This window comes from Pseudomonas sp. GW456-12-10-14-LB2, from assembly GCF_002884345.1.
In the GTDB taxonomy this organism is placed as follows: domain Bacteria; phylum Pseudomonadota; class Gammaproteobacteria; order Pseudomonadales; family Pseudomonadaceae; genus Aquipseudomonas; species Aquipseudomonas paraglycinae.
Genome location: NZ_POHV01000023.1, coordinates 1 through 57,215, shown reverse-complemented (window position 1 = coordinate 57,215; position 57,215 = coordinate 1). Strand labels below are relative to the sequence as shown.

Below are 57,215 nucleotides of genomic sequence, written 5' to 3'. Positions count from 1 at the left end.
TTGTCGGCGTAGTTGGCCCAGTGCCCGGATTTCTCCCACAGGCTGCGGTCAACGACTTGCGGCGTCTTGATCTCGAGATAGCCGTTGTCACGCTGCACTTTGCGCATGTACTGCTCGAGTACCTGGTACAGCGTCCAGCCATTTGGATGCCAGAACACCATGCCCGGCGCTTCTTCCTGGGTATGAAACAGGCCCAGGCGCTTGCCGATCTTGCGGTGATCGCGCTTTTCAGCTTCTTCGATACGCTGGATGTAAGCAGCCAGTTGCTTCTTGTCAGCCCACGCGGTGCCGTAAACGCGCTGCAATTGCTCGTTCTTGGCATCACCGCGCCAGTAGGCGCCGGACAGCTTGGTCAGCTTGAAGGATTTCAGGAAGCGAGTGTTCGGCACGTGCGGACCGCGGCACATGTCGACGTATTCTTCGTGATAGTACAGGCCCATGGCCTGCTCGTTCGGCATGTCCTCGACCAGACGCAGCTTGTAATCTTCGCCACGAGCCTTGAACACTTCGATCACTTCGGCACGCGGAGTGACTTTCTTGATGACGTCGTATTCAGTGTCGATCAGCTGTTGCATGCGCTGTTCGATGGCCGCCATGTCGTCCGGCGTAAAAGGACGCTCGAAGGCGATGTCGTAATAGAAGCCTTCATCAATGACCGGACCGATGACCATTTTGGCCGTCGGGTACAACTGCTTGACCGCGTGGCCAACCAGGTGGGCGCAAGAGTGGCGAATGATCTCCAGCCCCTCTTCATCCTTTGGCGTGATGATTTGCAGCGTTGCGTCGCTGTCGATGATGTCGCTGGCGTCAACCAGCTTGCCGTTCAGCTTGCCGGCCAGGGTGGCCTTGGCCAGGCCTGCACCGATGGATGCGGCGACCTCGGCTACGGAAACCGGGTGATCGAATGAACGTTGACTGCCGTCGGGAAGAGTAATAGTTGGCATGGCGCCTCCTCTCCTAGTGGTGACCCCTACCAAAGGTCACGTGGGTTGGGATGAGCCAGTACAAGATCCGATCCAGGCCATTCAATGACGAACGCCTGCCTTACAGCGGCAGGAGCCTTGCGGCCAACCGGAAAACCGAACCAGAGTGACTGGGATTCAAATCAGAAAATTCGTACGCTGCCGCTGCCAGGACTGAAAGTCATCCGGAGCTTGCGAACGCCCGAGCCAGGCATGCTAGCACAGATGAACGGTCACCGATGCACTCTGGTTTTACCGGGAGGCAAATCGTCCGTTTTATGCCAGAGTGCTGAACTTGATCGGCCTTAGGCCCCTCAGATAACAAGACATTGACCCACAAGGAGCATCCTCGCATGCGTCTTAACACCCTGCTTGCTGCAGTCGCCCCCCTCGTTTTGCTGCTGCCGTTGAGCGCCCACGCCGACTGGCCGAAGGGCGAGCGTGAGAAATACATGGCTCAGTGCACCCAGGCGGCCACTCCGCAAATCGGTGCCGCTGCCGCAAAGTCCCACTGCGCGTGCGGTGCCGATGCGATCAAGTCCTACCCGGCCAGCGACATTCAGGCACTGATGGACAACAAGGCCAGCCAGGAACTGCAGCAGAAAGCCCTGGGGCAAATTGCCAAATGCAAGGCCAATACCCCGGCGAAAAAATGATGAAACAGGCCTTTTCACTGCCCCCAGCACCGCTGAAAAGCATCTGATTCAGGCCTTTTCGTACGATTTATGCAGGTTTTACAGGTTTTTTTATTGTCTTTATTTTTCGCCAGAAGCCTTTTAAACCGGGGCCTCCAGCCGAAACAGGCAGTAAAGAAAACACGACTGATTGGCAAACAGCACGTCCGGGGGGCTACCAAAGCGAACATTTCGACTATGATACCCCAGTGTGCCCAGTTGGCCTGAGCAGCACAGTACTACTGAAAATATATGTTTCTTGGAGATACACCATGTCTAATCGCCAAACCGGCACCGTTAAATGGTTCAACGATGAAAAAGGCTTCGGCTTCATCACTCCTCAAGGTGGCGGTGACGACCTGTTCGTACACTTCAAAGCTATCGAATCCGACGGTTTCAAAAGCCTGAAAGAAGGCCAGACCGTTTCCTTCGTGGCTGAGAAAGGCCAAAAGGGTATGCAAGCTGCACAAGTTCGCCCAGAGTAATTTCCCGGCGCACTAAAAAAACCCCGTCTATGTGACGGGGTTTTTTATGGGTGAAACAAACGCCCGAAAGGCTCAGCCGCAGTTGACGCGGGTGACTACCAGATTCTGATCGGTATTCAGGTTGAGGCGATCGGAGCGGTACTCCAAAGTAATCATGTCATTCGGCTTGAGGAATCGGGCGTTCTGCGCACCGGCTTTCTTGCGCGCTTGCTCCAATAGTTCCGGCGAAGCTTTCTTGCCGAGAGCGAACTCCGCAGCCGATGCTTCACAACGACCATGTCCGGCCTCAGTCGCCACGGGATCCTTCTGCGACTCGCTGGAGGTCGTAGAGCAACCAGCCAACAGAGCAACGGCCATCAGTGCACCCAGTGACGCGAACTTCCAAGGCATTGAAGCCTCCTTATTTCAATTTTGAGCAGAGATCGTGCGACCGCCAATACGGCGTTTGGTTTCACGGTGAGTGCTATCACCCCGCCCCACAATCGGAAAAACACTGAGTGTGCCTGAGCAACACCTGAAGCATCACCCCGTAAAGCGTCACTGAATATTAATGACGCTCAGTAGACATCTATGTAATCGAAGGGAGGATTTGGCCAGTTGTCCTTGAGCGCGTTGAAGATCTGCATGACCCAGACTTCGTCGTTGGCCGCGACATTTCCCACGTATCCCGAGCCTTTTGCCCAAGTCTCCAGACGAAACAGCAGGCCATCGATGTCCTGGCCGCCAGTGACACCCGAAGAGATATAGGCAATGCCACCCTTGGTCACGCGCAGTTGAGTGTGTTCGTCATCACTGGCTGACGCCAGCATCCGGCGGACAGCATCAAGGGTCAGGCCGTCGGGGCTATTCAAATCGATCTGCACAGCGCAATCCTTGTTTTTTTGCGGAAACGACCAAGTGTCGCATAGCCCTGCGCTCATGCCTAAGTCGCAGTGCCAAACGCTCGGCAAAGTGGTTAACTCAAAACTCCGATCCCGCGACCGAGCCTTGCCATGACCACCGTAAGCATTACCGCCGACATCAAGGCCGCCTGGCCGCAAGGGCACAGTTCTTACAGCCCGGGCAGTCCGGAGGAATTGGCATTGATCAGCATTGACTTGCTGGTGAAGACGCTGGGAACGCAAGGCGCGCAGTCGTTCATCGCCCAGCTGTTCGAAAAGTATCCCGATGACTTCAAAGGCACATCGGACACCGAGAGGGAGTAAAAGCCCGCAAGCTGGCACCTGCGGGCGTATCGCTTACTTCAGACGTTTCAGACGCTCGGTCAGCAGATCGAAGAAGCCTTGGGCGTCGCCGTTCTCCACCCAGAAGGCGTTCTTCGGCGCCTTGAGGCCGTCATACCAGTCGACAATAGTCTGGCCGAAGGTCGGGCCTTCACGGCTGTCGACCACCACATTCACCGACCGGCCAGTGAACAGCTCAGGCTTGAGCAGATAAGCCACGACGGTAGCGTCATGCACAGGACCACCCGGAATGCCGTAGTGCTCCATATCGCCTTTGATGTACTCGTTGAGGATGTCGCCGACAATCTTGCTCGCATTGTTGTTCAGCGCCGCGATCTGCTTCAGGCGCGCATCGCTGGTCAGGATCTTGTGGGTCACATCCAGTGGCAGGTAAGTCAGTTTCACCCCGCTTTTAAGCACCACTTCCGCTGCTTGCGGGTCGGCGTACAGGTTGAACTCGGCCACCGGCGTGATGTTGCCGCCATTGAAGTGGGCGCCACCCATGATCACCACTTCCTTGATCCCCTGAACAATCTCCGGCTCCTGGATCAGCGCCAGGGCCAGGTTGGTCTGCGGGCCGAGCATCGCGATGGTGATGCTGTGCGGCTTGGCTTTTTTCAGGGTGTCGATCAGGTAGTTGACCGCATTGCCTTCGGCCAGGCCCTTTTTCGGCTCGTGCACGGTGACACCCGACAGGCCTTCCTTGCCATGGATGTTTTCGGCGTAGATCGGCGTGCGCATCAACGGTTTTGGCGCGCCGGCGTACACCGGAATCTCTTCCCGCTCTGCCCACTCACGGGCCAACCGCGCATTGCGCGAAGTCTTGTCCAGACGCACGTTGCCGGCCACGGTGGTGAACGCGCGAATGTTCAGCTCCTCCGGTGAGGCCATGGCTAACAACAGGGCGACCACGTCATCGGCGCCCGGATCGGTGTCGATGATCAGGTCGATCTTTTCCGCCGCCTGGGCGCCGGTCGCGGTTATCACGGACAAAAGCAGCAGACTCCGAATCAATTGATGCATTTTTTGAGCATAGCGGTGCATGGCGCATTCCTTGTGCAGATGAAATCAAAAGGGGCGAACCCTGTTTAGAACGTAACTCCAGACACCAGCACGATGTTGCAGTACGGCTGGCATTCGCCCGTACGAACGATCGCTCGTGCCTGTCGGCTGAGTACTTTGAATTGCTCGTGACTGAGCAGGTCACGCCGCCCCAGCGAGCCTTCGTCATTCAGCTCGTCCAGCGTGGACAGCGCGGTCGGTTGCTTGTCGAAAATCTCCTTGGCCAGCGCGTGGCTTTCCACCTGCATCTCGCTGAGTACGACTTTCAGGGTGCTGACGAAATCCGGCACGCCATGCGTCAACGCCAGGTCGATCAGTTCGACACCCGGCGGCACCGGCAGGCCGGCATCGCCGATCACGACCATGTCGCCGTGGCCGAGGGAAGCAATCAGCCGCGACAGGGCGACATTGAGCAAAGGAGTCTTTTTCATGCGGGTTTGAATGCCTGTACGTCGGAGGTGGTGGGAATGGACGGCTGGGCACCTGCCCGGGTAACCGACAGGGCCGCAGCGACCTGCCCGAAACGAATGGCCTCGTCCTCGGTTTTGCCGGCCGCCAGTGCCGCCGAAAATCCGCCGACAAACGTATCCCCGGCGGCGGTGGTATCGACCGCCTTCACTTTGGGTGCAGGAAAATGCTGGTAACCCGTGCCGTTGGCGAACAACGAGCCTTGAGCCCCCAGCGTGATGATGACCTTGCCGGCGCCCAGTGACATCAGGTGCGCAGCGGCTTTTTCAGCGGTCGCCAGCGAGTCCACCGGCAAACCGCTGAGGGCGGCGGCCTCGCTCTCGTTGGGAATCAGGTAATCGATGGCGGCAAACCAGTCTGCCGGCAGCGGGCGACTGGCCGGCGCAGGGTTGAGGATGACCGTCTTGCCCAGTTCACGTCCACGTTTCAGCGCATGGCCTACCGTGGCGTCGGGGATTTCCAATTGGCAGATGATCACGTCGGCCGCTTGCAGCACGGCGTCGAACCGGTCGATGACCGCCGGGGTCATCGAACCATTGGCGCCGGCCACGATGACAATCGCGTTCTGACTGTTGTCATCGACCACGATCAGCGCCACGCCACTGGAATCCTCCACCACGCTGACCGCCTGACAATCGATCTGCTCGGCCAGCAACGCGTGGCGCAATTGCACGCCATAGTCATCGTTGCCGACACAGCCGACCATCGACACCTGCGCACCCAGCCGTGCAGCGGCTACCGCCTGATTGGCGCCCTTGCCGCCGGACACAGTCGCGAAAGAATGGCCGATCAGCGTCTCACCGCCCCGGGGCAAGCGCGGCGCCCGAGTGACCAGGTCCATGTTCAGGCTGCCTATTACCACTACATTTGCGGACATACATCATTACTCATCAATTCGGTTTCAGCGGTATTCGGTGAACACCCCGGACAGCGGTGCAGTCGATTCGCGCAGGACAATACTCGGGGTCACGATCCGCTGATCCGTCGCCAGATCCGGGGTGGCAATTCTTCGCAACAACACTTCCGCGGCCATCTCGCCCAGTTGCAGGATCGACTGGCCCACGGTCGTCAACGCTGGATACACATAGCGACTCATCTGGATATCGTCGAAGCCGATCACCGACAGCTCGGCGGGCACGCGCACGTTACGTTCCGCCGCCGCTCGCAACACGCCAATGCCGATCATGTCGTTACCGGCAAAAATCGCGCTCGGCGGGTTGTGCTCAAGCAGAACCGAAGCCGCGTTGTAACCGCCGGTGCTGGTGAAGTCGCTTTCCAGCATGCGCGACGGGGCCACTTCAACACCCGCCTCTTTCAGCGCTCGAGCAAAACCGGCCTGACGCATTTGCGCGACGCTGGTACTCGTCGGACCACCGATCGTGGCGATATCGCGATGACCGAGCTCAAGCAAATGCCGCGTCGCGAGGTACGCGCCATATTCGTGATCGATGCGCACCAGGTCGGCGTCCACGCCTTCGAGTCCACGGTCGACGATCACCATCGGCGTCTTTACGCCCGCCAGTCCTTGCGCCAGACCACTGTCGCCACCCGCAGAGGCGACGATCAATCCGTCGATGCGCTTTTCCAGCAGGACCCGCAGGTAGCTGCGCTGCTTGTCCGGGTTGTCGTCGGAGTTGCAGAGAATCACGCAGTAGCCGTTACGCTCGCAGTAATCCTCGATCCCGCGCGCCAGTTCGGCGAAGTACGGGTTGAGGCTGTTGGGCACCAGCAAACCAATGGTGGCGGTGGTTTTCGCTTTCAGCGAACGGGCCACCGCGCTCGGCACATAGTCGAGACTCTTGATGGCCGCCTCGACCTTGAGCCGCACTTCTTCGCTCACCGGTCGGGTCTTGTTTACTACGTGGGACACGGTCGTGTAGGAAATTCCTGCAAGTGCCGCCACATCCTTGATCGTTGCCATTTATCAGCCCCGTCGGCTTGCTCGTTGACTGCGATAGGTGTCGAGCACCACGGCGATCACGATCACCGCACCGGTGATGATGCGCTTGGTCGGCTCGGTCGCGCCAATCTGCGCCAGACCGGCCGCCAGGACGGAGATGATCAACACACCGAAAAAGGTGCTGATCACCGAACCACGTCCGCCCATCAGGCTGGTGCCGCCGATCACCACGGCAGCGATGACTTGCAGCTCAAGGCCGGAACCAGCGTTCGGGTCGGCCGCTTCCAGCCGGGAAATCTGGAACAGCGCCGCAATGCCGGCGAGCAGCCCCATCAGGCTGAACACCAGAATTTTGTAGGGCTTGGGATTGATCCCCGCCAGACGCACCGCTTCTTCGTTGGTGCCAATGCCGATCAGATAGCGGCCGAACACGGTACGGGTCAGAACGGCCTGGGCAACGAAAATGACCAGCAAGGCGATGATGAACGACGGCGAAATGCCGAAGGCGATCGGGTTCGACAGCCAGGCGAAGGAATCACCGATATAGGCCGTGCGCGAACCGGTCATCTGATAAGCCAGGCCACGGGCCATTTCCAGAACACCGAGCGACACAATGAATGACGGAATTCGCCACGCCACGGTAATCGAGCCGGTCACCGTGCCGGCCAACGCCGCGACGGCCATCCCCAACAAGGCAGCCGGCAATACGCTCCAGCCCCAGCCAAGAATCGCCACGCTGACGGTAGATGCCGCGAGCGCCAGTACCGAGCCTACCGACAGGTCGATCCCGCCGATGATCAGGACGAACGTCATGCCCACCGCCAGAACCATCAGGTCGGGAATCTGGTTGGCCAGGGTGCTGAAGGTGTTGTACGACAGGAAATGGCTGCTCATGACCGAGAACAGCGCAATCATTGCCAGCAACGCGCCGGCCAGGCCCAGGTAAGTGCCGAGGCCGTAGAAGTTGCCACTGGATTTGCCGGCGGAAGATGCAGTTTTCATGGGAGATCCCTAGGCGCTGCTTCGTTGAGCAACGCATCACGTTTCTGGTAGCCGGCGAACGCGGCGGCAAGCAAGTCATCCTGGGTCCAGCTGTCGCGCTCGAACGTGTCGATCAGGCGCCCTGCCGACAACACACCGATGCGGTCGCAGATCAGCATCAGCTCGCGCAAATCGCTGGACACCACGACCAGCGCTTTGCCCTGCCGAGTCAGTTCGCCGAGCAAGGCATAAATATCGAACTTGGCGCCGACATCGATACCGCGAGTCGGCTCGTCGAACAGCAGCACCGAACAGTCGCGCTCGAGCCAGCGACCGATCACCACCTTTTGCTGGTTACCGCCGGACAGCTCGGACACCAGCTGCGTCGGGCTGGAACTGCGGATGCGCATGGCGTCGATCTGCCGCTGCGCGAGCTTCGTTTCATCGCCGTTGTTGACGAACCCGCCGCTGGAAATTTCCGGCATGTTGCCCAATGCAATGTTGGCGCTGATCGACTGACTCAGCAGCAGGCCTTCGCCCTTGCGATCCTCGGTGATCAAGGCGATACCGTTGCGCACTGCATCGACTGGCGAGCGAATGCTCACCGTTTTTGCCGGCGAACCGAGTGCCACCGTGCCGCTGTCCGCGACATCGGCGCCGAAGATCAGCCGCAAAAGCTCGGTGCGCCCTGCCCCGATCAGACCCGAGATGCCAAAAATCTCACCGGCGCGTACTTCAAAGGACACGTCGCGCACTTTGTCGGAGCGGGTCAGGCCTTTAACAGTCAGGGCCGGCGCGCCGATGTTGCGAGCCCCCAGATCGATATGCTCGCCCAGCTCCCGACCAACCATCAGGGTGACCAGTTGCTCGCTGTTGTAATTGGCCATTGGCTCGACACAGACCAGGTTGCCGTCGCGCAACACGGCAATGCGCTGTGCTACCCGGGCCAGCTCTTCGAGGCGATGCGAGATGTAGATGATCGAGACGCCGCGCGCCTGCAACCGGGTGATCTGCTCGAAAAGCATTTCAACTTCGCGAGCGGTGAGCATTGCGGTCGGTTCGTCGAGGATCAGCACATGGCAATCGCCGATCAGGTTGCGAGCGATCTCGACCATTTGCTGGTGACCGATGCCCAATTCGCCGACCAGTGTGTCCGGGTCGATGGCATCGAGGCCGACTTGAGCCATGGCTTCGATGGCGGCCTTGCGCAGCTGCTTGCGACTGATCCAGCCACCGTTACTTGGCAGGTTGTCGAGGAACAGGTTCTCCGCCACCGAAAGCGTCGGCAGCAGATTGAGCTCTTGCATGACCATGCGCACACCCAGCTCTTCAGCCTGCGTGCGACTGCCGGGGCGATAGTCCTTGCCCTGGAACTGCATCTGGCCGGTGGTAGGTGTGACCAGCCCGCCGATGATCTTCGACAGGGTGCTTTTGCCGGCACCGTTCTCACCGGTCAGCGCCAGCACTTCACCGCGCATCAACGTCAGGTCGATGCCGGTCAGAACCGGTTGCGCATAGGTCTTGCCGATACCGCTGACCGAGAGGACAGCGTTCGGAGCGGAAACTGACATAAAAATCTCCATGCGCTCGCCCGGACGGACGAGCGCCGTTGTGTCGCCAGAGGACTTATTTGGTGACCAGCTCGACTGGTGTCTCAATCACACCATTCGCACCACTGTCGACTTTCTCGCCCTTGATGATTTTCAGCGCAGTCTCGATGCCAAATACCGCTTGCTTCGCAGCGTACTGGTCGGCAGTCGCCAGAACGCGGCCGTCCTTCAGCATGGGCTTGATGGCATTGATGTTGTCGTAACCGACAACCTGCACCTGACCGGCCTTGCCGGCAGCGCGCACGGCGGAAACGGCACCCACGGCCATGCTGTCGTTACCGGCCAGCAGCGCCTTGACGTCCGGGTACTCGCTGAGAATCGAAGCGGCCACCTTGTTGCCCTTGTCGATTTCCCAATCGCCGGACTGCAGGGAAACAACCTTGATCTGCGCAGCCTCCATCGCATCCTTGAAGCCAGCGGTACGCTGCTGGGCGTTGGTCGTCGTGGAGACGCCTTCAATGATGCCGACTTCGTCACCGGCCTTCAGTTGCTTGGCCAGGTACTCGCCCACCAGACGCGCGCCTTTGCGGTTGTCCGGGCCTACGAACGGAACGCTGATGTTCTTGCTTTTGATCACAGCCGGATCGAGCTGGTTGTCGATGTTGATCACAGTGATACCGGCATCGACGGCTTTCTTGATCACCGGCACCATCGCCTTGGAATCAGACGGTGCGATGACCAGCGCGTTGACCTTTGCCAGAATCATCTGCTCGACGATGCGCGTCTGCCCCGCCGTGTCGGTTTCGTCCTTGATGCCGTTGGAGATCAGGTCGAAATCGGCGGAGTGTTCTTTCTGGTAGGCCTTGGCGCCGTCTTCCATGGTCAGGAAGAATTCGTTGGCCAGGGATTTCATGACCAGGGCGACTTTGGGTTTTTCAGGGGATTCGGCGAAAGCCGAAGAGACAGGCAGTGCGGCGGATGCGGCAGCCAGCATGGCGACAGCAAGAAGACGTCCAGCGAATGGCAGCTTCATGGGTTCACTCCGATCTTATGATTATTGTGAGCAACGCTTGCGCTGGCGTAAGCTCGCTGCACCCCACGACAATTCAATCCATCGCGAAGGCCGCGCAAACGTTTGCGTAGACCGAACTATGCGAATCACGCCGACATTTGTCAACAATCAGAAATCGGTATCTCATCGCAGGGCGAATCCACGGATTCGCCCTTGAGTGTTCAAGCCGTAGTGTTGACCACATTACCGGCAGAAGAACCCTTCGACATTTCCTTGACCAGTGCAGCCGAGACTTCCAGCAGGGCACCGCTGGTTTGAGCGATCTGCCCCTGGATGGACATCACCGCTTGCGACTTGGCTTCGGGGGTTGGATAACTCGCAGCCTGCGCGGCGGCCAGTTGTTGCTGCTGCTCCTGAAGCTGCTTCTGCAGTTCCTGCATCCGTTTGAGCAGCGTCTTGATAGTGATGCTCAGATTGTCACCGCCTTGAGCCTCGCTCGCGCTTGCTTCCTGGGCAGGACCACCGGTTCTGACCTGATTGGTTTCAACCTTCTCGGTACCCAGTGCCTCGGCTGACGCATCGGCTTCAGCTTCACTCATTGCATTGATCGTCGCAGCAGTTTTACCGCCGATCGTGACCGAACCGGGATTTGAAAAACCGATAGTCAATGACATTTGAACTCCTGAAAAATTGAATCCCTGTCAAGGCGCATCGGCCAGCGCGCCGTTTTCTTTAGCAGAGATCTGGAAAGCAGCCAGTTCAGTCTGAGGACGAGGCTCGTAGTCCTTTTCGGTGAGCCGAACGAGAAAACATCCCGCGTTCGGAAACCCGGATGAGCTAGGCAAGCTCACAACCACTCTTCAAATAAATCTTGATTCAAATCATAAGGTTAAACATTTCTCTCAAGCACAGTACGACTGGTACAGATCCTGCTCCCTCCCTGCACCCCTGGCATTCAGATCGGCCCGGGGCGCATCTAGATGAACCTGCATCAGCACCGTCTCACTACTAGAGAGAAAAATAATGACATCTGCTTTGAAGAGTTTCGTTCCGGGCGCTTTGGCCCTCCTCCTGCTCCTGCCAACTGCCCTCCAGGCAAAAGAAGCTGAAACCCAGGCCAAGCTGGCCAACGTGGTGGTACTGGCCACCGGCGGCACCATCGCCGGCGCGGGCGCCAGTGCAGCCAACAGTGCGACTTATCAGGCCGCGAAAGTGGGCATCGAACAATTGATCGCCGGCATTCCCGAACTGAGCACGCTGGCCAATGTGCGTGGCGAACAGGTCATGCAAATCGCCTCGGAAAGCATCACCAACGAAAACCTCCTGCAACTGGGACGTCGCGTTTCCGAACTGGCCGACAGCAAAGACGTCGATGGCATCGTCATCACCCACGGCACCGATACCCTGGAAGAGACCGCGTACTTCCTGAACCTGGTGGAAAAAACCGACAAGCCGATCATCGTCGTCGGCTCCATGCGCCCGGGCACCGCCATGTCGGCGGACGGCATGCTAAACCTGTACAACGCCGTGGCCGTCGCCAGCAGCAAAGAAGCGCGCGGCAAAGGCGTACTGGTGACCCTGAACGATGAAATCCAGTCAGGTCGCGATGTCAGTAAGATGATCAACATCAAGACCGAAGCGTTCAAAAGCGCCTGGGGTCCGCTCGGCATGGTGGTAGAAGGCAAATCCTACTGGTTCCGCCTGCCAGCCAAGCGCCACACCATGGATTCGGAATTCGACATCAAAAACATCAAGAGCCTTCCTGATGTAGAAATCGCCTATTCCTACGGCAATGTCAGCGACACAGCCTACAAGGCCCTCGCCCAGTCCGGCGCCAAGGCGATCATCCATGCCGGTACCGGCAACGGCTCGGTTTCCTCCCGCGTGGTTCCGACCCTGCAGGCGCTGCGCAAGGACGGCGTGCAGATCATTCGCTCGTCTCACGTCAATGCCGGTGGTTTCGTCCTGCGCAACGCCGAACAGCCTGACGACAAATACGACTGGGTGGTTGCTCACGACCTGAACCCACAGAAAGCCCGCATCCTGGCTATGGTCGCGCTGACCAAGACCAACGACAGCAAAGAGCTGCAACGGATGTTCTGGGAATACTGATTCATCCTCGCCTGATCCTTTCCTGATCGGGCACTGACTTCACCCTTCGTCAACTTGACGGAGGGTGAAGCTTGCGCCTCCTCCAAAGATAAATTTCACCTGAGTGACATCAAAACCGGAAAACCGCTGTCAGAGGATTTTCTTGAATTTTAAGCAGTTGCGAAAATGCCTACAGTTAAATACTGTATGCACGTACAGCTTAATAAGGATAACCTCGTGGCCACTTCCCCTGATGCTCCTGACGCTTACGAACGCATGGGCATGCGCGTTCAAAAAATCATCAATTCCCCCACCGCACAAAAAGCCAAAGCCGCACTGATCTTCCGCCTTCCGGACGAGCCGGTGGATGACTGGGAGCGCTTGCTGGAAGAGATCGACGAGAACGACAACGTCACCCTCGCCTACCGCGACGATGGCGGTGTACAGATTTTCTGGGTTGTGCCGAAGGAAGATTGATTCAATGATTCTGCGTTTTGCTGCTGTGCTGTTGCTGTTCATTTCCCTGGGTGCGCAAGCTGGCGCGCCGCGTACGTTCACCGAAGCCAAGAAGGTCGCCTGGAAGCTGTACGCACCACAATCCACCGAGTTCTATTGCGGGTGCAAATACACCGGCAACAAGGTCGATCTTGCCGCCTGCGGCTACGTCCCGCGCAAGAACGCCAAGCGAGCGTCCCGCATCGAATGGGAGCACATTGTTCCGGCCTGGCAGTTCGGCCATCAGCGTCAATGCTGGCAGGAAGGAGGCCGCAAGAATTGCACCCGCTACGACCCGAGCTATCAGAAAGCCGAAGCCGACCTGCACAACCTGGTGCCGAGCATCGGCGAGGTGAATGGCGACCGCAGCAATTTCAGCTACGGCTGGCTGCCGGTCGAAAAAGGTCAGTACGGCTCCTGCCTGACTCAGGTCGACTTCAAGGCGAAGAAGGTCATGCCCCGCCCTTCGATCCGCGGCATGATCGCCCGCACCTACTTTTACATGAGCAAACAATACGGCTTGCGCTTGTCGAAGCAGGATCGACAACTGTACGAAGCCTGGGACAAGACTTACCCGGTGCAAGACTGGGAGCGCCAGCGTAATCAGAGCGTGGCGTGTGTGATGGGGCGCGGCAACGAATTTGTCGGCCCGGTGAACCTGAAAGCCTGCGGTTGATTGTCTGATCAAAAGAAAAGGCCTTGAGCGATAAACTCAAGGCCTTTTTTGTGCTCAACCGCCGGATTTGTTGTGACGCCAGTAGCCCATCAGATTGAGTGACTCGCGCGGAATGCCGCGCTCCTTGATGAGGTATTTGCGCAGGCTCATGACCGCAGCGGATTCTCCGGCGATCCAACCATAGAAACACTCGCTGGCCGTATCGGCGATCTCCCACAGAATCTCTTCTTCAATGTCGACATCCGCCAGCTCGACCGCTTGCCCAACCGGCGATGCATCGACAGGCAACGTCGCCTGCTGCACGGCTTCCACCATCAACGTGCCGGCAGTTGCGTGATCGCGGATCAGCCATTGCACCGAAAGTCCGGGCCAGTCAGGAACCGCCAACATATCCTCACGACTGTCGACTTCAAAAAACGCCTGGGCCTGCGGCGGTTCAGTCAGTGTCGCCAGTTCTTCCAGGATCCCCATGGCGGCCGGCAACGCTGTGGCGTCGGCGACCAACAGAAGTTGCTTGAGCGTTTGCGGTGGCTTCCATTCAAATCCCCCCGCCTCTTGTGCCGAGAATCGGCTGTCAGGCGCCAGAATCTGCATCGACTCGCCAGGTTGCGCTCGCAACGCCCAACGGGAGGCCGGGCCGGTTTCGCCGTGCAGGACGAAATCGATATCGACTTCACCCGACTCGGCACGCAAATGACGGATGGTGTAAGTGCGCATCGCCGGGCGACGATCAACCAGCATCGAGCGGAAACGGGCGTACCACCCTTCGCCCTGAGAAAGCTTGGCGGGTGAACCGTCGGCTGCCGGGAAAAACAGCTTCACTCGCTGATCCGGCGCCCAGGTCGCCATCTCGGTGACCGTGGGGCTTGCGAGCGTGATCCGCATGAGATGCGGGCTCAATTGCTGCTTGTGACGCAAAACGACGTCGAACAACTTGTAAGGATTGGCGGAGGCCATGCGGAGCTCCTTCTGGGTATCTTCAGTGACTCCTTGAAAAACGAATCACGGGGGACACCCTTTAGTCAGCTCCGTCGAAAGGCCCCTTATTGCGTCGCCGTGCGCTCGATCACCAGCGTTTCGATGTTCTGCTTCTTCGCCTTGATCAATGCGGCGTTCACATCTGCCTGGCGCGCCTCGGCGTCAGCCTTCGAATTGAAAGGGCCGAGCAGGATCCGGGTCTTGCCGCTGGCGTCCTTGATGACACTGGCCACAAAGCCATGCTCGATCAGCCAGCCGCTGAGGTCGCTGACGGCCTGAGGGGTTTCACCGCGCACTTCGAGATCCCACTGCGGGCCCACCGCAGCAGGCGCCGCTACCACCGCCGGTTTCGGCTTTTGCGCATCCACACTCTTGCCTTCGCCACATCCTGCCAATGCCAGTGCCGCGACTACCCAGACCAATTTGCGCACAACGCTTCCCTCTGAATTCTCAAAGCGGCGATCTTAACATTCGAGAATACTTTCCGAGCCCCGCAAATTGCGGCATAAAACTACGAGATTGATGCCGACGGCCCCTGTATAGTTACGCGCTGGGAATTAATGCCGCTGCTGCGCGTCAGAAAGAGGCACCCAAACTGTAAGACTTCGCACTAATCTATACGTACCACCGACCTCTGCACTGTCTGAATCAGGTGCCCTACAAAGCAATCAAGGAGAAGACCATGCTGATACTCACCCGCAAAGTCGGTGAAAGCATAAACATTGGTGATGACATCACGATCACCATTCTCGGCGTCAGCGGCCAGCAAGTTCGAATCGGCATCAATGCTCCGAAGAACGTTGCAGTGCACCGGGAAGAGATCTACCAGCGCATCCAGGCTGGCCTGACCGCACCGGACAAGCCACAAACGCCCTGAGCCCTAAGCAGTCAGTAGCCAGTTCGTTTGCCTGCGCGCAATGACTGGCTAAAGATTCAAGCGCCGTATTGCCATCCCCCACCTCCCTGGTGACGGCGCGTGCCACGCCACTTCCTGCCTCAACCCTTCTCGCAACCGATACTAACCGTCATTCAACGAGCTGGCTGTCGGACATTTCCGAATAGCGGCTGGGAATCTCGCCCGACTAGCCGAATGTAACGCCACGCGCCATTCCGGTGGCCGCCACGACCATCAATACCAACAGAAGCGCTTCGGCATGACTGATCCGCGCGAACATCTTTGCACGCCCCGTGTCAGGGACAGCGCCGCGCGCCTTGGACACGCGCCATTTGATCAGGGTGATCATCGGCATGAGTTCCAGAAGCAGAATCAGCACGAACAGCGTCATCTTCAGATGAAACAGTGGCTGATGCAGGTAATAGTCGGTTCCCTTCTCATAACCTGCGAAGGCGCGCATGCCGCCGGTGATGAGCAACACCAACGCCGAAAGCCCCCAAAGATTGTCGGCTAGCAACACTCGCCCGACATCACCGGAGCCGGACGCCAAACGACTGAAGGCCGTCCCACGCGTCAACACCGCCCAGAAGCCCATGGCAAAAGCCAGTAAATGAATCGCTGCAAGAAACCAATGAATCAGCATCGATGAACTCCTGTCCGGCAGAGCTGAAATCAGCCTGACAGTAGTAGTCGAAAAAATATGGACTTGCCTGTCACCGCTCCCGGAAAACAGGAACGGGCGAGACGAGAGGCTGGGCAGAGGTGCGGGAAAGGCAAATCGCGGGCAAAAAAAATCCCAAGCAGCTGATGGAAGCTTGGGATTTAAAAATGCATAAACCGTGGTGGTGAACGCGGGGCGGATATTACTGATTTTTCCAGTATGTAACAACGTATTTTTGATAACCGGATGGTTAATAAAATCCGTAACCCCTTAAATATCCACACTATTTAAAAGGTCGCTCGCGACGGTCGGCGACGAATGGATCAAAATCAATCACGATCAATACGCGCTTGGCTCAAGAATTTTACAAAAATGAGCTCGGGATCCCCCGGATCCAGATTCTCTACCATTCCGCTGTGCTGATATCCAAGATTTGTAAGCAGCTGTCGCATCGGCGAGTTGGACGTATTGGTCGACGTGAAGATCTTTTCTGCACAAGCATGCTGCTCCAGACCGCTCACGATCTGCCGCCCCACGCCGGAACGCCTGTTCGCACTGGAGACGATCACGAGAGGTATGAACCACTCTCCAAGAAAGCTTCGATCCAGACATCCGTAGCCGACGGGAGCGCCAGGATCGTCCGCCTCGCAGACAACCCAGCACTCCTGCGCCCGTACAGCCCTCGCGATGTACTCGCGACGGCAGCTATCTTTTTCAGCGACAGGATCAATCTTCAACAGGCTTTCGATATCGCCTGGACCGGCGCGCCTGAATTGGCGACTCATGAATACACCTCTGCAAATGTGCCGGAGTGTAGCTGCGGTCGACCAAACCGAAATTTTGCAAAGGTTCTGAAATCGCAGACAACAAAAAAGGGCCCACCTTTCGGTGAGCCCTTCCAGACCGCCCAGCAGAGCGGATTTTGTTTGGTAGGCGCGATTGGACTCGAACCAACGACCCCCACCATGTCAAGGTGGTGCTCTAACCAACTGAGCTACGTGCCTGCTGTGAGGCGGCATTCTACGGAATTCCGAAGGGGTGTCAACACCTTTTTTTCACCTAACCCTATGAATATGCAAAATATTTAATTTCGACCCGCCGCAAGAAGATTTCCCGGTGGCTGGCGGAGGTTTTTCAACTGGGGTAGGATCGCTGCACTCGTAAAATATATTAAACAGAGGCTGCAGGATGGCGAACACCCCTTACCCAGAGTCTTATTACGCTGCGTCGGCCAACGCCGTGCCACCACGCCCTGCCCTGCAGGATGACGTGGAGACGGATGTCTGTGTGATCGGCGCTGGTTATACGGGACTTTCCTCGGCCCTGTTCCTGCTCGAGAACGGTTTTCGCGTGACCGTGCTGGAAGCCGCCAAGGTCGGCTTCGGCGCTTCGGGGCGCAATGGAGGACAAATCGTCAACAGCTACAGCCGTGACATCGATGTGATCGAACGCAGCGTCGGCCCGAAACAGGCACAACTGCTCGGGCAGATGGCGTTCGAGGGCGGCCGGATCATTCGTGAACGCGTCAGCAAGTACAACATCCAGTGCGACCTGAAAGACGGTGGCGTATTCGCCGCCCTCACCGCCAAGCAAATGGGCCACCTCGAATCGCAGAAGCGCCTGTGGGAACGCTTCGGCCATACCCGACTGGAACTGCTCGATCAGCGCCGCATCCGTGAAGTGGTCGCCTGCGATCAATACGTCGGCGGCATGCTCGACATGAGCGGTGGCCATATCCACCCGCTTAACCTGGCATTGGGCGAAGCTGCTGCCGTGGAATCCCTGGGCGGCACCATCTATGAACAGTCGCCGGCCGTACGCATCGAACGCGGCGCCAATCCGGTCGTGCATACACCGCAGGGCAAGGTCAGAGCCAAATTCATCATCGTGGCCGGCAACGCCTACCTCGGCAATCTGGTGCCGGAACTGGCGGCCAAATCGATGCCGTGCGGCACTCAGGTCATCACCACCGAGCCATTGGGCGATGAGCTGGCGAAATCCCTTCTGCCGCAGGACTACTGCGTCGAAGACTGCAACTACCTGCTCGACTACTACCGCCTCACCGGCGACAAACGTCTGATCTTCGGCGGCGGTGTGGTGTATGGCGCGCGGGATCCGGCAAACATCGAGGCGATCATCCGCCCGAAAATGCTCAAGGCCTTCCCGCAGCTCAAGGACGTGAAGATCGACTACGCCTGGACCGGCAATTTCCTGCTGACCCTGTCGCGTCTGCCTCAGGTTGGGCGCCTGGGCGACAACATCTATTACTCCCAGGGCTGCAGCGGCCACGGCGTGACCTACACGCATCTGGCCGGCAAGGTATTGGCCGAGGCGCTGCGCGGGCAAGCCGAGCGCTTCGATGCGTTTGCCGACTTGCCGCACTACCCGTTCCCCGGCGGGCAACTGCTGCGCACACCGTTTGCCGCGCTGGGCGCGTGGTACTACGGACTGCGCGACAAGCTCGGTTTCTGACGAGCCAAAAAAAGGGCCGCTGAATAGCGGCCCTTTTTACATTCAGCTCAAATCACAACTGATCCCGCGCAATCCCGCTGCGAATCCGCAGGATATCCGCGAGCACCGCCAAAGCGATTTCCGACGGCGTCTTGCTGCCGAGGTTAAGACCGATCGGCGCATGAATCCGCGCCAGTTCGCTTTCCCCCAGACCGCCAATCCGGCGCAATCGCTCGAAGCGCTTCTGCGACGTCTGCTGCGAACCCATTACGCCAATGTAGAACGCTTCGGTACGCACCGCTTCCATCATCGCCAGATCGTCGATACGCGGATCGTGGGTCAACGCCACCACCGCCGTATCCCGGTGACAACCACCATCGGCGATAAACACCGACGGCAATTGCCGGCGGATCTCCACGCCATTGAGCACCACGCCTTCCAGCACCTCATCACGCGGGTCGCAGAGAATCACTTCGAAGCCAAGACCCACCGCGAACTCCGCACACGCCTGCGCCACGCTGGAATACCCCGCCAGCAACAAACGCTGAGCGGCGCCGATGCGGATCCGCACCCGGTCGATTTCACGCTCGATCCGCGCACCTTGTTCGCGATCGGCAAACAGGCTACGCGCGCCCGTGGCCAGATCGACCTCGCGAATCAACCGGCGCTGCCCCAGCAACGCCGATTCGAGTTCACGCAGGTGCGCCTGCACATCGCAGCTCGCGTCAAATTTCTCTACCAGCACATCGAGAATGCCGCCGCACGGCAGGCTGACCCGCGAACGTGGATCGTCACCTTCGCCATAACGGACGACATTGATCGCATCGAGAAACGCACCTTCGGCGACGCGCTCGAGAAAGTCTTCCTCGACGCAACCACCGGACAGCGACCCGATCCACTGCCCGCCATCGTTCACCGCCAGCAGTGAACCCGGCGCGCGCGGCGCCGAACCGTAGGTGGTCAGCACGGTGCAAAGCCAGATGCGCTGCCCCGCCGTCGACCACTCCAGCGCCCGACGCACAACCTGCAGATCGAGATGCTGCATGATCAGTGCGCCTTGTGCTCGATGGACGGGGCGTCAGCCTGAAGCTTCTGCACATCGCTGACCGCCAGCTCGGCCGACTGACCACCCCAACCCTGACGCAGGTAGTTCAGCAGATCGGTCAGTTGATCAGCACTCAGCTTGTCGGCGAAACCCGGCATCGGCTGCATGTGTTCGAATCCGGCGAATTTCTGCTCGCCGATACCATCCTCGATCACTCGCAACAGGTTGCGCGGGTCTTCCAGACGCAGCGTGGTGTTGCCGCGCATGGCCACCGCGATGTGCGGCTTACCCTCGCCACCGGCCGCGTGACAGCCGGCGCAGACGTTCAAGTATTCCTGACGACCGCGTTGAGCGCTGGCACTGAGTTTTTCCAACGGCACGTCGGTCAGCTCTTTCGCCGCCGGAGGCTTGTCGCCCAGCAGGAACGTCGCCATCGCCGCCAGATCCGGATCATTCAGGCCCTGAGTGCTGTTGTGGAACACCGGGAACATCTCGTTGAACATCGTGCCCTGGGCGCTCATGCCGTGCTTGAGGAACGTGCTCAGGTCCTGATGGTTCCAGCCGCGGGCCGCCAGATCAGTGGCCAGCAGGCTCGGTGCCAGATAGCCGTTGAGGATGCCGCCGGTCAGGCGCTTGTCCAGTTGCATCGCGCCCGGCAGGCCGCGTGGCGTATGGCATTCGCCGCAATGGCCGAGCACTTCGACCATGTACTGGCCGCGTTTCCAGGCGTCGCTTTTGCCTTCGGCAGATTCGAGCTTCAAGGCTTTGCCGTACATCATGTTCCAGCCGATCAGGCCCGGACGCACGTTGAACGGAAAGCTAAGGCTGGTCACCGGTGCGGCACGCTCGATTGGCTCGATGGTTTTCAGATACGCGTGAATCGCATCCGAATCCGCACGCGGCATCAAGTGATACGAGGTGTACGGCATCGCCGGATATAGGTTCGCGCCGTCACGGCGCTTGCCTTCAGTCAGCGCAGCGAAAAACTCGTCGTCGTTGTACAAACCGATGCCGTGCTCTTTGCTTGGAGTGATGTTGGTGCCGTAGATCGTGCCGAACGGCGACACGATCGGCAGGCCGCCAGCAAATGGCGCGCCGCCGGGCGCCGTGTGGCACGCCATGCAGTCGGCCGCGCGGGCGAGGTATTCGCCGCGCTTGACCTGATCATCCGCGTGCACCGCCAACACAGGCACAGCCAGCCCGACCGCCAGGGTCAGGCGGGTCAGTAATTGCTTCATGCTTAACCCTCCTTGACCAGGCCGAGATCGGTCAGCACGTTGCGGGTGGCGTTGTAGTAACGCACGTACCCGGTGCAACGGCAGACGTGATGGCCGAGGCTGTCCTCGATGACTTGTTCCAGTTTGCTTTTGACGATTGGCTGGCGTTGCAGCTTTTCCACCAGCACGGTCGCGGCGTTGACGAAGCCCGGCGCGCAGTAGCTGCACTGGAAGGCGAATTCATCGACGAAGCGCTGCTGGATCGGGTTCAGCTCGGTAACCTGGCCTTGCTCGTCACGCTTGGCGTGGCCTTCGATGGTGCGGACTTTCTTGCCCTCGAAGTAATGCGCGCCGGTGATGCAGGTGCGCACTTCTTCGCTGGTGCCGTCCGGGTTGTCGACGATCACCACGCAGGCGTGGCAGATGCCCTGGCCGCAGCCCAGGCGCGAACCGGTGAGGTTCTTGTATTCGTGCAGGTAATCGATCATCGGTAGGTCATCAGGGATGTCCACCGGGCCGACGGATTGACCGTTGAGGGTCAGTTGAAGCGGACGGTTAGCCATTGAGGGCCTCCTTGATGCGCGCAGCAGTGATTGGCAGATCGCGAACACGTTTACCGATGGCGTGGGCCACGGCGTTACCGATGGCACCGACCACCGGGATCATCACCACTTCGGCGATGCCTTTGGACGGGTCGCTCGGGGACAGCGGCGGCAGGATTTCCGACGTCTGCTTCCAAACCGCCACATGGCGCGCCATCGGCAGGCGATAACGGTTGAAGTTCCAGTCACCCTCCCCCGGCCCGCCTTCGTACAACGGCATCTCTTCCATCAAGGCGTGACCGATGCCCATGGCGATCCCGCCTTCGAGCTGGCCACGAACCAGTTCTTCGACCAGCACCCGGCCGCATTCCAGCCACGAGTGATGGTTGAGCACTTCGACTTCTGCCGAACCTTTGTTGACCTTCAACTCGACCAGCGTTGCGACTGGGCTGTAGTAGGTCACGGCGGCGTTGTTCAACTGAACCACCGGGTAGGCGATGTTCTGCCGATCCAGCAGGTGGAAACCTGCGCTGGTCATCTGCGCTTTCTTCGCCTTAAGAGCGCCGTCGCCGTACTTCACCGCCAGACCATCGAGCGGCAGACGCTCGCGCACGCCGTCGATGCTGTATTCGGCTTCGGCCCAGCTCCAGCGGTTAAAACCGTGAACCGTGGCGCCGGTGACCAGACCGCGCTCGTGAGCACGCTTGGCCAGCTCTTCGAAGGTCAGCGGCTGCATGCCGTTGGCGGTCAGCTTGCCGTCGACCCAATGCGCATCTTCGCGACGCACCACGTAAGGGTTGGCCTGGCCGCCGTAAGGGCCCTGACGCCAGATCTCCAGCGCCGCCGGCCACAGACCGTGGTTGAACAACACGCGCGCCGCTTCACGGGTGGCGTGGCTGAAGTAGTAGGCGGAGTTGGTCGCGGACGAAGCCGATGCCAGCTTGCCGACCCAGCGCGGATTGCGCAGGAAGTTGTCCTGCTCGGCCTGACTCATGATGTAAGGGTTGCCGGCGGTGACCAACTGCATTTCATCCCACTCGGTTTCACCGGTCTTCACATCGTGAGCCGCGCTGCCGAGGAAATCAGCCACCACCAACGCTTGCGAGGTGGACATGCCGGTGCCGATCTCGATGCCGATGTGACGCAGGGAAATGCGCCCGTCAGCGGTGAACTCGATGCTGGCCATCGGCGCTTCGGAACCGGTGCCGAAGTCTTTCTGGCAAATGGCGAAACCTACGCCGTACCAGTTGTCCGGGTCTGCCGCTTCGTGCTGCTTTTTGATCGCGTCGCGGTTTTTCCAGACTTCGTGCAGCGAAGCCTTGTCGAGAATCTCGTGCAGGCGCAACGCACCGGCCGGGATCGCGCCCTGAGTGTTTTTCATTCCCGAGCGCAGCGCGTTCTTGCGGCGCAGATCAATGGCGTCGACACCAAGGCGATCGGCGATTTCGTCGACCATCATTTCGGTGGAGGCCATGCTCTGCAGCGTGCCGTAGCCGCGCATCGAACCCGCTTCAACGGCGCGGGAATGGTAAGCGGTGACCTGCAGGTCGTTCTGCGGCATGTAGTAGATCGACTGTGCCGCAGTAGCGCCAACGGCGGCCACCGACGGGCTGTAGTTGATCCGGCCACCACCGTCGACACTCATCTCGGCACGGAAAATCTTGAAGCTGTGATCGGTCTTGTCCACTGCCAATTGGTAGCGGATGTCGAACGGGTGACGCTTGATGCCGCTCTGGAACTGCTCGTAGCGGTCGTTGGCCAGGCGAATCGGCACACCTGCGCCGTACAACGCCGCCAGGGCCGCGTAGTAGACGAAAATATTGTGGTCTTTGGAGCCGTAACCGACGGTGTAGCCCGGGTGCATGTTCAGGTTCGCCAGGCCGAAACGCGACGGCCCGATCATCTTCGCGGTCTCGGTGGCGGTTTCCAGCGGACATTGGGTAGCGACGACGAAATGCAGGGTCTTGGTCGCCGAGTCGTACCAGCCGTTGCCGTTGTCCGGCTCCATCGCGGCCGGTTCGATCGACGGGGTTTTGTAGCGTTCGTCGAACACCAGCCAGTTGTCCGGCGGGGTGTCGATCTCTTTTTTCATGCGATCGGCGTAGAACAGGCCGCGCTCGGTCAGGTTGCCGTGCAGGTTCGGCTGGGAATTCCACACCGGACGACGGTTTTTCAGCATCGGGAACAGGATCGAGTCCTTGAGGCTGGCGAACTCGTCTTCGTCCGCCGACGTCGGGCCACCGACGCGCACGTAGCGAAAACTGCCATAGGGATCGCCTTCGTAGAACGGTACTTGCGCACCGTAACGAATCGCTTTGTCATTGAATTTGAGTTTGTTCTTGGCCTGACGGAAACGCTCGAAGTCGTTCCAGATCAGGATCGCAACCGGGTGGCCGATGAACATCGGCACTTTGCCTTCCGGCAGCAGCGGATCCGGTGCGTGCTCTTCAGGGAACACGATGCCGTCCTTGTCCAGGTCGGCGGCGGTAACGATACGATCAGGCTGCAGATCGGCGCCGAGCCACGACAGGTCGTAACCGTCGTAGATGCGGTCGGCCTTGATGGTTTTCAGCAACATGGCGTGGCCTTGCTGCTGGGGCCAGCCCGGCATGTCCTTGGAACGGATGTCGCGAGCAAACACTTTGCTGCCGCAGACCTTGGACAAGGCATCGTTACGCTGGCGCGCCTTGCCGTTATTACCGAGCCACTGCTCGGACGGCACGGTCACGCTGTTTTCCATCAAGGCAGCCAGCGCCTGACTGCTGAGCGGTGTGAGCGTAACGCTCACCCCCGCCACCAGCCCGCCCTGAAGGAACGAGCGCCGGGATATTTCACGGTTGGACATGGATCATCCTCTGGGCGGTTATGGATCCGCCCTTCTGGTTATCTACTGGGAATCTCGAGTCTTGCAGAAGCCCTTTTTGGCTAAACAAAGGGCGTGATGACAGTGCAAAGCTGACCGAAAGGTTAACTTTAAAGGTTTCTGCGCTCGCAGCAAACAACCAGTTACAAAAACTTGACCAAAGAATCAAAAATCAATGCGGCATCGCATCGCAGCGACCCATGGACGCAGACGCAGGTTGCGCGACAGCATCGAACGAGCCACGGCTTGCGTTCGTCGCCGGCTACAAAGGAGGAATTGGGGAGAGGTCAAATTTCAGACACAAAAAACCCCGGTCTTTCGACCAGGGTCTTTGCTATCGAAGCCGAATCAACCAGAGGTTGCTTTCGGTGTTTCAAGGCGTTCAGTGGTCCTTGAAACAGATATGGCGCAGCGGACGGGACTCGAACCCGCGACCCCCGGCGTGACAGGCCGGTATTCTAACCGACTGAACTACCGCTGCGCGTCGGTGCAGGCACTTTCAGCCTACGCTCTTGCTTACGCAAGTATCTCGGGAGTGGTGGGTGATGACGGGATCGAACCGCCGACATTCTGCTTGTAAGGCAGACGCTCTCCCAGCTGAGCTAATCACCCGTTTGCATCTCCGAGGCCGCGAAATTTACGCAGGTAGCGAACCTAAGTCAATAGCAGGATTGAAGTTTTTCTAAAAAAGACGAAATTGCTTCATTCCGTATAAATCATCTTCTTGGTCATGCCGCCATCGACCACGAATTCCTGCCCCGTCACAAACCCTGCATTCTTCGACAGCAACCACGCCACCATTGCCGCAACATCCTCGACCGTCCCTACCCTGCCCGCCGGATGCTGGGCATGATCGGTATCGGTCAACGGCTCCGCGCGTCGGGCGGAAGGGTCCCGCGCATCGATCCATCCAGGACTGACCGCATTGACGCGAATCTCCGGCCCCAGACTGATCGCCAGTGCGTGAGTCAGCGCCAGCAAACCGCCCTTGCTCGCCGCATAGGCCTCCGTATCAGGCTCCGACTGCGCCGCTCGGGTCGAGGCCAGATTGACGATCGCCCCGTTGTGCGCACGCAGATACGGCGCACAATGCTTGGCCAGCAACATCGGCCCACCGAGATTCACCGCCAGCACCCGATTCCAGTAAGCCAGATCAAGGCTTTCCAGCGTGATGTTGTGCGGATCAGCCACGGCAGCGTTGCATACCAACGCATCCAGACGACCGAACTGCCCCAGCACCTCAGCAACACCCAGCGCCACCTGGCTTTCGTCCGCGACGTCCATGGCAATGAACCAGGCGTTCTCGCCCAGCACCTTCGCCACTTTCGAACCTCGCACACGATCCAGGTCCGTCAGCACCACCTGCCATCCTTCGCTGATCAGCCACGCGGCGATGCCCAGACCGATCCCGCGCGCGGCACCCGTGACCAATGCAACGCGGCCATGGGTGCCGATCTTTGGCGTAGACAACTCGATCACAACGCCGCCAGACCGCGCGACAGGTCGGCTTGCAGGTCAGCGACGTCTTCCAGACCGACCGCGATACGGATCAGGCTGTCACGAATGCCGGCAGCCTCACGCTCCTGCGGCGCCAGACGGCCGTGGGACGTGGTGCTCGGGTGGGTGATGGTGGTTTTGCTGTCACCCAGGTTGGCCGTGATCGAAATCAAACGGGTCGCATCGATGAAGCGCCAGGCGCCCTCTTTGCCGCCCTTGACCTCAAAGCTCACCACCGCACCAAAACCCTTCTGCTGACGCTGGGCCAGCTCGTGCTGCGGATGGCTCTTGAGTCCGGCGTAATGCACCTTCTCGATACCTTCCTGCTGCTCCAGCCATTCGGCCAATTGCTGGGCGTTGGCGCAGTGCGCCTTCATCCGCAGGTTCAGGGTTTCCAGACCTTTGAGGAAGATCCAGGCATTGAACGGGCTCAGGGTCGGCCCAGCGGTACGCAGGAAACCGACGATTTCTTTCATCTGCTCGCTGCGACCGGCAACCACGCCGCCCATGCAACGGCCCTGGCCATCGATGAACTTGGTGGCCGAATGCACAACGATGTCTGCGCCCAACTTCAGCGGCTGCTGCAAGGCAGGCGTGCAGAAGCAGTTGTCAACCACCAGCATCGCACCCTTGGCGTGCGCGATTTCCGACAGCGCGGTGATATCCACCAGCTCAGCCAACGGATTGGACGGCGACTCGACGAACAGCAATTTGGTGTTGGACTTGATCGCTGCGTCCCAGGCCGACAGATCGGCCAGCGGCACGTAATCAACTTCCACGCCGAAGCGCTTGAAGTATTTCTCGAACAGGCTGATGGTCGAACCGAACACGCTGCGCGACACCAGCACATGATCGCCAGCGCTGCACAGGCTCATCACCACCGCCATGATCGCAGCCATGCCCGTGGCGGTAGCAACCGCTTGCTCGGCGCTTTCCAGCGCGGCAATACGCTCTTCGAACGCACGAACGGTCGGGTTGGTGTAACGCGAGTAAACGTTGCCCGGCACTTCCCCGGCAAACCGTGCGGCCGCATCAGCGGCGGTACGGAACACGTAGCTGGAAGTGAAGAACATCGGATCACCGTGCTCGCCTTCCGGCGTACGGTGCTGACCGGCACGTACGGCCAGGGTATCGAACGCTACGCCTTCGAGGTCGCTGTCCAGCCGACCGGCATCCCATTCCTGACTCATGCTGTCACTCCTTGCCCTGTTCTCGATAAATAAAAGTCTTTTGCCAGATACAAAACCGGCCCCTAAGGGCCGGTTGAAACTCAGTTGTTGTACAGATCGATGATCGCACTGACCGCCTGGGTCTTGACCTTCGAGGCATCGTTGCGTGCCTGTTCGATCTTGTTCAGGTAAGCCTCGTCGACGTCGCCGGTGACGTACTTGCCGTCGAACACCGCGCAATCGAAGTTTTCGATCTTGATCTTGCCGCCGCCGACCGCTTCGATCAAGTCAGGCAGGTCCTGATAGATCAGCCAGTCGGCGCCGATCAGATCAGCGACATCCTGAGTCGAACGGTTGTGGGCGATCAGCTCGTGAGCGCTCGGCATGTCGATGCCATACACATTCGGGAAGCGCACAGCCGGAGCCGCCGAGCAGAAGTAGACGTTTTTCGCGCCGGCTTCGCGGGCCATCTGGATAATCTGCTTGCAGGTGGTGCCGCGAACGATGGAGTCGTCCACCAGCATCACGTTCTTGCCGCGGAATTCCAGCTCGATGGCGTTGAGTTTCTGGCGTACCGATTTCTTGCGCGCGGCCTGGCCGGGCATGATGAAGGTACGGCCGATGTAACGGTTCTTGACGAAGCCTTCGCGGAATTTCACGCCCAGATGGTTGGCCAGCTCCAGCGCGGCAGTGCGGCTGGTGTCCGGAATCGGGATGACCACGTCGATGTCGTGCTCTGGACGCTCGCGCAGGATCTTCTCGGCCAGCTTCTCACCCATGCGCAGACGAGCCTTGTAGACCGATACGCCGTCGATGATCGAGTCCGGACGCGCCAGGTAGACGTGTTCGAAGATGCACGGGGTCAGGGACGGGTTGGTCGCACACTGACGAGTGTGCAGCTTGCCGTCTTCAGTGATGTAGACCGCTTCGCCCGGTGCCAGGTCGCGGATCAGGGTGAAACCGAGCACATCCAGCGAAACGCTTTCGGAGGCGATCATGTACTCGACGCCTTCGTCGGTGTGACGCTGGCCGAACACGATCGGGCGGATGCCGTGCGGGTCACGGAAACCGACGATGCCGTAACCGGTCACCATCGCCACGACAGCGTAGCCACCGACGCAACGGTTGTGCACGTCGGTCACGGCGGCAAACACGTCTTCTTCGGTCGGTTGCAGCTTGCCGCGCTGGGCCAGCTCGTGGGCGAACACGTTGAGCAACACTTCCGAGTCGGAGCTGGTGTTGACGTGACGCAGATCGGATTCGTAGATCTCTTTGGCCAACTGTTCAACGTTGGTCAGGTTACCGTTGTGCGCCAGGGTGATGCCGTACGGCGAGTTGACGTAGAACGGTTGAGCCTCGGCCGAGGTCGAGCTGCCGGCAGTCGGGTAACGGACGTGGCCGATCCCCATGTGGCCGACCAGGCGCTGCATGTGACGCTGTTGAAACACGTCACGCACCAGGCCATTGTCCTTGCGCAAGAACAACCGGCCATCATGGCTGGTCACGATACCGGCAGCGTCCTGGCCGCGGTGCTGGAGCACGGTTAGCGCGTCATACAGCGCCTGATTGACGTTCGACTTACCGACGATACCGACGATGCCACACATGCGACGCAACCCCTACTTAATGGATCTGAACTGAACAACACTCACTGAGGCGTTTTCGCCGACGGCAAGAGTTGCTCCTTGAACGGAATATCAGCGGGTACGCTGATTCCGCTGGCAAGCCACTGACTGCTCCACCCGAGAATCAGGTTCTTGGACCAGTCTGCGACCAATAGAAACTTTGGCACGAGCTGTGATTCTTTCCACCACCCGTCCTGCTGTACCGGCCCCAGGCTCAACAGCCCGACCGCCACGACCACCAGCAACACGCCACGCGCAGCGCCGAAGGCCATGCCGAGGAATCGATCGGTCCCGGACAACCCGGTGACGCGAACCAACTCGCCGATAAGATAATTGATCATTGCGCCCACGATCAGTGTGGCGACAAACATGATGGCACAGCCCGTGATCACACGAGCCGACGGTGTCTGAATGTATCCGGCGAGGTACTCGGACAGTGAGCCACCAAACATCCAGGCAACGGCTCCTGCGATGATCCAGGTCACCAGCGACAATGCTTCTTTGACGAAGCCGCGGCTCAAACTGATCAAAGCGGAAATGGCGATGATTGCAACGATCGCCCAGTCAACCCAGGTAAATGGCACAGTGCAGCCTACAGACGGATAAGGCGGCGCATTTTAGCAGAGCGCATGGCTGTCGGTAAGCTGCGATTTTCAGTGCATTTCTATCGAAGTGATAGATATCAGCCGCGTTCGGGCTGGAAGCGCACCACAAACCCCTTGAGGTTCTGCTGGCGGCTCAACAGATCGCGCAGACGATCGGCTTCGGCACGCTCGATCAGCGGGCCGACGAACACCCGGTTCTTGCCATCGGCGGAACGGATGTAAGCGTTATAGCCCTGGCTGCGCAGGGTTTTCTGCAGGCTTTCGGCGCTGGCGCGGCTCGACAGACTGGCCAGTTGCACCGACCAGCTCACCGACAGGCCATTGGCATCGACGCGGCTTTGAGTGGTATCCGGTTTGGCAGACAGCGCAGCGATCGGCTGGGCCGGGGCTGTGGTTGGCTTGACCACAGGAGCGGGAGCGGGAGCCGGTGCAACCGGTTTGGCTACCGGCGCCGGAGCCGGAGCTGGCGCGGCGGAAGCAATCGGCGCCGCTGGCGCCGCTTGCTCGGCGACCTCGTCATCGCTCGGCACTGGCTCTTGCGGCAGAACCTGCGGCTCGGGCACGGCCACGGTTTCCATCTGGATCTGCGCCACGGCAGGCGCTTGCGGTGCGGCCGGCGCATCGACGGTCACCTGACGCTGCTCATCCTGACGGGAAAACAGCATCGGCAGGAAAATCACCGCCAGCGCCACCAGCACCAGGGCACCGACCATGCGCTGTTTGTACGCTTTATCCAGCAAAGCCATTTGCCGCTTCCTCCGTGGAGCGCCGAGACAGCCATTCGAGGGCCTCGGCGACACAATAAAATGATCCGAACAGCAAGATCTCGTCGTCGCTGGTGGCCACTGCACACTGCCCTTCCAGCGCAGCCGCCACACTGTCATAAGACGTGACCGATGCGCCAAGGTTCTGCAGTGCAACATTCAATTCAGCCACCGGCCGCGCACGCGGCGAATCCAGCGGCGCCACCGCCCAATGCTGGACGCTGGCATTCAGTTCACCGATGACACCGTCCAGATCCTTGTCCGCCAACAGGCCGAACACCGCCAGACGCTTGCCGACCGATGGACGAGCAGCCAGACGCCGCGCCAGGTACTCCGCCGCATGCGGGTTATGGCCAACGTCCAGCAGCAGATTCAAGCACTTGCCGTTCCATTCGAACGAACGACGATCCAGGCGACCGACCACGCGAGTCGCCTGCAACGCCGCAACAATCTGTTTGGCATCCCATGGCAAGCCGAGCAGCAGATAAGCCTGCAACGCCAGCGCGGCGTTCTCCATCGGCAGATCGAGCAGCGGCAAATCGCGCAGCTCGACGACCTGACCGTCAGCATCGGTACCGCGCCACTGCCAGAATTGATCCGTGATACCCAGATCGAAATCGCGCCCGCGCAGGAAGAACGGGCAAGCAAGCTCGCGCGCCTTGTCCAGCAGGGGTTGTGGAGGATTCAGATCGCCGCACAGCGCAGGTTTGCCCTGACGGAAAATCCCGGCCTTCTCGAAGGCCACGGATTCGCGGGTGTTGCCCAGGTAGTCGGCGTGATCGACACCGATGCTGGTGACCAGCGCGATATCGGCATCGACCACGTTGACCGTATCCAGACGCCCGCCCAGCCCGACTTCCAGCACCACCGCATCGAGCCCGGCCTGTTGAAACAGCCAGAACGCCGCCAGGGTGCCCATTTCGAAGTACGTCAGGGAAGTGTCGCCGCGCCCCGCTTCGACCGCCATGAAGGCTTCGCAAAGCTGCGCGTCAGTGGCTTCGACGCCATTGAGCTGCACCCGCTCGTTGTAACGCAGCAGGTGCGGAGAATTGTAGACACCGACGTTCAGGCCCTGCGCCCGCAGCAATGAAGCCACGAAAGCGCAGGTCGACCCCTTGCCGTTGGTGCCGGTGACCGTAATCACCCGTGGCGCCGGCTGGCCCAGCCCCATGCGGGACGCTACCTGTTGCGAACGCTCCAGCCCCATGTCGATGGCCGATGGATGCAACTGCTCAAGGTAGGCGAGCCACTCGCCAAGGGTGCGCTCGGTCATACGTTGGCAGGCACCGGCGGAACGACGATCGGCTCGATCGGCGCAGCAACGAATTTAGGCGTCGGCTTGCCGGTCAGTTGCGCCAGCAGGTTGCCCAGACGCGGACGCAATTCGCGACGGTCGATAATCAGGTCGATGGCGCCGTGCTCCAGCAGGAACTCGCTGCGCTGGAAGCCTTCCGGCAGTTTTTCGCGCACGGTCTGCTCGATCACGCGTGGACCGGCGAAGCCGATCAGGGCTTTAGGCTCGCCGACGATCACGTCGCCCAGCATCGCCAGACTGGCGGAAACGCCGCCGTAGACCGGGTCGGTCAGCACGGAGATGAACGGAATGCCTTCTTCACGCAGACGCGCCAGCACGGCCGAGGTCTTGGCCATCTGCATCAGCGAGATCAGGGCTTCCTGCATCCGCGCGCCACCGGAGGCGGAGAAGCAGACCATCGGGCAACGGTTTTCCAGCGCGTAGTTGGCGGCGCGTACGAAGCGCTCACCGACGATGGCGCCCATGGAACCGCCCATGAAGCTGAATTCGAACGCCGAAACCACAACCGGCATGCCCAGCAGAGTGCCGCTCATGGAAACCAGTGCGTCTTTCTCGCCGGTCTGCTTCTGGGCGGCGACCAGACGGTCCTTGTACTTCTTGCCGTCGCGGAATTTCAGACGGTCAACCGGCTCCAGATCGGCGCCCAGCTCGGCACGGCCTTCGGCGTCCAGGAAGATGTCGATGCGCGCACGTGCGCCGATGCGCATGTGGTGGTTGCACTTAGGGCAAACGTCCAGGGTCTTTTCCAGCTCCGGACGATACAGCACAGCCTCGCAGGACGGGCATTTGTGCCACAGACCTTCAGGGACCGAGCTCTTCTTGACCTCGGAACGCATGATCGAAGGGATCAGCTTGTCTACCAACCAGTTGCTCATGCTTTCTTTCTCCAGTACCGGCGGCCCGAACGCTCTGGTTCGCGGCCCCGCGTATGCCCTTCAGCTAAATTCATGTGTGGCGATGATCGTCCGGACTGCCGGGTCAGCGGAACTGACCTGCGTACACCCCGAAAAGACCCTCAGCCTCTTTTCTACAGAGCTGTGGACGGCGGCAGTCTGCCAGCCGTCACATCAGCGTACGGCGTTGATGAATGCACGAATCTTTGCGTGATCCTTGATGCCCTTGCTCGCCTCTACCCCGCCGCTGACATCCACGGCATACGGCCGCACCCGGGCGATCGCATCGGCGACGTTTTCCGGCGTCAGGCCGCCGGCCAGAATCAAAGGCTTGCTCAAACCCTGCGGAATCAGTGACCAGTCGAACGCCTCGCCGGTTCCGCCGGGCACGCCTTCGACATAAGTGTCGAGCAGCACGCCGCTGGCGCTCGGGTAGGCATCGCAGGCAGCGGCAATGTCATCGCCCGCCTTGACCCGCAAAGCCTTGATGTACGGCCGGTGCCAGCCTTCACACTCGGCGGCGGTTTCGTCGCCGTGGAACTGCAGCAGATCCAGCGGCACGGCATCGAGGATTTCCCCGAGCTCGCAGCGGCTGGCATTGACGAACAACCCGACCGTGGTCACGAACGGCGGTAAAGCGGCGATGATCGCCCGCGCCTGCTGCACGGTCACGGCCCGGGGACTTTTAGCGTAGAACACAAAACCGATGGCATCGGCCCCGGCCTCGACGGCTGCCAACGCATCTTCCATGCGGGTAATCCCGCAAATCTTGCTGCGAACGGCTGACATGTCGATAAAAACCCCAAGGCAAATCCGATAAAGTCCCGGATGGTAACAAATGCGTTAGAAGGCGTCAGCCGTCAAGTTCCGAGAAACCCGTAAGGAAATGTGGCCCGATGAAACGCTCGGGCAACGGGAACTCGTCGTGGTACTCGACCTGCACCAGATACAGGCCGAACGGATGCGCCGTGACCCCGCCGGAACGCCGCTCGCGGCTCTCCAGCACTTCTTTCATCCACTCCACGGGCCGCTCGCCGGCGCCAATAGTCATCAGCACCCCGGCAATGTTGCGCACCATGTGGTGCAGGAACGCATTGGCGCGGATGTCCAGAACGATCATTTTGCCGTGACGGGTCACGCGCAGGTGATGCATCTTCTTGATCGGCGACTTGGCCTGGCACTGGCCGGCACGGAACGCGCTGAAATCATGGGTACCAATCAGGTACTGCGCGGCCTCGGCCATGCGCTCGACGTCCAGCGGACGGTGATTCCAGGTGATTTCTTCATTGAGATGCGCCGGGCGGATCTGATCGTTGTAGATCACGTAGCGATAGCGCCGGGCAATCGCCTTGAATCGCGCATGGAAATGCGCCGGCATGACCTTCGCCCAACTGACGCTGATGTCGTGGGGCAGATTGATGTTGGCGCCCATGACCCAGGCTTTCAGCGAACGGTCGACCTGGGTATCGAAATGCACCACTTGCCCGCAGGCATGCACACCGGCGTCGGTGCGCCCGGCACATTGCAGCGAGATCGGCGAGTCGGCGACCTTCGACAGGGCTTTTTCCAGGGTTTCCTGCACGGTGAGCACACCAGTGGACTGGCGCTGCCAGCCGCTGTAGCGCGAGCCCTTGTATTCAACGCCCAGCGCGACGCGGAAAAAGCCTTCGGGTGCCATTTCGGCGGCCGGGTTATCTATGTTTGCCAAGTCGGGACAGCCTGCTGATCTACAAAGGCGGGCATTATAAGGCGACGGGACGGGGAAACCAGACCCAAACAAAAACGGCAGCCTCATGGGCTGCCGCTTTGTTTACCGCTGAAGGCCGACTCAGGCCAGATGCGAAAGCATTTCGCTCGCTTCGCTCTTCTGTTTGTCGTTGCCCTCGCTGATGACCTCATTGAGGATGTCGCGCGCGCCGTCATTGTCACCCATGTCGATGTAGGCCTGAGCCAGATCGAGCTTGGTCGCGGCTTCGTCGGTACCGGACAGGAAGTCGAAGTCATCCTCACCCAGATCGTCGCCCAACGCGGCATCAGCTTCGGTGAAGCTTGGCTCATTGATGCTGCTCGACAGACGATCCAGCTCGGCATTGACGTCGTCCAGTTCGGCGGCAAACGCATCCGGCTCGGCAGGCGCCGCGTCCATTTCGTCGGCCAGTGACAGGTCGAAATCGGCTGGCAGCTCCAGATCGTCCTGCGGCACGTCGGTCACGGCCGGGGTTTCGACCAGCGGCAGATCCTTCACGCCTTCGTCCAGATCCAGCAGGAAATCATCGTCTGCCAGCTCGACCGGCGCAGGCGCAGGATCGGCACCGAGATCCAGATCCAGGTCGAAGTCCGACAGGTCGTCGAGGTTTTCCTTGATATCGGTCTGCTGCTGCAGCACCGATTCGAAGCTCAGGTCGTCGTCAGTCGGGAACGCGTCGAGTTCGACCGGCGCTTCCGGCTCGACAGCCGCCACAGGTTCAACCGGCGTGATGTTGTCGAGATCGTCGAGGCTCAGATCGAAAGCGCTGTCCAGTTCGGCATCTGCCGCAGCAGGCGCTTCAGGCTCGTCGAGCAACAGCTCCTTGACGTAATCCTCGTCAAGCTCGGCGGCAATGGCCGCTGCCGCCAGACCGCTGGCCGCGACGACCGCCATGGCCGGGAAGCGGCTTTTCAGCTCTTCGACCTTGGCGAAGTTGTCGCCATTGGCAACCAGTTGGCGCTCCTGACCGACGAAGGCATCGCGATCACCTTGGCGACCGTAGACTTCCATCAATTTCAGACGCAGATCGCTGCGCTGCGGCTCCAGACTCACGCCCTCCTCCAGCAGCGCGGCCGCTTGATTCAGGCGACCGCCGTCGATGTGCGACTGCGCCTTGTCCAGCACGTCGTCGGAACGCTCGGCGGCCGGCGCCACCAACGGCGCGGCGATCGGCTCGGCCATCACGACTGGCGCAACTACAGCAGCAGCGGCTGGGGCTGGGGCTGGGGCTGGGTTCAGCTTGACGCTGGCGGCTGGCACTTCCAGACCTTCGAAGCTGCTTTCCGGCAGATCGAGGTCCTGGGAGAAGGATTGCTCCTCCAGGGCACGGGCCATTCGCAGGTGTTTTTCGGCTTCCTGCTGGGCCTTGCGGCGACGAGCCAGCAGCAACAGCAGGAGCAGCAGAACCACTGCACCGCCACCGACCAGACCCAACAGGATCGGATTGGTCAGCAGTTCGTTGAAGGTTTTTTCGTCATTGGCGGCCGGCGTGGTTTCAACCACAGGCTCGACAACCGGCTCTACCGGGGCCGGAGCAGCAGCCTCAGGCGCAGGTGCGGCCGGAGCAGCCTCTGCCGGAGTAGCCGGCGGCGTGGCCGCCAGCTCCGCGGTGATCGCCGGCACCACTGGCGCAGTGGCGGCGGTCGCGGGAGCAGCGCCCGAGCCTTCGGCCTGCATTTTCGCCAGTTGATTGTTCTTCAGCTCGATCAGGCGTTGCAGCTTGTCCAGCTGGCTTTGCAGATCGGCCATGCGGCTTTTCAGTTCTTCGTTGTCACGACGGGTGGTGTCGAGACTTTCCTGGGTCACCGCCAGTTTGTTGCTCAGGGCCTTGGCGTCGCCGGCCGGACCCTTGCCACGCGCCTTGGCGCTTTCGGCGGACACCAGGCTCAGGTTGTCCTTGGCGTTTTGCGCAGCACCGGTATTGGCGCGGCCACGATTGGTCGCATCGAGTTGCTGCTGACCGGCGCCCGGCTTGGCCACATAACGACGGCCCTGGCGCCAGGCTTCGTTCTGCGCAGCCACTTCAGCAATCGCTTTGGACTGCGGCAGCGCGGTGCTTTGCACCTGATCCGGCAGACGCAGCACCTGTCCGGTTTTCAGGCGGTTGATGTTGCCGCCGATGAACGCGTCCGGGTTCAAGGCCTGGATCGCCAGCATGGTCTGCTGCACCGAACCGCCGGTGCGCGCCTTGGCGGCGATTTCCCACAGGGTGTCGCGTGGCGTGGTGGTGTGGGTCGAATGCGTGGCGCCGGTGGTCGGTGCGGTGATGGTTTGTGCCGGCGCAGGCTGAGCGGCGGCATCAGCGGTCTGCGGCGAGAACTTCGACGGATCCAGCAGCACGCTGTAATCACGTAGCAGACGGCCGTTCGGCCACATTACCTGCACGAGGAATTTCACCATCGGTTCCGACAGCGGCTTGCTCGACGTTACGCGCAGCACGCTTTTGCCGCTGGCGTTGAGCACCGGGGTGAAGGTCAGATCATTGAGGAAGGCCTGGCGATCGACGCCGGCCTTGGCGAAATCTTCCGGCGAGGCCAGGCTCGGCACCACTTCGGCAGCGGTCAGATCCTTGACATCGAGCAGCTCGATTTCCGCCACCAGCGGCTGGTTCAGGGTCGACTTCAGGGTCAGCTCCCCGAGCCCGAGGGCATGCGCCATACCGGAGGACAGCGCCGAGGCGGCCGCTATTGCTAACACCAGTTTGCGAACTTGAACCATAGCCTCTTCCTTTGTTTGAACGTTCCTCGGCCAGCGAGAAGATGTTGATTGTCGCTGCCGTAAGGCATTGCGCGCGACGACGACAGCATGCCGCGCGCGATCATTTCTTTGATGCCCCGGAAAGTCCCGGAGGGTGACACGTCATCGAGTGCTCCGGCCAAGCATAGCGCTCGCCTAGAATCAGTCGACAAATTGTTGCCAAGTATCTTTTACAGCAGGCCTTTTATCAACAACTCGGCGACCTGCACGGCATTGAGGGCCGCACCTTTGCGTACGTTATCTGACGTCAACCACAGATTAAGTTCCGACGGTTCGTCGACACCGGCACGCACCCGCCCGACGTAGACCACGTCCTGCCCCACCGCGTCACCGACGGCGGTCGGATAATCGCCGGCCTCGACCAGCTCGATGCCCTCGGCCTCTTCAAGCGCGGCGTTGACCTTTTCCAGGTCGACCGCGCTCGCTGACTGCAAGGTCACGCTAAAGCTATCGCCAAAAAACACCGGGGCTTGAACGCAAGTTGCGGAAATCTTTAATAAAGGCTTGGCCAGCACCTGACGCAGCTCGCGCACCAGACGTTTTTCCAGCAGCGTATGGCCTTGCGCGTCGGGCGTGCCGACCTGAGCCAGCAGGTTGAAAGCCATCTGCCGGTCGAAGAATGTCGGCTCCAGCGGACGCATGTTCAACAACTCGGCGGTCTGGCGCGCCAGCTCGGTCACGGCTTCGCGGCCCTGGGCGGAAACCGCCAGATTGGCGGTGACATGCACGTATTGCAGCTCGATCAGATCGAGCAGCGGCGCCAGCACCACGGCCAATGTGGTGGCCGACGGGCTCGGACTGCTGACCTGGAACGGTACTTTCAAACCGGCCAGCACAGCGGCATTGGCTTCCGGCACCACTTGCGGCGCCTGATCCGCCGGCAAGGCGCCGGACAAGTCGACCAGCGAGCAACCTGCCGCGTGAGCGCGGGCGGCGTAACTCAGAGTAATGGCCGGGCCGGCGGCGAAGAACGCCAGCTTGACCTTGCTGAAATCGAACTCGTCGACTTCACGCACGCGCACGTTCTTGTTGCGAAACAGCACCGAGCTGCCGGCGGATTCGCTGCTGGCCAGCAGGTGCAACATGCCCACCGGGAAGTCGCGCTCTTCGAGAATCTGCACGAGGGTTTCGCCGACAGTACCGGTGGCGCCGATCACGGCAATATCAAGGGTCTGGGTCATGTTGCTACCTCTGGCGAAACGGGGGGAGCGGCACTTTACCGGGTGAGTCGCACGCAGGCAATTCGCGCCCGCCGCGAAGAGCGGACGCGGAGCGTCCATGGCTGCATTCCCACGCAGAGCATGGGAACGATCAACAGGTACAAAAAAACCCGCGCCTCTTGCGAGGCGCGGGTTCTCTCATTGCATCAAGCGATCAACGCTCAAGCAGGATCCGCAGCATGCGACGCAGCGGTTCGGCCGCGCCCCACAGCAGTTGGTCGCCGACGGTGAAAGCACCGACGAACTGCGAACCCATGTTCAGCTTGCGCAGACGACCAACCGGTACGTTCAGGGTGCCGGTGACTTTCGTCGGGCTCAGCTCCTGCATGCTGATATCGCGGTTGTTCGGCACCAGTTTGACCCAAGGGTTGTGCTGGCTGATCAGCCCTTCGATGTCGGCGATCGGCACGTCTTTGTTCAGCTTGATGGTCAGCGCCTGGCTGTGGCAACGCATGGCGCCGATGCGCACGCAGATGCCGTCGACCGGGATCGGGCTCTTGAAGCGACCGAGGATCTTGTTGGTCTCGGCCTGGGCCTTCCACTCTTCGCGGCTCTGGCCGTTCGGCAGTTCCTTGTCGATCCACGGGATCAGGCTGCCGGCCAGCGGTACGCCGAAGTTTTCGGTCGGGTACGCGTCGCTGCGCATGGCTTCGGCCACACGACGGTCGATGTCGAGGATCGCGCTGGCAGGATCGGCCAGTTGATCGGCGACAGCGGCATGGGTCGCGCCCATCTGCTTGATCAGTTCACGCATGTTCTGCGCGCCGGCACCGGAGGCCGCCTGATAGGTCATGGCACTCATCCACTCGACCAGACCGGCCTCGAACAGACCGCCCAGGCCCATCAGCATCAGGCTGACGGTGCAGTTGCCGCCGATGTAGTTCTTGGTGCCCGCGTCGAGCTGCTGGTCGATGACCTTGCGGTTGACCGGGTCGAGGATGATGACGGCGTCGTCGTTCATCCGCAGGCTCGAGGCCGCGTCGATCCAGTAACCCTGCCAGCCGGCTTCGCGCAGCTTCGGGAATACTTCGCTGGTGTAGTCGCCGCCCTGGCAGGTCAGGATCACGTCGAGGGTCTTCAGCTCTTCAATGCTGTAAGCGTCCTTGAGCGGAGCAATGTCCTTGCCCACGGACGGGCCTTGGCCACCGACATTGGAAGTGGTGAAAAACACCGGCTCGATAAGATCGAAATCCTGCTCTTCCAGCATCCGCTGCATGAGCACGGAACCGACCATGCCGCGCCAACCGATCAGACCTACACGTTTCATCGCAACTACACCTTCTTGAAAAGTGGGCCGCTGCTTTGTATTGAATTTCGCAGCGGGCCCGAGAGATTACAGATTCCGCAGCGCGGCGACTACTGCGTCACCCATTTCCTGCGTACCGACTTTAGTGCAACCGGTCGAAAAGATGTCGCCGGTGCGCAGACCCTGATCCAGCACCACGCTGACCGCTTTCTCGATGGCATCCGCCGCTTCGTGCAGGTTGAAGCTGTAACGCAGCATCATCGATACCGACAGAATGGTCGCCAGCGGGTTGGCGATGCCTTTGCCCGCGATGTCCGGCGCCGAACCGTGGCAAGGCTCGTACATGCCCTTGTTGTTGGCATCCAGCGAGGCCGACGGCAGCATGCCGATGGAGCCGGTGAGCATCGACGCTTCGTCGGACAGGATGTCGCCGAACATGTTGTCGGTGACGATCACGTCGAACTGCTTCGGTGCACGCACCAGTTGCATCGCGGCGTTGTCGACATACATGTGGCTCAGCTCGACGTCCGGGTAATCCTTGGCGACCTGCTCGACCACTTCACGCCACAGTTGGCTGGACGCCAGTACGTTGGCCTTGTCCACCGAGCACAGTTTCTTGCCACGCACGCGGGCCATGTCGAAACCGACACGGGCGATACGGCGGATTTCGCTTTCGCTGTACGGCAGCGTGTCGTAAGACTGGCGCTCGCCGTTTTCCAGAGTACGGGTACCGCGCGGCGCGCCGAAGTAGATGCCGCCGGTCAGCTCACGGACGATCAGGATGTCCAGGCCGGCAACGATTTCCGGCTTCAGGCTCGAAGCGTCGGCCAGTTGCGGGTACAGGATCGCCGGACGCAGGTTGCCGAACAGGCCCAGTTGCGCGCGGATTTTCAGCAGGCCGCGTTCAGGGCGGATGTCACGTTCGATGGTGTCCCATTTCGGGCCGCCCACGGCGCCCAGCAGAACGGCATCGGCAGCGCGAGCGCGGTCGAGGGTTTCGTCGGCCAGCGGCACGCCGTGCTTGTCGATGGCGGCGCCACCGATCACGTCATGGCTCAGCTCGAAGCCCAGGCTGTACTTGTCGTTGGCCAGCTCCAGCACCTTGACCGCTTCGGCCATGATTTCCGGACCAATACCGTCGCCTGGGAGAATCAGAATCTGCTTGCTCATGCTTTCCTCGTGTCTTCAGTCGGTGCGCCATCGACTGGCGCGCCCGGAAAAATACTTATCGTTTCAGGATTACTTTTCAGCCCAGAGCACCAGTACATCTGTACTGAACGAACCATCGGCTTCAATCTCAAAATATTCGCGCACTTCGTTGCCCATCGATTGCTGCAACTGGCGGATCGCGGCGCGCATCACTTCGGGTGTGCGCATGCGCTCGACCCAGCTGTTGTACTCCAGACGCAGGCGCTGACGCGTGGTGCTGCGGGTGTGCAGACCAGCCTCGCTGACCTGGCGCAACCACTCACCGGCCGAATAATCGCGGACATGGCTGGTGTCGCGCAGCACTTCGACGCTCTGCAAATAGGTGTCGAACAGCGGACTGCCCGGCGACAGTACATCGATGAACGCCGCCACGCCGCCCGGTTTCAGCACCCGGCGCACTTCGCGCAAGGCCACGCCGAGATCGCTCCAATGGTGCGCCGAATAACGGCTGAACACGAAGTCGAACTCGCCATCGGCGAACGGCAGGCGCTCGGCGGCGCCCTTGACCGTGGACACGTTGCTCAAGCCGCGATCAACGGCAGCGGCGGCGACCACGTCGAGCATCTGCTGCGACAGGTCGTACGCCACCACTTCTTTCACCAACGGGGCGACGTGAAAACTCACGTGCCCGGCGCCGCAACCCAGGTCCAGCACCCGAGCCTCGCCCTGCCCCGCCAGCTCAGCCTGCAGCAGCGCAAATTCAGTGCCTTGAGCGTGAACGGCGCTGCTCAGGTAGGCGGCGGCCTGTTCACCGAATTGCTTTTGTACAACCTGACTGTGGGCGGTGCTGGTCATGGGTACGTCCTTTTCTGGGTTTCAACCTTTCAGATTCACGCGTCGCGGAACAACCACGGCTGGCTCGCGCGATGCTTGGCTTCAAACGCGGCAATCGCATCGCCGTCCTGCAGGGTCAGGCCGATGTCGTCCAGGCCGTTGAGCAGGCAGTGTTTGCGGAAGGCGTCGATCTCGAAGCGGTAGACCTTGCCGTTCGGGCTGGTGACGGTCTGCTCGTGCAGATCGATCTGCAACTGATAGCCCGGCGCGGCTTCGACCTGCTTGAACAGCTCGTCGACTTCGGCGTCGCTCAGGATGATCGGCAGCAAGCCGTTCTTGAAGCTGTTGTTGAAGAAGATGTCGGCATAGCTCGGCGCGATGATGCTGCGGAAACCGTACTCTTCCAGCGCCCATGGCGCGTGTTCACGGCTGGAGCCGCAACCGAAGTTCTCGCGGGCCAGCAACACGCTGGCGCCTTGATAACGCTCGGCGTTGAGCACGAATTCCTTGTTCAGTGGACGCTTGGAGTTGTCCTGATAGGGCTGACCCACATCGAGGTAACGCCACTCGTCGAACAGGTTCGGACCGAAACCGGTGCGCTTGATCGACTTCAGAAACTGCTTCGGAATGATCTGGTCGGTGTCGACGTTGGCACGATCCAGAGGCGCGACGAGACCAGTGTGCTGGGTAAAAGCTTTCATGCTGCGCTCCTTTAGATCAATTCACGAACGTCGATGAAACGACCGTTCACCGCCGCCGCAGCGGCCATGGCCGGGCTGACGAGGTGGGTACGGCCACCGGCGCCCTGACGGCCTTCGAAGTTACGGTTGGAGGTCGAGGCGCAATGTTCGCCGGACTCCAGACGGTCCGGGTTCATCGCCAGACACATCGAGCAACCCGGCTCGCGCCATTCGAAACCGGCTTCGAGGAAGATCTTGTCCAGACCTTCGGCCTCGGCCTGCGCCTTTACCAGACCCGAGCCCGGCACGACGATGGCCTGCTTGATGGTCGACGCAACCTTGCGGCCCTTGGCAATCACCGCCGCAGCGCGCAAGTCTTCGATCCGCGAGTTGGTGCAGGAACCGATGAATACGCGGTCGAGCTGAATGTCGGTGATCGCCTGATTGGCGGTCAAACCCATGTATTTCAAGGCGCGGACGATCGAGTCGCGCTTGACCAGATCCATCTCTTTAGCCGGGTCCGGCACGTTCTGATCAACGGCCAACACCATTTCCGGCGAAGTGCCCCAGCTGACCTGCGGCTTGATCTGCGTGGCGTCGAGCTCGACCACGGTGTCGAAATGCGCGTCGGCGTCGGACACCAGGTCTTTCCAGGATTCGACCGCCAGATCCCACTCGGCACCTTTCGGTGCGAAAGGACGACCCTTGACGTAATCCACAGTCTTCTGGTCCGCCGCCACCAGGCCCACGCGGGCGCCGGCTTCGATGGACATGTTGCAGATGGTCATGCGGCCTTCGATGGACAGGTCGCGGATCGCGCTGCCGGCGAATTCGATGGCATGGCCGTTACCGCCGGCGGTGCCGATCTTGCCGATCACCGCGAGGACGATGTCCTTGGCGGTCACGCCGAACGGCAACTGGCCTTCGACGCGCACCAGCATGTTCTTCATTTTCTTGGCGACCAGGCACTGGGTAGCGAGCACGTGCTCGACCTCGGAGGTGCCGATCCCGTGAGCCAAGGCGCCGAACGCGCCGTGGGTCGAGGTGTGCGAGTCGCCGCAGACCACGGTCATGCCCGGCAAGGTCGCGCCCTGCTCCGGGCTGATCACGTGAACGATGCCCTGACGCACGTCGTTCATCTTGAATTCGACGATGCCGTATTCATCGCAGTTGTCGTCGAGGGTCTGAACCTGCAAACGCGAGACCTGGTCGGCAATGGCTTCGATGCCACCCTTGCGCTCCGGGGTGGTCGGTACGTTGTGGTCCGGGGTGGCGATGTTGGCATCGATGCGCCACGGCTTTCGCCCGGCCAGACGCAGGCCTTCGAAGGCTTGCGGCGAGGTCACTTCGTGGATGATGTGACGATCGATATAGATCAGCGCCGAGCCATCGTCGCGCTGCTTGACCAAATGCGAATCCCAGAGCTTGTCGTAGAGCGTTTTGCCGGCCATCAGACGGTTCCTCATCAGCTTGTTTCTATGCCCTGGGCTTATCAATAACCCTTTGGCTTGTGAGGCCGATCCTATGGGGTTAGATTAAATAACTCAAATTCATATTTTTTATGCTTTGGATAACCAACTGGAATACAAACATGGACCTGGCCAACCTCAATGCTTTTATCGCGATTGCCGAGACGGGAAGCTTCTCCGGTGCCGGTGAACGGCTGCACCTGACGCAACCGGCGATCAGCAAACGCATCGCCGGGCTGGAGCAGCAATTGAATGTGCGGCTGTTCGACCGGCTCGGTCGTGAAGTAGGCCTGACCGAGGCGGGCCGGGCCCTGCTGCCAAGGGCTTACCAGATTCTCAACGTGCTCGATGACACCCGTCGCGCCCTGACCAACCTGACCGGTGAAGTCACCGGTCGACTGACTTTGGCCACCAGTCACCACATCGGCCTGCACCGCTTGCCGCCCTTATTGAGGGAATACACCCGCCGCTACCCACAGGTGGCGCTGGATATTCAGTTCCTCGACTCGGAAGTGGCCTACGAAGAAATTCTCCATGGCCGGGCGGAACTGGCGGTCATCACCCTGGCGCCGGAGCCGCATACGCTGGTCAAAGCCACGCCGGTCTGGGATGACCCGCTGGATTTCGTGGTCGCCCCGGAACATTCGTTGATAAGCAACGGCGCCGTCACATTGGCGGACATTGCCGGCCATCCGGCGGTTTTCCCCGGCGGCAACACCTTTACTCACCATATTGTCCAACGGCTGTTCGAGGCTCAGGGCCTGACGCCGAACATCGCCATGAGCACCAACTACCTGGAAACCATCAAGATGATGGTGTCGATCGGCCTGGCCTGGAGCGTTTTGCCGCGCACGATGCTCGATGAACAGGTGGCGCGCATACCTTTACCGGGCATACAGCTCAGTCGCCAGCTAGGCTATATCCTGCACACTGAAAGGACGCTGTCGAATGCTGCACGGGCGTTTATGGCCCTGCTGGACGCTCAAATCGATCTGCCAGGGACTCTCGGCTAACTTGTGCTACTCCTATAGAGCTGCCGTCCCTGTGCCTAACGCCCAAATCAGCTCAAGGCCCCTTAACAATGCCGAAATCTGTTGACCGTATTCCGCCGATGCCGCGTATTCAGGCCATTGATCCACGGCGATCCGAGCAGAGCTGGGAGAGCGCGCCGCAATTGCTCGCGGCGCTCAACGGTGCCCGCCTCGGCGCCTGGTACTGGGACATCGAGCGCGGGCAGATCAGTTGGTCGCGCGGCACTCAGGCCTTGTTCGGCTTCGATCCGCGGCAACCGCTGCCCGAAGACCTGGAATACCTTGACCTGCTGCCGCCGGAAGACCGGGCGAAAACCATCCGCGCCTTCCACGCGGTGATTGCCGGTGCGCCGCTGGAACAGGCGATGCACCACCGCATCCGCTGGCCCGACGGCAGCCTGCACTGGCTGGAGATCAACGGAAGCCTGTTGCCGGACAAACACGGTCGCCCCCGAATGATCGGGGTGATCCGCGAAATCACCCACCAGCGGCAACGGGAACAGGCGCTCAGCAGTTCGGAGAAACGTTTTGCGACACTGTTTCACCTGTGCCCGAACATGGTACTGCTGACCCGTCAGGAAGACGGCCTGATCAGCGAGGCCAACCAGTATTTCGAAAGCCTGTTCGGCTGGCCGGTGCAGAGCGCCATCGGTCGCACCACCCTGGAACTGGGCCTGTGGGTGCATCCCGAGCAACGGGCCGAGCTGGTCAAGAAGACCAAGGCCAAGGGCGAACTGATCAGCATGGAGGTGCAGTTTCGCGCCAGCAACGGCCAGATCCACGACGGCATCCTTAGCGCGCAAAAGGTCGAACTCGAAGGCCAGCCGTACCTGCTCAGTACCTTCCTCGACACCACTGAACGCAAAGCCGCCGAACATGCCCTGAAAGACAGCCAGGAACGCCTCGACCTGGCGCTGGATTCGGCGCAGCTCGGCACCTGGGACTGGCACATTCCCAGCGGCATGCTCTATGGCTCGGCCCGCGCTGCGCAATTACACGGTCTGGAGCCAAAACCGTTCCATGAGTCGTTCGAAGAGTTCTTCGAGGGCGTCCCCGGCGAAGAGCGCGACAGCATGCGCGACGCCTATCGCAGCCTGCGCGAAGGCCCGGCCGGCAATTACCAGCTGACTTACCGCGTACAACTGCCCGACGGCAGCTCGCGTTATCTGGAAAGCCGCGCCCGCCTCTATCGCGACGACAACGGCGTACCGTTGCGGATGGCCGGCACCCTGCTGGACATCACCGATCAGGTTGAACGCGAGCAACGGCTGGTGGCTTCGGAAGAGAAATTCGCCACGCTGTTCCAGGTCAGTCCCGACCCGATCTGCGTCACGCGTCAGGAAACCGGGGAATTCATCGAGATCAACTCCAGTTTCTCCCAAACCTTCGGCTGGAGCGCCAGCGATGTGATCGGCCACACCGCCGAAGAAATCGGCCTGTGGGACGCCTCGGCGAAAAGCCTGCAACGCATCGAACGGGTGATCCGCGAACAGGGCCTGAGCAATGTTGCGATCATCGTCCAGCACAAGGACGGCCAGTCGCTGACCTGCGTGATTTCCAGCCGTCAGATCAGCGTCGGCAACCAGCCGTGCATCGTTACCACGCTGCGCGACATCACCCAGCAACAGCGCTCGGAAGCGGCGCTCAAGGCCAGCGAAGAGAAATTCGCCAAGGCGTTCCACTCCAGCCCCGACGCCATCACCATCACCGAGCGCGACACCGGACGTTATCTTGAGGTCAACGACGGTTTCTGCCGCCTCACCGGCTACCGCGCCGACGAAGTGGTGGGCAAAACCGTGTATCAGGTCGGTATCTGGGCCGAGGAAAAACAACGCTCGGCACTGCTCGCCGAGCTGCAGATCAAGGGCCGCGTGCACCATCAGGAAATGCTCGGGCGCAACAAGCGCGGCGAGATCCTGACGGTGGAAGTCTCGGTCGAACCGATCACTCTCAACGAAACCGCCTGCCTGCTGCTCACCGCCCGGGACGTCAGCCTGCTGAAGAACGCCGAGGCGCAGATTCGCCACCTGGCCTATCACGATCCGCTGACCAACCTGCCCAACCGCGCACTGCTGATGGATCGCCTGAGCCAGCAGATCGCCCTGCTCAAGCGCCACAACCTGCGCGGGGCGCTGCTGTTTCTCGATCTGGATCACTTCAAGCACATTAATGACTCGCTGGGGCACCCGGTCGGCGACACGGTGCTGAAAATCATCACCGCGCGGCTTGAAGCCAGCGTGCGCATGGAAGACACAGTGGCGCGGCTCGGTGGCGATGAATTCGTGGTGTTGCTCAGTGGGTTGGAAGGCACGCGCAACGAAGTCAGCGCCCAGGTACGCGAGCTGGCCGACACCATTCGCGAACTGCTGTCAGAGCCGATGTTCCTCGACGGCCAGCGCCTGCAAGTGACGCCGAGCATCGGCGTGGCGCTGATTCCCGATCACGGCTCGACCCCGACCGACCTGCTCAAACGCGCCGATATTGCGCTGTACCGGGCCAAGGATTCGGGGCGCAACACCACGCAGATGTACCACAACACCATGCAAAAGGCGGCCAGCGAACGGCTGCGCATGGAGACCGACCTGCGCCTGGCGCTGTCCCGGGGCGAGTTCGACGTGCACTACCAACCGCAAATCGACGCCCGGGACAACCGCATCATCGGCGCCGAAGCCCTGGTGCGCTGGAATCACCCGGAACTCGGCGCGCAATCGCCCACCGAATTCATCAAGGTGCTGGAGGACAGCGGGCTGATTCTGGAAGTCGGCACCTGGATCCTCGATGAGGCGTGCGAAGCCTTCAAGCAATTGATCGCCGAAAAACTGATCGACCCTCTGGCCTTCAGCCTGTGCGTGAACATCAGCCCCCGGCAGTTCCGCCAGAACGACTTCGTCGAGCGCATCGAGCGCAGCATGAGCAGCCACGGCCTGCCCTGCTCCTTGCTGAAACTGGAAATCACCGAAGGCATCGTCATTCAGAATCTGGAAGACACCATCAGCAAAATGCGTCGTCTGAAAAAACTCGGCGTGAGTTTCGCCATGGACGATTTCGGCACCGGCTATTCATCGCTGACCTACCTGAAACGATTGCCGGTGGACACGCTGAAGATCGATCAGTCGTTCATCCGCGACGCCACCACCGACCCCAACGACGCCGAAATCATCCGCGCCATCGTCGCCATGGCCCGCAGCCTGGAACTGGAAGTGATCGCCGAAGGCGTGGAAACCCCGGAACAGCTGGCCTTCCTTCAGGGGTTGGGCTGTCATTTGTATCAGGGTTATCTGCACAGTCGGCCGTTGCCGCTGGAAGGGTTGAAGGGATTGCTGAAATGACCAGACACCTGCGGTCGCTTACCGCAGGCATTGTCGCCAGGCCGGTAATTGCCAGGGTTGGCGGCAACCTGTAGGGTCGCGTTTTTTCGCGCTGTTTCGAGATTGATCATGCAGGATGCAACCCTCCCCCGCCCGGCCCTGCTGGGCATTGACCTTGGCACCACCAACAGTTTGATCGCCGTCTGGCAGGACGGTCAGGCCCGATTGATCCCCAACGCCCTCGGCGAGGTACTGACCCCGTCGGTGGTCAGCCTCGATGAAGACGAGACCATTCTGGTCGGCAAAGCCGCACGCGCACGCCTGACGACCCACCCGGAACGCACCACCGCCGCGTTCAAGCGATTCATGGGCAGCGACCGGCAGATCGAACTCGGCACCAAAACCTTCAGCCCGGAAGAATTGTCGGCACTGGTGCTGGGCTCACTCAAGCAGGACGCCGAAGCCTTTCTCGGTCATCCGGTTTCTGAAGCAGTGATTTCCGTACCGGCGTATTTCAGTGACGAGCAACGCAAACGCACCCTGTTCGCCGCCGAACTGGCGGGCCTGAAGGTCTCCCGACTGATCAACGAGCCAACCGCCGCTGCAATGGCGTATGGCCTGCACGAGCAAAAATTCGAACGCACGCTGATCTTCGATCTGGGCGGCGGGACGTTCGATGTCACGGTGCTGGAATATGCGTTGCCGCTGATTGAAGTGCATGCGTCCACCGGTGACAACTTTTTGGGTGGTGAGGACTTTACCGCTGCACTGCTGAATGCCTGTCTGAAAAGCTGGCAACTGACCCCGTCGATGATTGATCCGCAAGGCATGGCCAGCCTGGGCGATGCCCTGGAACAACTCAAATGCAAACTCGGCGAAGGACCTCAATCGCTGAACTGGCGCCATGCCGACGAACTGTACGAATGGTCGCTGGATGAAGCCGCTGCCGTGAAGATCTGGGAACCGTTGCTGGCACGATTGCGCGCGCCGATCGAACAGGCCCTGCGCGATGCGCGCCTGAAACCACGGGATCTCGACAGTCTGGTGCTGGTCGGTGGGGCAACGCGGATGCCTGCGGTACAACAGTTGGTCGCCACACTGTTCGGACGCCTGCCCTACCGACATCTTGATCCCGACACCCTCGTTGCACTGGGTGCGGCCACGCAAGCGGCCTGCAAGGCGCGCGATGGTGCGATCGAAGAACTGATTCTGACCGATGTCTGCCCGTATACGCTGGGCATCGCAACCATGCGTGGCAAAGGCATCGACGGCGCCTTTTCACCGATCATCGAACGCAACACCATCATCCCGACGTCACGGGTCGAGCGCTACCACACAACCCATCCCCGGCAGGAGCTGCTGCGCATTGCCGTTTATCAGGGTGAGCGGCCGTGGGTACGTGACAACATCCTCATTGACGCTTTCGATGTCACCTTGACGCCCACCGATAACATTCAGGAGTTGGACGTACGCTTCAGTTACGACATCAACGGTTTACTCGAGGTCGACGTCACGCTGCTCCAGACCGGCGAACGCCACAGCCACAGCATCGACCGCAGTCCCACCGGGCTGAATGAACAAGCACGCAGAGACAGCCATAACCGTCTGTCGACGCTGAAGGTCCATCCACGCGACGCATTGCCCAACCGCACACTGCTGGCCCGTCTGGAGCGGGCATGGATGCAAAGTCTGGGCACGCAGCGCGAACACATTGCCGAGTGGCTGCACAACTTCACCACGGTACTCGGCGGACAGCAGCCGGCCGAGATCGCCAGCCACCGCTCAGAGCTCAACAAGGCGCTGGACCAACTGCGCCTCTAACCGTTGAGTCGCCGCAGAGCAGCCTGCAAACCACCGGACAGCATTTCACCACCGCCGCTGTCCGGTGGTGCCCCGTACTGGTTGGGCAACTTGTCACCGGGAAAGCCGAACAGCAGCAGCGGCAGGAAGGGCAAGACCGGCGACAAGGCCATGAATATCAGCAATGTGGGCAGGCCTCGTCCCATATCATGCAAACGGCGCAGAGTGGCGCCGAATAACAGCAGAACACCCAGTAACAGGATCAGAATGCCAAAGAATGTGGTGCCGCTGATCAATCCTGCCACCGGCGTAATCACCGCACATCCCAGGACCTGGGCGATAAAAGCCTTGCGCCCCAGCCGCGACCCCAGGCGCCAGATCGCCCCTGCTGGCACCGGCTGAATATCACTTTTGGCCAACATCAAACGCTCCGACCAGGACAGCAAGGCACACAGCGCCAGGCGCAAGCCGATACTGTTCTTCACGTCATCCTTGCCCTGCTGCAATTGGCGCAGCACTCGCGTTTTCGGCACTCCGGCAGCGCCATAGCGCACCATGGCCTTGAGCGAATCGAGGGCTTCGTATGCCAACAGTTTGTCGACCCCAAAATCCGTCAACACCTTGCGCGGCGGCCACACCGGCTCGCCCTTGATCAAGCCGTCACGAAACCCTTCGAACCAGTCATCCTCGCAACTGACTGCCGCGATGGACTGCAGCAAGGCACGATGCTGCTCGGCGCTCAGGCTCGGGTCGTGATAGAGCACGCCCCAGAACATCAACAGCCCCAACAGATCGTCGCCACACGCAGCGCGGTCGCTCTCGATGCAGGTGTAAAGCAGGGTATTGGCAGGCAATCGGGCGCTGTCGAGTGCCTGCTGCACGCTGAACAATTGCTGCACCAACAAGCCGTGCACCGGATCATTGCCTTGCAGCCAGCCCAGTAAACCGTCGCAATTGCCTTGCTCGCGTTGCAACCGCCGCAACAGTGGCTGCAGTCGACTCAAAGGATGAGCCGGACTGAACGGCAGACGCTCCAGGCACTGCCCATCGATCATTGGCAGCCAGCGCTCCGGCTGATCCAGCAACGCCAGCAAAAACACGGTTTGAGCGTGCCACTCCCAGGCAGCCTCGCCCAGCCCCACCGGCGGCAACCCTATCCCGCGACGGCTCAACTGAAGGAGCAGATCGAGCTCGGACAAGTCACAGTCGTCTTTGACGGCGCCCAATTTGAACGCTTCTGCGATGCGCTCCAGGGCGGTGTCACTGTAGGGCCGCAAGCGACGCAGCCACAGACGACAGACCTTGTGCAGCTCGCCTGTTGTCAGTGCCTGCGGCAATTGCTGCGATATTGAATCCGCTTCGCTGAATACGCTCATAGCCTGCGCAATCGGCGCATTCCCCAACCAGCGCAGATGTTGTCCGGCCTGAACTTTGAACCCGCTCAACACCAGGCATTCAAGCGCATCGACCGGGAGCGGCTGATCCAGAATCCGCTGCAGCAAGACCGCATCACCGCGATGCAGCGCCCAGGCATGCCGGTACAGTTGCAGCAGCCTGCTGTCGGCATTCTCACCCAGCAGTTGGGCAAGCAACGGGAGTTCATCGCCTGTCATGCGCCAATCGACAAAACTTTGCGCCAGGCTATCGAGCTTCAACCGTCCAACACCCAACCAACGGTTCAGCGTCTCGGGGCGTTGTGACGGACTGCCGTATACCTGCGCGTCATCCCCGAGATCCGCAGGCCACTCGGAGAAATCGCCCAGACAATCGAACGCCTGAATCAGCAGAGGCAGAAAAGTCGGTTGCCGCTTGGCGCACAATTCCAGCAGACGACTTTCGGCCATAGGATGGCGGAACTCGTTCCACAGCCTGATCCAGCACGGCAATGCCTGATCGTCCCGCCCCAGCAGACTGCTCTGACACGCCAACAGGTAAAGCCAGTCGACGTCATCCGGTGCTTCCAGCTGTTTTTCGACACAGCACTGCAAAAATATCGGTGCACCGATGCCCGCTTGGGTGAACTGCACCAGTAAACGTTTCATGAACACAGCATCATCCGGCAACGGCAGACAGGTGTGCTGGCTGGCGAAGTCGGCGAATTCATGGAGGGGACGCTGGGTGAAAATAAAGTCGAGGCTGCGGGCGTACCAGAGTGTTTCGGTTTGCGCAGCCACTGACCAGGCGCTCATCAGATCGGTATCGAACGGGTCAGGCGTTTCGATTCGCTGCAAAAAGGCTTCCACCCGATGCGCGTCGTTGAATTCCAGATCCAGTAACTGCTGATGCCAGGCCAAACGCTTGGCCAACAAATTCGCGCAGCGGTAAGACAGCGGGCCGGCATCGGCCATCCGGTGGTAGAGCCCCCAACTGAGTTCATCGAGCTGTTCCAGCGACAGCTCATCCAGCGCCCGGACAAATGCCTGCCATGCCCCGACATTGAACCGCCGCGCGGGATCGTCAAGTAATTCGCAGAAATCCACGAACGCCTGCGGGACCTCGACATCCTCCTGCCCTGAATCTTCAGTTTCTTCCTCGGGCGCTTCTTCCTCGCCTTCCCGCGCCAGACGCAACGCGTTTTCGTAGGCCATACGCAGCGCCTGAAAACCTTCCGGATCGGTTTCCGGATGATGCGACGGCAAACGTGCGCGGTAGGCATCACGAATCCGGGTTTCGTCGGAGGTGGGCTCGATGCCCAGGCGAATCCAGCAACTCATGACCAGTCGAACTCCTTGAGCGATGCCGGACGGGGTAACGCATCAATTTCCATGTGCCAGGGCAGGTCGGCCAGAAAGTGCGGGATGTTCTGGGCGAGGCCGCGGGTGATTCGCAGGTTATGAGCACTGTCCCCCTGCCGCTCCAACTCCCAGGCTAACTCGTCGTCGCTTGTGTTCAGGCAGCACCAAAAGCTGCGACCCACAACAAAGCCATTGAAGTAGGACATCCAGTTACCCTAGTGAAACTGCGCCCTGACGGCCAAACGACTGTGCAGCCAGTTGCTTTCGGCCAGATCAATCCACTGATTGCGCACCGCGCAACGTAGGAGAAATCCCATCCGCCCGTAGTCCCAGGACAAAATTCCTCCGGGACCACAACCGCCAAAAGTGCGACTGGCAAACTCATGCAGAACACGCTCGCGAGGGCTCAGCTCTTCGAGCAGGCGTTGCCATTCATTCGGCAGACAACGTTGCCACGCCGAATAGGCGCCACTCAGGTGCTTGGCATGTCCGTCGTCCGTCATCCATTGAAGCATGTCGAACAATTGTCGCCGGTCATCGATTCCCCAGCTGCCTTTCAGGTCGATATAGCGGTCGTCGCAGAAGGCAGGGTCGTCATACCCGGCGCCGGTGTTGAGCGCTGCCATTGGCGCAGAAAGGGCGCACAGCCAGCGCTGTTGAATATCGTCCATGAAAAAAGGCTCCAGGCCGACCGATAAGGATGGGGGTCGGCAAAACTGCGGCGGATTGTAGAGAAACCGCCGCTGGCGGCAAAGTCGAACAGCCATTTTCTTGCGCCCACAAAAAAGGCCCCGACGTATCGGGGCCTTCATTCAGCGGCTTATCGCCCGTTCAGACGATTTGTTTCTGCAAGTGACTCAGTGTTGCAGAGCCGGCTGCGCTCCGTTGATCGGGATGCGCTTGGCTTTCGCCTCTTCCGGAATCACTCGCAACAGGTCGATGCTCAATAGACCGTTGCTGAGGCCGGCGGCCTTGATCTCGATGTGATCGGCCAGACGGAAGGACAACTTGAATGCACGCTGGGCAATGCCCTGGTGCAGAAACGTGACGCCTTCGTTGGCATCACGCTTGCCGCCACTGATGGTCAGCACGCCTTTCTCGACTTGCAGTTCCAGGTCTTCTTCCTGGAAACCGGCCGCCGCCACGACGATGCGGTATTGATCGTCACCGTGTTTTTCCACGTTGTAAGGCGGATAGGTGCTGCCTGGCTCGTTGCGCAGAGCGGTTTCGAACAGGTCGTTGAAACGGTCGAAACCCACCGAAGAACGGAACAGTGGAGCGAGGGAAAATGCAGTACTCATGATTCAAATCTCCTGAAAACAATCAGCAAGTTTTTTTGTCTCCGCGACCCGAATTCGGCATCGCGTAACCCTTAGATAGGGACCTGCGTTTTGTTTTCAAGAGATCGTTTGAAGATTTTTTTCAGGCGGCTTCGGCGACCGGCAAACCCAGCAAACGCGAGACCTGATCCGGCTCGGTCTCCCGGCGCAGCACGGTAAAAAGCTCAACGGCTTCGGGATAATTGCGGGTCAACATGGCCAACCACTGCTTCAAACGGCCCGGCGATTGGCGCGCGGTCATTTGTGCTTTGGCTTGCAGCCAGAAGTCCTGGATCAGCGGCATCAGTTCGGTCCAGGTCATCTCGACGACGTCCTCGCCGGCACGGGCGGCGGCGATCTGCCTGGCCAGATCCGGACGCGACACCAGACCACGACCGAGCATGATGTCTTCGACGCCGCTGATTTCCCGGCAGCGGCGCCAGTCTTCGACGCTCCAGATGTCGCCATTGGCAAACACCGGCACCTTGACCACGTCCTGCACGCGCGGGATCCATTCCCAATGCGCTGGCGGCTTGTAGCCGTCGACCTTGGTCCGGGCGTGAACCACGATGTGCTCGGCACCGCCCTCGGCCAGCGCCGTGGCGCAGACCAGCGAGCCGTCCGGGCTGTCGAAACCCAGGCGCATCTTGGCGGTAACCGGAATGTGTGCAGGAACGGCACGACGCACGTGTTCGACGATCCGGTTGAGCAGTTCCGGCTCCTTGAGCAGCACCGCACCGCCACGGGATTTGTTGACCGTTTTTGCCGGACAACCGAAGTTCAGGTCGATCACTTCAGAACCGAGCTCGCAGGCCAGCGCCGCGTTTTCTGCCAGGCACATCGGATCGGATCCGAGCAATTGCACGCGCAGTGGCACGCCGGAAGCGGTGCGCGCACCGTTGAGCAGTTCAGGGCCGAACTTGTGGAAATAGGCCGGGGTCAGCAACTGATCGTTGACCCGAATGAACTCGGTCACGCACCAGTCAATACCGCCGACACGGGTCAGGACATCGCGCAGGATGTCGTCGACCAACCCTTCCATCGGCGCCAGAGCAATTTGCATGGGAAACACACACTCAAGGAAAAACGTGCGGCAGTTTACTGGGTTTCGCGGGTTAAACCCATGTCCGCTGTCTGGATGGCCGGGCCGTAGCCGTCGATGAACTCGGCGGGCATGCGCTTGGGCCTGCCGGTGGACAGCTCGATGCAGACGAAGGTGGTCTGGGCGCGCAGCAGCGTGGTGTTGTCGCTGGGGCGAATCAACTGGAAGTGACGGGTCATTTTCAGGCGCTGATCCCAATCGACGATCCAGGTCGCCAGTTGCAGCTCGTCGCCTTCATAGGCGGCGGCCAGGTAATCGATTTCGTGGCGCACAACGGCCATCGCCCGATCCAGACGCCGGTACTCGACCAGATCCAGACCCAGACGCTGCGAGTGGCGCCAGGCGCAGCGCTCGAGCCAGGTCACGTAGACCGCGTTGTTGGCGTGGCCCAGCCCGTCGATGTCCTCGGCGCCCACTTGCAGATCAATGGTAAACGGCGTTGCCCGATCCCAGCCCATGCCCTACTCCCGGTCAAATGATTCAACCGGGGCAGTGTAACGGATGACTAGGCCGATTGCCGCGCCTGAAGGCTGCGCCCGGCCAGCAGTGATAACACGCCATCAATCACCCGAGGGTCGGCCAGTACGCGCTGATGGCCGCCGGCTTCCAGACGCAGCAAGCGACTGTCGAACCAGGATTCGTGGATCAGTTGGGATTCCTTGACCGAAACGAAAGTGTCGTCTTCGGCATGCACGATCAGGCCCGGTATATCCAGTTGATAGTGGGCGACATCGAGGGTGGCGGCGCGCATGCCGACGTCCTGTTCAACCTCGCGAATGAACGCGGAACGAGCTCTGGGTGGCATGCCGACGTAGCGGGCAAATCCGCGCAAAACACCAAGAATTCGCGCCGGAGCGGCAATGCTCACCAAGGTCTCGGTACGCAACCCCAGTTGCACAGCGAGCATGGCGCTGGCGCCGCCCATGGAGTGGCCGATGACCGCTTGCAGCGGTGGTAATTCGGCAGCGGCCTCAAGCATCGCACGAGCGAACAGCACGACATTGGCTTCACGCCCCGGCGAGCGGCCGTGGGCCGGACCATCAAGCGCGACTACGGTGTAGCCCGCTTCGACCAGCGCAGTGATCAATGCAGCAAACTGGGTGGGCCGCCCTTCCCAACCGTGCATCAGCAAGACAGTCGGGCCTTGCCCCCAACGCAGGGCCGAGAGACCGAAACGCAAGGTAATGCGCTCGGATTTGGCCAGCAGCGGCAGTTCCCAGTCCCGCGGTGCATTCGCGCGCGGCGTCATGAACGCCAGCCGCATTTTGCTCGCCACCAGTTTCGGTGCGAACCAGCCCAAGGTGCCATTAACGCCGCGAACCCACTTCAACGTGCTCATCGCTCTCTCCTCGGGCTTGTAGCCTTCAGGTCAACGCACCGCCGACTTGGCAGCGCGCAGCAATCGATCGGATAAATCACCTGGGCCCAACGCCCTTGAGAGCGCCAGACCACCTACCATCAAGGCCACGTCGGCCAACGCTTTATCGATGTCTTCAGGGCTTGAAGCCAACTGCGCAATCATCAGTTCCAGGTGCTCGTTCAGCGCTATGCGGAATTCTTCCGGCAGCCGCCCAAGCTCGCCGATGGAGGCCGGAATCGGGCAGGCCGAATCGCTGGAATCGCGATGCTTGCGCGACAGGTAGAACGCCGCCACCAGGGCGCGGCGCTCTTCACCGGTCAGCTCGCTGTCCATGTCGGCAATCAGGTCGCGACGGCGACCGAGCAATTGCTTGAACGCCTCAAGCATCATTGCGTCCTTGCTTTCGAAGTGGGCGTAGAAGCCACCGACGGTCAGGCCGGCTGCACCCATCACTTCGCCCACGCTCGGTTCAGCCGGGCCGCGCTGGATCAGTGCAGCGCTGGCGGCCTTGAGAATGCGTTCGCGGGTTTGAGCTTTCTTGTCGTTCATCGTCGCCTCCGAATATTACGATAGCAATATTATTCTCATAATAATATTCCGCAAGTCACAAGCGTGACCGCTGGTCTGAAGCACAGTGTTAAGGAAAAAGAGGATTTGGCCAAACGCCAGACAAACAAAAGGGCCATTCAATAATTGAATGACCCTTATAAAATCCCGCAGAGCGGGTAATCGTGGCGTCCCCTAGGGGACTCGAACCCCTGTTACCGCCGTGAAAGGGCGGTGTCCTAGGCCACTAGACGAAGGGGACACAAACCTTCTATACAAATGATCAGCGCTGAGTACTGATCGATTCAAGGCCGGTGTGGCCAGACCTTGAACTGTAAATTGGTGGAGCTAAGCGGGATCGAACCGCTGACCTCCTGCATGCCATGCAGGCGCTCTCCCAGCTGAGCTATAGCCCCGGATTTTTCGCCTCTCGGCGGAGCGACATCTTGCAACATCGCTTCTGTAAAACTGGCGTCCCCTAGGGGACTCGAACCCCTGTTACCGCCGTGAAAGGGCGGTGTCCTAGGCCACTAGACGAAGGGGACGCAAACCCTTCTATACAACTGATCAACGCTGAGTGTTGATCGCTTCGAAGCCGGTGTGGCCAGGCTTCGAAGTGTAAATTGGTGGAGCTAGACGGGATCGAACCGTCGACCTCTTGCATGCCATGCAAGCGCTCTCCCAGCTGAGCTATAGCCCCTCATCGTTGATGTCATCGCTGAGGACGGGGCGAATCTTAAGGGCGTATCGAAAGGCTGTCAAACTTATTTTTGAAAAAATTCAAAATTTTTTGTCGGCATTACAATCACTTAC

General features: G+C 60.2%; 52 protein-coding genes, 7 tRNA genes and 1 pseudogene (1 of these 60 running past the window's edge). 11 read left to right on the top strand and 49 right to left on the bottom strand.

The window, feature by feature from the left end:
* Positions 1-944 carry the start of a threonine--tRNA ligase gene (thrS, locus tag C1X29_RS17285; protein ID WP_102717971.1) on the bottom strand. It extends 979 nt beyond the left edge of the window, so the window shows 944 of its 1,923 coding nt (coding positions 1-944); the start codon lies at positions 942-944; the stop codon falls past the left edge of the window.
* Between the two features lie 371 nt (positions 945-1,315).
* Here thrS and C1X29_RS17280 point away from each other — a divergent pair, with 371 nt between their 5' ends.
* A complete protein-coding gene (locus tag C1X29_RS17280; RefSeq protein WP_085747799.1) occupies positions 1,316-1,618 on the top strand; it encodes a hypothetical protein in 303 nt (100 codons plus the stop codon).
* 290 nt (positions 1,619-1,908) lie between these two features.
* Entirely contained in the window at positions 1,909-2,121 is a 213-nt protein-coding gene (locus tag C1X29_RS17275; protein WP_003179963.1) for a cold-shock protein, read from the top strand.
* 72 nt (positions 2,122-2,193) lie between these two features.
* Here C1X29_RS17275 and C1X29_RS17270 read toward each other — a convergent pair whose 3' ends face one another.
* Positions 2,194-2,511, bottom strand: a complete 318-nt coding sequence (locus C1X29_RS17270) for an I78 family peptidase inhibitor (protein ID WP_085747800.1) — start codon at positions 2,509-2,511, stop codon at positions 2,194-2,196.
* A gap of 167 nt (positions 2,512-2,678) precedes the next feature.
* Positions 2,679-2,984 (bottom strand): hypothetical protein, encoded by a 306-nt coding sequence (locus C1X29_RS17265; protein WP_102688394.1) that lies wholly within the window; start codon positions 2,982-2,984, stop codon positions 2,679-2,681.
* A 129-nt stretch (positions 2,985-3,113) separates the two neighbouring features.
* Here C1X29_RS17265 and C1X29_RS17260 point away from each other — a divergent pair, with 129 nt between their 5' ends.
* Positions 3,114-3,326, top strand: coding sequence for a hypothetical protein (locus C1X29_RS17260; protein ID WP_085747802.1), 213 nt, complete (start codon positions 3,114-3,116; stop codon positions 3,324-3,326).
* Positions 3,327-3,359: 33 nt separating this feature from the next.
* On the opposite strand, the gene C1X29_RS17255 is transcribed toward C1X29_RS17260, so the two are convergent.
* The 8 genes from C1X29_RS17255 to C1X29_RS17220 form a co-directional block, all read right to left on the bottom strand.
* Positions 3,360-4,388 carry a nucleoside hydrolase gene (locus C1X29_RS17255; RefSeq protein WP_102688392.1) on the bottom strand — a complete coding sequence of 343 codons (1,029 nt, stop codon included), beginning with the start codon at positions 4,386-4,388 and terminating at the stop codon, positions 3,360-3,362.
* Between the two features lie 44 nt (positions 4,389-4,432).
* A complete protein-coding gene (gene rbsD, locus C1X29_RS17250) occupies positions 4,433-4,837 on the bottom strand; it encodes a D-ribose pyranase (protein ID WP_007956017.1) in 405 nt (134 codons plus the stop codon).
* A complete protein-coding gene (gene rbsK, locus C1X29_RS17245) occupies positions 4,834-5,751 on the bottom strand; it encodes a ribokinase (protein WP_102717970.1) in 918 nt (305 codons plus the stop codon). Before rbsK ends, rbsD begins: the two co-directional genes overlap by 4 nt.
* A gap of 24 nt (positions 5,752-5,775) precedes the next feature.
* Positions 5,776-6,795 carry a LacI family DNA-binding transcriptional regulator gene (locus C1X29_RS17240; protein ID WP_102688390.1) on the bottom strand — a complete coding sequence of 340 codons (1,020 nt, stop codon included), beginning with the start codon at positions 6,793-6,795 and terminating at the stop codon, positions 5,776-5,778.
* A gap of 3 nt (positions 6,796-6,798) precedes the next feature.
* Positions 6,799-7,776: an ABC transporter permease gene (locus tag C1X29_RS17235; RefSeq protein ID WP_064594871.1), complete on the bottom strand. Its 978-nt coding sequence runs from the start codon at positions 7,774-7,776 to the stop codon at positions 6,799-6,801.
* On the bottom strand, positions 7,773-9,326 hold the full coding sequence (locus C1X29_RS17230) for a sugar ABC transporter ATP-binding protein (RefSeq protein WP_085747806.1): 1,554 nt from the start codon (positions 9,324-9,326) through the stop codon (positions 7,773-7,775). The genes C1X29_RS17235 and C1X29_RS17230 overlap by 4 nt, the downstream gene beginning before the upstream one ends.
* Before the next feature lie 55 nt (positions 9,327-9,381).
* Entirely contained in the window at positions 9,382-10,338 is a 957-nt protein-coding gene (locus tag C1X29_RS17225) for a sugar ABC transporter substrate-binding protein (RefSeq protein WP_007956008.1), read from the bottom strand.
* 200 nt (positions 10,339-10,538) lie between these two features.
* Complete coding sequence (locus C1X29_RS17220; protein WP_085747807.1) at positions 10,539-10,991, bottom strand: hypothetical protein; 453 nt, start codon at positions 10,989-10,991, stop codon at positions 10,539-10,541.
* 349 nt (positions 10,992-11,340) lie between these two features.
* Between C1X29_RS17220 and C1X29_RS17215 the strand changes: the two genes are divergently transcribed.
* The 3 genes from C1X29_RS17215 (at position 11,341) to C1X29_RS17205 (ending at position 13,579) form a co-directional block, all read left to right on the top strand.
* Positions 11,341-12,429 carry an asparaginase gene (locus tag C1X29_RS17215; RefSeq protein ID WP_007956004.1) on the top strand — a complete coding sequence of 363 codons (1,089 nt, stop codon included), beginning with the start codon at positions 11,341-11,343 and terminating at the stop codon, positions 12,427-12,429.
* 165 nt (positions 12,430-12,594) lie between these two features.
* Positions 12,595-12,885, top strand: coding sequence for a DUF1654 domain-containing protein (locus tag C1X29_RS17210; protein WP_007956002.1), 291 nt, complete (start codon positions 12,595-12,597; stop codon positions 12,883-12,885).
* Positions 12,886-12,889: 4 nt separating this feature from the next.
* Complete coding sequence (locus C1X29_RS17205) at positions 12,890-13,579, top strand: endonuclease (protein WP_085612799.1); 690 nt, start codon at positions 12,890-12,892, stop codon at positions 13,577-13,579.
* A 54-nt stretch (positions 13,580-13,633) separates the two neighbouring features.
* Here the strand turns inward: C1X29_RS17205 and C1X29_RS17200 are convergent, their stop codons facing one another.
* Positions 13,634-14,536 (bottom strand): siderophore-interacting protein, encoded by a 903-nt coding sequence (locus tag C1X29_RS17200; protein WP_085747808.1) that lies wholly within the window; start codon positions 14,534-14,536, stop codon positions 13,634-13,636.
* An 86-nt stretch (positions 14,537-14,622) separates the two neighbouring features.
* Positions 14,623-14,988, bottom strand: a complete 366-nt coding sequence (locus tag C1X29_RS17195) for an SPOR domain-containing protein (RefSeq protein ID WP_102688387.1) — start codon at positions 14,986-14,988, stop codon at positions 14,623-14,625.
* A gap of 251 nt (positions 14,989-15,239) precedes the next feature.
* Between C1X29_RS17195 and csrA the strand changes: the two genes are divergently transcribed.
* Positions 15,240-15,434: a carbon storage regulator CsrA gene (csrA, locus tag C1X29_RS17190; protein ID WP_003179932.1), complete on the top strand. Its 195-nt coding sequence runs from the start codon at positions 15,240-15,242 to the stop codon at positions 15,432-15,434.
* Between the two features lie 205 nt (positions 15,435-15,639).
* Here csrA and C1X29_RS17185 read toward each other — a convergent pair whose 3' ends face one another.
* The 3 genes from C1X29_RS17185 to C1X29_RS17175 form a co-directional block, all read right to left on the bottom strand.
* Positions 15,640-16,095, bottom strand: a complete 456-nt coding sequence (locus C1X29_RS17185; protein ID WP_102717969.1) for a DUF2214 family protein — start codon at positions 16,093-16,095, stop codon at positions 15,640-15,642.
* A 347-nt stretch (positions 16,096-16,442) separates the two neighbouring features.
* The gene (locus tag C1X29_RS17180) at positions 16,443-16,898 is read right to left on the bottom strand and encodes a GNAT family N-acetyltransferase (RefSeq protein WP_102688385.1); all 456 of its coding nucleotides are present in this window, start codon (positions 16,896-16,898) and stop codon (positions 16,443-16,445) included.
* 142 nt (positions 16,899-17,040) lie between these two features.
* Positions 17,041-17,117, bottom strand: a tRNA-Val gene (locus C1X29_RS17175).
* A gap of 184 nt (positions 17,118-17,301) precedes the next feature.
* Here C1X29_RS17175 and C1X29_RS17170 point away from each other — a divergent pair.
* Positions 17,302-18,585 carry an FAD-binding oxidoreductase gene (locus C1X29_RS17170; RefSeq protein WP_102717968.1) on the top strand — a complete coding sequence of 428 codons (1,284 nt, stop codon included), beginning with the start codon at positions 17,302-17,304 and terminating at the stop codon, positions 18,583-18,585.
* Between the two features lie 52 nt (positions 18,586-18,637).
* On the opposite strand, the gene C1X29_RS17165 is transcribed toward C1X29_RS17170, so the two are convergent.
* The 22 genes from C1X29_RS17165 to leuC all read right to left on the bottom strand — a co-directional run bounded on the left by C1X29_RS17165 (position 18,638) and on the right by leuC (position 43,183).
* On the bottom strand, positions 18,638-19,609 hold the full coding sequence (locus C1X29_RS17165) for an XdhC family protein (protein WP_102717967.1): 972 nt from the start codon (positions 19,607-19,609) through the stop codon (positions 18,638-18,640).
* Positions 19,610-19,611: 2 nt separating this feature from the next.
* Positions 19,612-20,847: a cytochrome c gene (locus tag C1X29_RS17160; protein ID WP_102717966.1), complete on the bottom strand. Its 1,236-nt coding sequence runs from the start codon at positions 20,845-20,847 to the stop codon at positions 19,612-19,614.
* Between the two features lie 2 nt (positions 20,848-20,849).
* Positions 20,850-21,389 (bottom strand): (2Fe-2S)-binding protein, encoded by a 540-nt coding sequence (locus C1X29_RS17155; RefSeq protein ID WP_007956473.1) that lies wholly within the window; start codon positions 21,387-21,389, stop codon positions 20,850-20,852.
* Complete coding sequence (locus C1X29_RS17150; protein WP_102717965.1) at positions 21,382-24,213, bottom strand: xanthine dehydrogenase family protein molybdopterin-binding subunit; 2,832 nt, start codon at positions 24,211-24,213, stop codon at positions 21,382-21,384. The genes C1X29_RS17155 and C1X29_RS17150 overlap by 8 nt, the downstream gene beginning before the upstream one ends.
* A gap of 422 nt (positions 24,214-24,635) precedes the next feature.
* A tRNA-Asp gene (locus C1X29_RS17145) sits at positions 24,636-24,712 on the bottom strand.
* Between the two features lie 55 nt (positions 24,713-24,767).
* A tRNA-Val gene (locus C1X29_RS17140) sits at positions 24,768-24,843 on the bottom strand.
* Positions 24,844-24,933: 90 nt separating this feature from the next.
* Positions 24,934-25,710, bottom strand: a complete 777-nt coding sequence (locus C1X29_RS17135) for an SDR family oxidoreductase (protein ID WP_041475192.1) — start codon at positions 25,708-25,710, stop codon at positions 24,934-24,936.
* Positions 25,707-26,918 (bottom strand): O-succinylhomoserine sulfhydrylase, encoded by a 1,212-nt coding sequence (locus C1X29_RS17130; protein WP_085747827.1) that lies wholly within the window; start codon positions 26,916-26,918, stop codon positions 25,707-25,709. The genes C1X29_RS17135 and C1X29_RS17130 overlap by 4 nt, the downstream gene beginning before the upstream one ends.
* Positions 26,919-26,998: 80 nt before the next feature.
* Positions 26,999-28,504 carry an amidophosphoribosyltransferase gene (purF, locus tag C1X29_RS17125; protein ID WP_007956466.1) on the bottom strand — a complete coding sequence of 502 codons (1,506 nt, stop codon included), beginning with the start codon at positions 28,502-28,504 and terminating at the stop codon, positions 26,999-27,001.
* Between the two features lie 41 nt (positions 28,505-28,545).
* Positions 28,546-29,106 carry a CvpA family protein gene (locus C1X29_RS17120; protein WP_007956464.1) on the bottom strand — a complete coding sequence of 187 codons (561 nt, stop codon included), beginning with the start codon at positions 29,104-29,106 and terminating at the stop codon, positions 28,546-28,548.
* 98 nt (positions 29,107-29,204) lie between these two features.
* The gene (locus C1X29_RS17115; RefSeq protein WP_102687011.1) at positions 29,205-29,873 is read right to left on the bottom strand and encodes an SPOR domain-containing protein; all 669 of its coding nucleotides are present in this window, start codon (positions 29,871-29,873) and stop codon (positions 29,205-29,207) included.
* Positions 29,857-31,164, bottom strand: a complete 1,308-nt coding sequence (gene folC, locus C1X29_RS17110; RefSeq protein WP_102717964.1) for a bifunctional tetrahydrofolate synthase/dihydrofolate synthase — start codon at positions 31,162-31,164, stop codon at positions 29,857-29,859. Before folC ends, C1X29_RS17115 begins: the two co-directional genes overlap by 17 nt.
* Positions 31,161-32,081, bottom strand: coding sequence for an acetyl-CoA carboxylase, carboxyltransferase subunit beta (gene accD, locus C1X29_RS17105; protein WP_064378840.1), 921 nt, complete (start codon positions 32,079-32,081; stop codon positions 31,161-31,163). The genes folC and accD overlap by 4 nt, the downstream gene beginning before the upstream one ends.
* A gap of 192 nt (positions 32,082-32,273) precedes the next feature.
* Positions 32,274-32,888: a phosphoribosylanthranilate isomerase gene (locus C1X29_RS17100; RefSeq protein WP_085712003.1), complete on the bottom strand. Its 615-nt coding sequence runs from the start codon at positions 32,886-32,888 to the stop codon at positions 32,274-32,276.
* Between the two features lie 64 nt (positions 32,889-32,952).
* Positions 32,953-33,777: a tRNA pseudouridine(38-40) synthase TruA gene (gene truA, locus C1X29_RS17095; RefSeq protein ID WP_085607862.1), complete on the bottom strand. Its 825-nt coding sequence runs from the start codon at positions 33,775-33,777 to the stop codon at positions 32,953-32,955.
* A 150-nt stretch (positions 33,778-33,927) separates the two neighbouring features.
* On the bottom strand, positions 33,928-36,564 hold the full coding sequence (locus C1X29_RS17090) for a FimV/HubP family polar landmark protein (RefSeq protein WP_102717963.1): 2,637 nt from the start codon (positions 36,562-36,564) through the stop codon (positions 33,928-33,930).
* 209 nt (positions 36,565-36,773) lie between these two features.
* Positions 36,774-37,784 carry an aspartate-semialdehyde dehydrogenase gene (locus C1X29_RS17085; protein ID WP_102717962.1) on the bottom strand — a complete coding sequence of 337 codons (1,011 nt, stop codon included), beginning with the start codon at positions 37,782-37,784 and terminating at the stop codon, positions 36,774-36,776.
* Between the two features lie 193 nt (positions 37,785-37,977).
* Positions 37,978-39,090: an aspartate-semialdehyde dehydrogenase gene (gene asd, locus C1X29_RS17080; protein WP_003226428.1), complete on the bottom strand. Its 1,113-nt coding sequence runs from the start codon at positions 39,088-39,090 to the stop codon at positions 37,978-37,980.
* Between the two features lie 66 nt (positions 39,091-39,156).
* Entirely contained in the window at positions 39,157-40,239 is a 1,083-nt protein-coding gene (gene leuB, locus C1X29_RS17075; protein ID WP_085655206.1) for a 3-isopropylmalate dehydrogenase, read from the bottom strand.
* A 69-nt stretch (positions 40,240-40,308) separates the two neighbouring features.
* Positions 40,309-41,073, bottom strand: a complete 765-nt coding sequence (locus C1X29_RS17070) for a class I SAM-dependent methyltransferase (protein WP_102717961.1) — start codon at positions 41,071-41,073, stop codon at positions 40,309-40,311.
* 35 nt (positions 41,074-41,108) lie between these two features.
* Positions 41,109-41,753 (bottom strand): 3-isopropylmalate dehydratase small subunit, encoded by a 645-nt coding sequence (gene leuD, locus C1X29_RS17065; protein ID WP_007956446.1) that lies wholly within the window; start codon positions 41,751-41,753, stop codon positions 41,109-41,111.
* An 11-nt stretch (positions 41,754-41,764) separates the two neighbouring features.
* Entirely contained in the window at positions 41,765-43,183 is a 1,419-nt protein-coding gene (gene leuC / locus C1X29_RS17060) for a 3-isopropylmalate dehydratase large subunit (RefSeq protein ID WP_011333350.1), read from the bottom strand.
* Positions 43,184-43,323: 140 nt separating this feature from the next.
* Between leuC and C1X29_RS17055 the strand changes: the two genes are divergently transcribed.
* The 3 genes from C1X29_RS17055 (at position 43,324) to C1X29_RS17045 (ending at position 49,361) form a co-directional block, all read left to right on the top strand.
* Positions 43,324-44,214, top strand: coding sequence for a LysR family transcriptional regulator (locus C1X29_RS17055; RefSeq protein WP_007956444.1), 891 nt, complete (start codon positions 43,324-43,326; stop codon positions 44,212-44,214).
* Positions 44,215-44,282: 68 nt separating this feature from the next.
* Positions 44,283-47,561 carry a bifunctional diguanylate cyclase/phosphodiesterase gene (locus C1X29_RS17050; RefSeq protein WP_085747835.1) on the top strand — a complete coding sequence of 1,093 codons (3,279 nt, stop codon included), beginning with the start codon at positions 44,283-44,285 and terminating at the stop codon, positions 47,559-47,561.
* 108 nt (positions 47,562-47,669) lie between these two features.
* Positions 47,670-49,361 (top strand): molecular chaperone HscC, encoded by a 1,692-nt coding sequence (locus tag C1X29_RS17045; protein WP_102687004.1) that lies wholly within the window; start codon positions 47,670-47,672, stop codon positions 49,359-49,361.
* Here C1X29_RS17045 and C1X29_RS17040 read toward each other — a convergent pair.
* From C1X29_RS17040 to C1X29_RS16990, 11 genes and pseudogenes are all read right to left on the bottom strand, one after another.
* Positions 49,358-52,054 (bottom strand): J domain-containing protein, encoded by a 2,697-nt coding sequence (locus tag C1X29_RS17040; protein ID WP_102717960.1) that lies wholly within the window; start codon positions 52,052-52,054, stop codon positions 49,358-49,360. The genes C1X29_RS17045 and C1X29_RS17040 overlap by 4 nt on opposite strands.
* Positions 52,051-52,746: pseudogene (locus C1X29_RS17035) on the bottom strand (DUF1266 domain-containing protein). The gene C1X29_RS17040 and the pseudogene C1X29_RS17035 overlap by 4 nt, the downstream one beginning before the upstream one ends.
* 186 nt (positions 52,747-52,932) lie before the next feature.
* Complete coding sequence (locus C1X29_RS17030; RefSeq protein WP_011333344.1) at positions 52,933-53,376, bottom strand: Hsp20 family protein; 444 nt, start codon at positions 53,374-53,376, stop codon at positions 52,933-52,935.
* Between the two features lie 121 nt (positions 53,377-53,497).
* Complete coding sequence (locus C1X29_RS17025; protein WP_102717959.1) at positions 53,498-54,457, bottom strand: tRNA-dihydrouridine synthase; 960 nt, start codon at positions 54,455-54,457, stop codon at positions 53,498-53,500.
* Between the two features lie 35 nt (positions 54,458-54,492).
* Positions 54,493-54,954: a thioesterase family protein gene (locus C1X29_RS17020; protein ID WP_102717958.1), complete on the bottom strand. Its 462-nt coding sequence runs from the start codon at positions 54,952-54,954 to the stop codon at positions 54,493-54,495.
* 47 nt (positions 54,955-55,001) lie between these two features.
* On the bottom strand, positions 55,002-55,835 hold the full coding sequence (locus tag C1X29_RS17015) for an alpha/beta fold hydrolase (RefSeq protein WP_102687000.1): 834 nt from the start codon (positions 55,833-55,835) through the stop codon (positions 55,002-55,004).
* 30 nt (positions 55,836-55,865) lie between these two features.
* Complete coding sequence (locus C1X29_RS17010) at positions 55,866-56,405, bottom strand: TetR/AcrR family transcriptional regulator (RefSeq protein ID WP_007956432.1); 540 nt, start codon at positions 56,403-56,405, stop codon at positions 55,866-55,868.
* 183 nt (positions 56,406-56,588) lie between these two features.
* Positions 56,589-56,664, bottom strand: a tRNA-Glu gene (locus C1X29_RS17005).
* A gap of 78 nt (positions 56,665-56,742) precedes the next feature.
* Positions 56,743-56,818 (bottom strand) — tRNA-Ala (locus C1X29_RS17000).
* Positions 56,819-56,871: 53 nt separating this feature from the next.
* Positions 56,872-56,947 (bottom strand) — tRNA-Glu (locus C1X29_RS16995).
* Positions 56,948-57,026: 79 nt separating this feature from the next.
* A tRNA-Ala gene (locus C1X29_RS16990) sits at positions 57,027-57,102 on the bottom strand.
* Positions 57,103-57,215 lie beyond the last annotated feature (113 nt).

Bases quoted from the DNA above. Each gene is read 5' to 3' on its own strand.
- C1X29_RS17280 (WP_085747799.1), top strand. From the start codon at position 1,316: ATGCGTCTTAACACCCTGCTTGCTGCAGTCGCCCCCCTCGTTTTGCTG.
- C1X29_RS17275 (WP_003179963.1), top strand. From the start codon at position 1,909: ATGTCTAATCGCCAAACCGGCACCGTTAAATGGTTCAACGATGAAAAA.
- C1X29_RS17270 (WP_085747800.1), bottom strand. From the start codon at position 2,511: ATGCCTTGGAAGTTCGCGTCACTGGGTGCACTGATGGCCGTTGCTCTG.
- C1X29_RS17260 (WP_085747802.1), top strand. From the start codon at position 3,114: ATGACCACCGTAAGCATTACCGCCGACATCAAGGCCGCCTGGCCGCAA.
- C1X29_RS17255 (WP_102688392.1), bottom strand. From the start codon at position 4,388: ATGCACCGCTATGCTCAAAAAATGCATCAATTGATTCGGAGTCTGCTG.
- rbsD (WP_007956017.1), bottom strand. From the start codon at position 4,837: ATGAAAAAGACTCCTTTGCTCAATGTCGCCCTGTCGCGGCTGATTGCT.
- rbsK (WP_102717970.1), bottom strand. From the start codon at position 5,751: ATGTCCGCAAATGTAGTGGTAATAGGCAGCCTGAACATGGACCTGGTC.
- C1X29_RS17240 (WP_102688390.1), bottom strand. From the start codon at position 6,795: ATGGCAACGATCAAGGATGTGGCGGCACTTGCAGGAATTTCCTACACG.
- C1X29_RS17235 (WP_064594871.1), bottom strand. From the start codon at position 7,776: ATGAAAACTGCATCTTCCGCCGGCAAATCCAGTGGCAACTTCTACGGC.
- C1X29_RS17230 (WP_085747806.1), bottom strand. From the start codon at position 9,326: ATGTCAGTTTCCGCTCCGAACGCTGTCCTCTCGGTCAGCGGTATCGGC.
- C1X29_RS17225 (WP_007956008.1), bottom strand. From the start codon at position 10,338: ATGAAGCTGCCATTCGCTGGACGTCTTCTTGCTGTCGCCATGCTGGCT.
- C1X29_RS17220 (WP_085747807.1), bottom strand. From the start codon at position 10,991: ATGTCATTGACTATCGGTTTTTCAAATCCCGGTTCGGTCACGATCGGC.
- C1X29_RS17215 (WP_007956004.1), top strand. From the start codon at position 11,341: ATGACATCTGCTTTGAAGAGTTTCGTTCCGGGCGCTTTGGCCCTCCTC.
- C1X29_RS17210 (WP_007956002.1), top strand. From the start codon at position 12,595: ATGCCTACAGTTAAATACTGTATGCACGTACAGCTTAATAAGGATAAC.
- C1X29_RS17205 (WP_085612799.1), top strand. From the start codon at position 12,890: ATGATTCTGCGTTTTGCTGCTGTGCTGTTGCTGTTCATTTCCCTGGGT.
- C1X29_RS17200 (WP_085747808.1), bottom strand. From the start codon at position 14,536: ATGGCCTCCGCCAATCCTTACAAGTTGTTCGACGTCGTTTTGCGTCAC.
- csrA (WP_003179932.1), top strand. From the start codon at position 15,240: ATGCTGATACTCACCCGCAAAGTCGGTGAAAGCATAAACATTGGTGAT.
- C1X29_RS17185 (WP_102717969.1), bottom strand. From the start codon at position 16,095: ATGCTGATTCATTGGTTTCTTGCAGCGATTCATTTACTGGCTTTTGCC.
- C1X29_RS17180 (WP_102688385.1), bottom strand. From the start codon at position 16,898: ATGAGTCGCCAATTCAGGCGCGCCGGTCCAGGCGATATCGAAAGCCTG.
- C1X29_RS17170 (WP_102717968.1), top strand. From the start codon at position 17,302: ATGGCGAACACCCCTTACCCAGAGTCTTATTACGCTGCGTCGGCCAAC.
- C1X29_RS17165 (WP_102717967.1), bottom strand. From the start codon at position 19,609: ATGCAGCATCTCGATCTGCAGGTTGTGCGTCGGGCGCTGGAGTGGTCG.
- C1X29_RS17160 (WP_102717966.1), bottom strand. From the start codon at position 20,847: ATGAAGCAATTACTGACCCGCCTGACCCTGGCGGTCGGGCTGGCTGTG.
- C1X29_RS17155 (WP_007956473.1), bottom strand. From the start codon at position 21,389: ATGGCTAACCGTCCGCTTCAACTGACCCTCAACGGTCAATCCGTCGGC.
- C1X29_RS17150 (WP_102717965.1), bottom strand. From the start codon at position 24,213: ATGTCCAACCGTGAAATATCCCGGCGCTCGTTCCTTCAGGGCGGGCTG.
- C1X29_RS17130 (WP_085747827.1), bottom strand. From the start codon at position 26,918: ATGAGTCAGGAATGGGATGCCGGTCGGCTGGACAGCGACCTCGAAGGC.
- purF (WP_007956466.1), bottom strand. From the start codon at position 28,504: ATGTGTGGCATCGTCGGTATCGTCGGTAAGTCGAACGTCAATCAGGCG.
- C1X29_RS17115 (WP_102687011.1), bottom strand. From the start codon at position 29,873: ATGGCTTTGCTGGATAAAGCGTACAAACAGCGCATGGTCGGTGCCCTG.
- folC (WP_102717964.1), bottom strand. From the start codon at position 31,164: ATGACCGAGCGCACCCTTGGCGAGTGGCTCGCCTACCTTGAGCAGTTG.
- accD (WP_064378840.1), bottom strand. From the start codon at position 32,081: ATGAGCAACTGGTTGGTAGACAAGCTGATCCCTTCGATCATGCGTTCC.
- C1X29_RS17100 (WP_085712003.1), bottom strand. From the start codon at position 32,888: ATGTCAGCCGTTCGCAGCAAGATTTGCGGGATTACCCGCATGGAAGAT.
- truA (WP_085607862.1), bottom strand. From the start codon at position 33,777: ATGGCACCCGAAGGCTTTTTCCGCGTCGCGCTGGGCGTTGAATACAAG.
- C1X29_RS17090 (WP_102717963.1), bottom strand. From the start codon at position 36,564: ATGGTTCAAGTTCGCAAACTGGTGTTAGCAATAGCGGCCGCCTCGGCG.
- C1X29_RS17085 (WP_102717962.1), bottom strand. From the start codon at position 37,784: ATGACCCAGACCCTTGATATTGCCGTGATCGGCGCCACCGGTACTGTC.
- asd (WP_003226428.1), bottom strand. From the start codon at position 39,090: ATGAAACGTGTAGGTCTGATCGGTTGGCGCGGCATGGTCGGTTCCGTG.
- leuB (WP_085655206.1), bottom strand. From the start codon at position 40,239: ATGAGCAAGCAGATTCTGATTCTCCCAGGCGACGGTATTGGTCCGGAA.
- C1X29_RS17070 (WP_102717961.1), bottom strand. From the start codon at position 41,073: ATGACCAGCACCGCCCACAGTCAGGTTGTACAAAAGCAATTCGGTGAA.
- leuD (WP_007956446.1), bottom strand. From the start codon at position 41,753: ATGAAAGCTTTTACCCAGCACACTGGTCTCGTCGCGCCTCTGGATCGT.
- leuC (WP_011333350.1), bottom strand. From the start codon at position 43,183: ATGGCCGGCAAAACGCTCTACGACAAGCTCTGGGATTCGCATTTGGTC.
- C1X29_RS17055 (WP_007956444.1), top strand. From the start codon at position 43,324: ATGGACCTGGCCAACCTCAATGCTTTTATCGCGATTGCCGAGACGGGA.
- C1X29_RS17050 (WP_085747835.1), top strand. From the start codon at position 44,283: ATGCCGAAATCTGTTGACCGTATTCCGCCGATGCCGCGTATTCAGGCC.
- C1X29_RS17045 (WP_102687004.1), top strand. From the start codon at position 47,670: ATGCAGGATGCAACCCTCCCCCGCCCGGCCCTGCTGGGCATTGACCTT.
- C1X29_RS17040 (WP_102717960.1), bottom strand. From the start codon at position 52,054: ATGAGTTGCTGGATTCGCCTGGGCATCGAGCCCACCTCCGACGAAACC.
- C1X29_RS17030 (WP_011333344.1), bottom strand. From the start codon at position 53,376: ATGAGTACTGCATTTTCCCTCGCTCCACTGTTCCGTTCTTCGGTGGGT.
- C1X29_RS17025 (WP_102717959.1), bottom strand. From the start codon at position 54,457: ATGCAAATTGCTCTGGCGCCGATGGAAGGGTTGGTCGACGACATCCTG.
- C1X29_RS17020 (WP_102717958.1), bottom strand. From the start codon at position 54,954: ATGGGCTGGGATCGGGCAACGCCGTTTACCATTGATCTGCAAGTGGGC.
- C1X29_RS17015 (WP_102687000.1), bottom strand. From the start codon at position 55,835: ATGAGCACGTTGAAGTGGGTTCGCGGCGTTAATGGCACCTTGGGCTGG.
- C1X29_RS17010 (WP_007956432.1), bottom strand. From the start codon at position 56,405: ATGAACGACAAGAAAGCTCAAACCCGCGAACGCATTCTCAAGGCCGCC.